We start from the raw sequence: 45813 nt of genomic DNA, 5'->3' as shown, positions 1-45813 counted from the left end.
GTGGAGCGGCAGGTACCGGGTGGGGGGATGGGGTTGATTTGGAGAATGGCTGGTGCGGGTTCGCAGCGGGGGCGGATTTGTGGGGGAGGTTCGCGCCGGGGGTGGTGCTGCTACAGGATCGTGGTTTCGCTGTAGGAGCACCGCCCTCGGTGCGAAGGGGGCGTCAGAACCAGCTGTCCTGCATTTCCATGCAGGTCTGGTCGCGGGCTTCGAGCAGGTTCAGCTCGTGGTTGCAGGCGGGCACTTCCCAGGTCAGGAAGTAGCGGGCGGCCTGCAGCTTGCCGCGATAGAAGGCTTCATCCGCAGCGTTGCCGCGGGCCAGGCCCTCTTCGGCGCGGATCGCCTGCTCCAGCCAGCGCCAGCCGACCACTGCATGACCGAACACCTTCATGTACAGCGCGGAGTTGGCCAGGGTCTCGTTGACCTTGCCGGCGCCCAGGTCGCCGAGCAGGGCCGCGGTGACGCTCTGCAGACGCTGGGTCAGCTGCTCCAGGGCGCTGCGCAGTTCCTGCAGGCCGGGGTACTCGGCGGCGCGCTGGATGCTGTCCTGGATCAGACCATTGAGCTGGCGCAGACCAGCGCCCTTGTTCTGGGTCAGCTTGCGAGCCAGCAGGTCCAGCGACTGGATGCCGTGGGTACCTTCGTGGATCGGGTTCAGGCGGTTGTCACGGTAGTACTGCTCTACCGGGTACTCGCGGGTATAGCCATGGCCGCCGAGGATCTGGATGGCCAGCTCGTTGGCCTTGAGGCAGAACTCGGAGGGCCAGGACTTGACGATGGGGGTCAGCAGGTCGAGCAGCTCGTGGGCCAGCTGACGCTGTTCGTCGGTGGAGCCGGTCTTGCCATCGTCGACCAGCCGGGCGCAGAACAGGCCCAGGTCGAAGGCACCTTCCACATAGGCCTTCTGCGTCAGCAGCATGCGGCGCACGTCGGCGTGCTCGACGATCGGCACCTGCGGGCTGGTCGGATCCTTGCCATCGGGGTGGCGACCCTGCGGACGCTCCCGGGCGTAGTTCAGCGAGTACAGGTAGCCGGCGTAGCCGAGCATGATGGCACCCATGCCGACACCAATGCGGGCTTCGTTCATCATCTGGAACATGTACGACAGGCCCTTGTGCGGCTCGCCGACCAGATAGCCCACGCAGTTGTCATTGTCACCGAAGTTGAGCGCGGTGGAGGTGGTGCCGCGCCAGCCCATCTTGTGGAACAGGCCGGCCAAGGTCACGTCGTTGCGTGCGCCCAGGCTACCGTCGTCGTTGACCAGGAACTTGGGCACGATGAACAGCGAGATGCCCTTCACGCCGGGTGGGGCGTCGGGCAGCTTGGCCAGGACCATGTGCACGATGTTTTCCGACAGCGGATGATCGCCGCCGGAGATGAAGATCTTGTTGCCCTTGATGCGGTAGGTACCGTCACCGGCCGGCTCGGCGCGGGTGCGCAGGTCCGACAGCGAGGAGCCGGCATGGGGCTCGGTCAGGGCCATGGTGCCGAAGAAGCGGCCTTCGAGCATGGGCTCGAAGAAGCGCTTTTTCTGGTCTTCGGTGCCGAAGGTGCCGATCAGGTTGCTGGCGCCCATGGTCAGCATCGGGTACGAGGAAGTGGCGATGTTGGCCGACTGGAAGTGGGCGAAGCAGGCGCGCGAGATCAGGTTGGGCAGTTGCATGCCACCCTGTTCGTAGCTGCGTCCGGCGTTCTGGAAACCGGCCTCGATGAAGGCATCCACCGCCGGCTTGACCTCGGGGATGAGCACGGCGCTGCCATCGACGAACTCGGGTTCGTTCTCGTCATTCTTGCGGTTGTGCGGTGCAAAGTACTTCTCGGCGATCTGGCGCGCGGTGGCCAGGGCGGCATCGAAGGTTTCCCGATTGTGGTCGGCGAAGCGTTCGCGCTGGGTCAGTTCTTCGGCATTGAGTACTTCGTACAGCTCAAAAGCCAGGTTGCGTGAATCGAGCAGAGTATCTGTCATGACGGCATTCCTGATGCTGAGGCACTGCCGCTGTAGGCGGCGGGTATAAGGATGTGCCGCAGTGTATGCGGCACATGGGTCGGCTGGAACAGCCATTGACGGAATTGATGAAGCGGAATCAGAACAGTCGCAGGGGCGGCTCATCCAGCGCTGCGCGCTGTTCGCGCAGGGTCAGGACCTGTTCGGCCCAGTAGCGCTCGCTGGCGAACCAGGGGAAGTGCATGGGGAACGCCGGGTCGTCCCAGCGCCGGGCGAGCCAGGCACTGTAGTGGATCAGGCGCAGGCTGCGCAGGGATTCGATCAGCGGCAGCTGGCGCGGGTCGAAATCATGAAATTCGTTGTAGCCCTCGACCAGTTCTGCGAGCTGGCCCTGGCGCTGGTCCCGTTCGCCGGACAGCATCATCCACAGATCCTGGATCGCCGGGCCCTGGCGGCAGTCGTCCATGTCCACCATGTACAGGCTGTCGTCGCGCCACAGCAGGTTGCCCACATGCAGGTCGCCGTGCAGGCGGATGCTGGTATGGGGATGGGCCTGGTAGATCTCCTCCACCCGGGCCAGCAGGTCATCGGCCACCGAGAAATAGGCCGGGCGCAGGCTTTCGGGCACGCAATCGTGTTCACGCAGCCAGGCCAGACTGTCATGGCCGAAGGCCTGAACGCTGAGTTCGGGACGATGCTCGAAGGGCCGCATGGCGCCCACCGCATGCAGACGGCCTACCAGGCGGCCGAGCATCAGCAGATGGTCGGGGTCGTCCATCTCCGGTGCGCGGCCACCGAAACGGCGAAACAGGCTGAAGCGGAACCCGGCAAACTCGAACAGGGTGCGTCCGTCTATCACCATCGGCGGTATGACCGGAATGTCCCGTTCGACCAGCTCCAGGGAGAACTGGTGTTCCTCGAGGATGGCCTCGTCGGACCAGCGTCCGGGGCGATAGAACTTGGCGATCAGCGGTACGCCGTCCTCGATGCCGATCTGGAAAACCCGGTTCTCGTAACTGTTGAGGGTCAGCGTGCGTGCATCGCTGACAAAGCCCAGGGACTCCACCGCATCCAGTACGGTATCGGGAGTCAGTTGGGCAAAGGGGTGGCTCATGTCGTCTGTTCCAGGCTGTCAGCGACCGCCCTGGGCTGGCCGCGTCAACGGGTGATGTTGCGTTGCGCCCAGCTTACCCCAATTGCCGCCCGGCGGGGCCGTCTGTCTCGGTCACGGTCGGGTTGTCCGGGGCGTCCACCCGTGCCACGCACCAGACGGTGACGCTGGCAGCGCCGGCCTGCAGCAGGGTGCGGCTGGCCTCGTTGACGGTGGTGCCGGTGGTCATCACGTCATCGACCAGGGCGAGGTGACGACCGGTGAGGCGCGTCGGGTGACGGCAGATGAAAGCGTCGCGCAGGTTGCGCTGTCGGGCGCGGGCATCCAGGCCCTGCTGGGCAGTGGTGGCGCGTCGGCGCAGCAGATTGCGATAATCCAGCGGAATATCCAGGGCGCGGGCGATGGGCCGGGCCAGTTCCATCGCCTGGTTGAAGCCCCGGCGCGCTTGGCGGCTGCGGTGCAGCGGCAGCGGAATCACCGCATCCGGCAGCTGCAGTTGCCGGTCCTGGTAGTGGTGGATTACCGCCTGTTGCAGCAGTCGGGCCAGCAGACGGCCCCAGGTCAGGCGGTGCTGATGCTTGAATGCCGGTATGAGACTGTCGACCGGGAAACTGTAGCGCAGCGGTGCTATCACCTGACTGAACAGCGGTGGTTGCTGTTGGCACTTTCCGCACAGCAGGCCCTCGGCGCTCAGCGGCAGAGCGCACTGACGACAGGCCGGTCCCAGCCAGGGCAGATCGTCCAGGCAGGGCGGGCAAATGCAATCGGGGGATCCGGCGGCACTGCCGAGGCACAGCAGGCAGCGGTTGGCCTGATTAATATTTATCCACTTGTAAACCAGTGATCTCATTTCAGGTTGACAGTCTCCGGGCGGCGATTATCATGCGTGGAATTGTTCCGACCTCTGTTACCAAGGATATTTCGATGACTGCGCCCGCTACCCGCCATGACTGGACCCTGTCCGAAGTGCTGGCCCTGTTGCGCCAACCCTTCAATGATCTGCTGTTCCAGGCCCAGACGGTGCATCGCCAGCATTTCGATGCCAACCGGGTGCAGGTATCCACCCTGCTGTCGATCAAGACCGGAGCCTGCCCCGAGGACTGCAAGTACTGCCCCCAGTCCGGCCACTACAACACCGGCCTGGACAAGGAAAAGCTGATGCAGGTGCAGAAGGTGCTGGACGAGGCTGCCGCCGCCAAGGCCATCGGCGCCACCCGCTTCTGCATGGGCGCCGCCTGGAAGCACCCCTCCGACAAGGACATGCCCTATGTACTGCAAATGGTGCGTGGTGTCCGTGAGCTGGGTCTCGAAACCTGCATGACCCTGGGCAAGCTGACCCGGGAGCAGACCCAGGCCCTGGCCGAGGCCGGTCTCGACTACTACAACCACAACCTGGATACCTCCCCGGAGTTCTACGGCAACATCATCACCACACGCACCTACAGTGAACGCCTGCAGACCCTGTCCTATGTGCGTGATGCGGGCATGAAGATCTGCTCCGGCGGCATCCTCGGCATGGGCGAGTCCCTGGAGGATCGTGCCGGTCTGCTGATCCAGCTGGCCAATCTGCCGGAACATCCCGAGAGCGTGCCGATCAATATGCTGGTCAAGGTTGCAGGTACGCCGCTGGAGAATGCTGAGGACGTGGATCCCTTCGACTTCATCCGTACCCTGGCGGTCGCCCGGATCATGATGCCCAGGTCCCACGTGCGGCTGTCCGCCGGTCGCGAGCAGATGAACGATCAGATCCAGGCGCTGGCGTTCTTCGCCGGCGCCAACTCGATCTTCTACGGTGACCGTCTGCTCACCACCGGCAACCCCCAGGCCGACAAGGACATGCGGCTGTTCGAGCGTCTGGGCATCAAGCCCGAGGAGCGCGAGGAGCATGACGATGAGGTGCATCAGGCGGCCATCGAGCAGGCCCTGATCGAGCAGCGCGACAGCGCCCTGTTCACCAACGCCGCGGCAGGCTGACCGGCAGCGGCCCGCTGCAGCGCAGATCTTTGCAGTGCGCGGGTCGTCCGATGGGCGGTCCGCGCTTTTTACATTTGCACCGCAGGCCGAATGCGTCTGGCCTGTTGCCGGGGTTCATCATGTCCTTCGATCTATCCGGGCGGCTGGCCGAGCGCCGTGCCGCCCATCTGTACCGCCAGCGTCCGCTGCTGGAGTCCCCGCAGAGCGTGCGGGTCAAGGTAGATGGCCAGTCGTTCCTGGCCTTCTGCAGCAACGATTATCTTGGACTGGCCGACCACCCCGAGGTGGCCGAGGCCATGGTCGAGGGTGTGCGTCGCTGGGGCGTTGGCGGCGGCGCCTCGCATCTGGTGCTGGGGCACAGTGGTGCCCACCATGCGCTCGAGGAAGCGCTGGCCGAACTCACCGGCCGGCCCCGGGCGTTGCTGATGTCCAGCGGCTACATGGCCAACATGGGTGCCATCACGGCGCTGGTCGGCAAGGGCGATACCGTGCTGCAGGACCGGCTCAACCATGCTTCCCTGCTGGATGCGGGACTGCTCAGTGGCGCCCGTTTCTCCCGCTATCTGCACAATGATCCCCAAAGCCTGAGCCAGCGGCTGGAGAAGGCCGAGGGCAATACCCTGGTGGTGACCGACGGGGTGTTCAGCATGGACGGCGATCTGGCGCGGCTGCCGGAGCTGTGCGCCGAGGCACGCCGTCACGGTGCCTGGGTGATGGTCGATGATGCCCACGGCTTCGGCTGTCTGGGGGCCACCGGGGGTGGCATAGTCCAGCAGCAGGGGCTGAGTCTGGAGGAGGTACCGGTGCTGGTCGGCACCCTGGGCAAGGCGTTCGGCACGGCCGGTGCCTTCATTGCCGGCAGCGAGGAATTGATCGAAACCCTCATTCAGTTTGCCCGCTCCTACATCTATACCACCAGCCAGCCACCGGCCGTGGCCTGGGCGACGCTGACGAGCCTGCGCCTGGCGCGCGAGGAGAGCTGGCGCCGTGAACACCTGGCGCGGCTGATCGAGCGCTTCCGCGCCGGTGCCGCGCAGCTTGGCCTGCAACTGATGGACAGCCCCACTCCAATCCAGCCGATCCTGGTGGGCGACAGTGCCCGGGCGCTGCGGTTGTCCGAGGGGCTGCGCCAGCGGGGGATTCTGGTCACCGCCATACGACCGCCGACGGTGCCCCAGGGGACAGCCCGATTGCGTGTTACCCTGTCCGCGGCCCATGCCGAGACCGATGTGGATCGTCTGCTGGAGGCCCTGCAGCAGACCCTTGCCGAATTACCGGAGTTTCAGTCATGAAGCCGATCACCCTGTTGCCCGGTTGGGCAATGGCCACCGATACCATGGAGCCCCTGCGCGAAGCGCTGCAGGCGTTGCTGCCGGAGGTGCGGGTGGCCATAGAACCGCTGCCGGCCATCCAGCTGTCCAGTCTGGAAACCGACCTGAGCTCCCTGGCCCAGCGTATCGAGCCGGGCGTTCTGGTCGGCTGGTCCCTGGGCGGGATGCTGGCAGTGCAGCTGAACCGGCGCTTCCCCGAACATTTCCCTGCGGTAGCCACCCTGGCCAGCAATGCCTGCTTCGTCGAGCGTCGTGACTGGCCCACCGCGATGACGACCGACACCTTCCGCAGCTTCTATCAGGGTTACCGCGAGGACCCGGAGAAAACCCTGCGGCGCTTTGCCCTGCTGGTCAGTCAGGGCAGTACCCAGGCCCGGCACTGGATCCGTCATCTGCAGAGGGATGAGCTGAATGATGAGCAGCGCCTGCACGGTCTGGCGGTGCTGGGCATGCTGGACAACCGCGTGGCCCTGCGTAATCTCTCCCAGCCGATGCTGCACTGCTTCGGCGCCCAGGATGCGCTGGTGCCGAGCGTGACCGCCAACGCGATGGGGGAGCTGCATCCGGCCTCACGGGTGGTCACCCATTACCAGGCCAGCCATGTACTGCCGTTGGAGCAGCCCGGCTGGCTGGCCCAGCAGATCGTCGACTGGCTGGAGGGTACCCATGAATGAGGCTACGCTCGACAAGCGGCTGATCGCCGAGTCCTTCAGTCGGGCGGCGCCCACCTACGACAAGGCGGCTGCGCTGCAGCGCACCGTCGGCAGCAACCTGCTGGGACGTCTGCCGCGGGACTTCGTGCCGGGGGATATCCTTGATCTTGGCTGCGGTACCGCCCACTTCACCCGGGCCCTGGCGGCCTGTTTCGACACGCCTGTCATCGGTCTGGATCTGGCCGAGGGCATGCTCCGTCACGCCAATGAGCACAGTCCCGGGCTGGATCACTGGATAACCGCCGACGCCGAACGGCTGCCGCTGCGCAGCGAGTCCCGTGACCTGATCTTCTCCAGCCTCGCCATGCAATGGTGTCCCCGACTGGATCAGGCGCTGGCCGAAGCCTGGCGGGTGCTGCGGCCGGGCGGCTGTCTGGCCTTCAATACCCTGCTGGAGGGCAGTCTGGAAGAGCTGCGCCAGTCATGGAAGGCCGTGGACAATCTGGTGCACGTGAACAGTTTCATGTCGCTCACCGAGCTGACCCTACTGCTCGACGACGCCGGTTTCGGTGACTGGCAGTGCGACGTGGAGCGCCACGTGCTGTTCTACCCGCGACTCGGGGAATTGACCCAGGAGCTGAAGGCGCTGGGAGCGGTGAATCTGAACGCCGGGCGACCTTCCGGTCTGACCGGCAAGGCACGCGCGCGCCGGTTGACTGCCGCCTACGAGCAATTCCGCACCGAGCATGGGCTGCCGGCGAGCTGGCAGGTGGCCCAGGTGGTGATGTTCAAGCAGCCGGGGCGCACAGGAGTATCCGCATGAGTCACCGCTATTTTGTTACAGGTACCGATACCGAGATCGGCAAGACCACCATCGCCGCCGGTCTGCTGCATGCCGCCCGGCGGCGCGGGCTGAGCACCGCCGCAGTCAAGCCGATAGCGGCGGGGTGCTTGCGCAGTGCCGAAGGACTGCGAAACGATGACGCCCTGACCCTGCAGGCCGAATGCGCGCCGAGCTTGGACTATGATCTGCTCAACCCGGTGGCGCTGGAGCCGCCGATTGCCCCCCATATAGCAGCCCGGGAAGCCGGACTGCAGCTGACCGCAGCCCAGCTGGCGGATGATTGTCGGCGGGTGTTCGCCCGTGGCGCCGATCTGACACTGGTCGAGGGAGCCGGTGGCTGGCGGGTGCCGCTGAACGGCGAGCAGACCCTGGCGGCCCTGGCCATCGAGCTGAAGCTGCCGGTGATTCTGGTGGTGGGATTGCGTCTGGGCTGCATCAACCATGCTCTGCTGACCGCCGAGGCCATTGCCGCCGATGGTCTGCGCCTGGCGGGGTGGGTGGCCAATCAGGTCGATCCGCACATGGAGCGCCAGCAATCCAATCTGGACAGCCTGCGGGCATTGATGAAGGCGCCGCTGCTGGGCGTGGTACCGCGCCTGGACCCGCTGAGCGCCGCCGGCGTGGCGGATCATCTGGAGCTGGACAGTCTGCTCGGGGCGACCGGCGGACTATCCGGCCTGCGCTGATTATGCTTGAATAGGCACATTGCCACTATTGTTGAAGGGGGTATGCCATGGCGTCCCTTGATCTGATTTCCTCCGGCTTCGACGCCGTCCGCCAGGGCCAGTACCGCGCCAACACAGCGGCGGCGGAGATTGCCCGGGCCGGGGCACCGGTCAACCCGGCGGCTGCCGGGTCCGTGCCGCTGCAGGCTGCCACGGCGCAGCCGGTGGCCAGCACCGCAGTGGAAAGCAACCGCCCGGTGGACATGGTCAGCGCCCTCGTTGCCCTCGAACAGGCCCGGCAGGAAGTCGAAGCCGGTGCCTCCATCATCGATACCGCCGACGAGATCCTCGGCACCCTGATCGACATTCACGCCTGACCTGCCGCCTGTCGGCGTACCTGTCCGGGTGCGCCGTTGATCCCGTTCCATGAGTCCTTCCACTGCTCGCGTCGCCGCGCGGTTCGGTGCGCTCCGGCCTGCGCGGTTTGAAGGAAGTGATCGGGAATGCTATGAATCCATCACCCGTAAAAGGGGTTGACAATATCCAGGCTAAAACGTAAGTTTCAAACACGTGTTTGAATGGGCCGTCCGGCTCGTCGCCGTCCCTATTCCAAAATTCATCGTTGAGGTCAGTACACATGCCCGAATACAAGGCTCCCCTGCGCGACATTCGTTTCGTACGCGACGAAGTACTGGGTTATGAAGAACATTATCAGAGCGTGCCGGGTTGCGAAGACGCGACTCCCGACATGGTCAATGCCATCCTCGAAGAGGGTGCCAAGTTCTGTGAACAGGTGATTGCGCCGCTGAACCGCGTGGGCGATACCGAAGGCTGCACATGGACTCCGGAAGGTGTGAAGACCCCCACCGGTTTCAAGGAAGCCTATCAGCAGTTCGTTGAAGGCGGCTGGCCGAGCCTGTCCCTGGATCCCGAGTACGGTGGTCAGGGGCTGCCCGACTCCCTGGGTCTGGCCATCAGCGAGATGGTCGGCCAGGCCAACTGGTCCTGGGGCATGTACCCCGGCCTGTCCCATGGTGCGATGAACACCATCGAAGCCCACGGTACCGAAGAGCAGAAGCAGGTCTACCTGACCAAGCTGGTTTCCGGCCAGTGGACCGGCACCATGTGTCTGACCGAACCCCATTGCGGTACCGACCTGGGCATGCTGCGCACCAAGGCCGAGCCGGCTGAAGACGGCAGCTACCGCATTTCCGGTACCAAGATCTTCATCTCCTCCGGCGAGCACGACATGGCCGAGAACATCGTTCATATCGTTCTGGCCCGCCTGCCCGATGCACCGGCCGGCACCAAGGGGATTTCCCTGTTCATCGTGCCCAAGTTCCTGCCCGACGCCAACGGCGAGAAGGGCGAGCGCAACGGTGTGAACTGCGGCTCCCTGGAGCACAAGATGGGCATCCACGGTAACGCTACCTGTGTGATGAACTTCGACAACGCCACCGGTTTCCTGATCGGGCCGCCGAACAAGGGCCTGAACTGCATGTTCACCTTCATGAACACTGCCCGTCTGGGTACTGCTCTGCAGGGTCTGGCCCATGCCGAGGTGGCCTTCCAGGGTGGTATCACCTATGCCCGCGAGCGTCTGCAGATGCGTGCGCTGAGTGGTCCGAAGGCGCCCGAGAAGCCCGCTGACCCGATCATCGTGCACCCTGACGTGCGCCGCATGCTGCTGACCATGAAGGCCTTTGCCGAAGGCAACCGCGCCATGGTGTACTTCGCTGCCAAGCAGGTCGACATCATCAAGCGCAGCAAGGACGAAGAACAGAAGAAACTGGCTGACTCCCTGCTGGCCTTCCTGACTCCGATCGCCAAGGCGTTCATGACCGAAGTCGGTTTCGAAGCTGCCAACCACGGCGTGCAGATCTACGGCGGTCACGGCTTCATCTCCGAGTGGGGCATGGAACAGAACGTGCGTGACGCCCGTATCTCCATGCTGTACGAAGGCACCACCGGCATCCAGGCACTGGACCTGCTGGGCCGCAAGGTACTGATGACCCAGGGCGCCACCCTGCAGAACTTCACCAAGATCGTGCACAAGTTCTGCAAGGCCCAGGAAGGTAACGAAGCCATCAAGCACCTGGTAGGCCCGCTGGCCAACCTGAACAAGGAATGGGCTGACATCACCATGAAAATCGGCATGGCCGCGATGAAGGACCGCGAAATGGTCGGTGCCGCCTCCGTGGACTACCTGATGTATTCCGGCTACGTCTGCCTGGCGTACTTCTGGGCTGACATGGCCCGTGTCGCTGCCGAGAAGCTGGCCGCCGGCACCAGCGAGGAAGGCTTCTACAAGGCCAAGCTGCAGACTGCGCAGTTCTACTATCAGCGCATCCTGCCGCGCACCCGCGCCCACGTTGAAGCCATGCTGTCCGGTTCCGACAACCTGATGGCCATGGACGAGGAAAACTTCTCGCTGGGCTACTGATAGCCAGCGACAGGTGATCCAAAAAGCCGCCCCGGGAAACCGGGGCGGCTTTTTTGTGCCCTGTGAACCAGATCCCAATGGCAGGACAAAGGTTTTGCCCCACTGCGGATTCACCGGGATCATGGCCGCTTCAGCTCACCGGTTTCAGGAATTGAAGCGGCAATGATCAAGATAGGTATAGGTTCCAGGACCTCCACCGGCGGCGCAGTGATCGAAGGCAACCCGGGCATCCAGTTTGATGGACTGGTAGCCAGCTCGGTCGGGCACAAGGCGACCTGCCCGAAATGCAAGAAGGGCGTCGGGCCCATAGTCGCGGTTGGTCCGCGCACCGTCATGCTGCCCGCCGGACCCGCCGCCCGCGCCGGTGACTACGTCGCCTGCGGTTGCCCCGCCGGCTCGAATACCCTGCTGCCGGACGGCACCATTCATATCGGCAGTCAAAGCGGTTCAGCCGGCGTGATACAGCTGGCCGGTGGCATGGCTGTAAGCCAGCCGAGAAAGACCATTGACCGCATCTTCTGGTCATACAGCGAGGCCAAGGCGCCGGTAAACGATACGTCCCGATTCTATGTTGATCTCAACCTGCATGCCGAGACCACAGGCTATGAGCCAGGTGAAGAGGTGGAAATCGAGCTCGAAGGGGCGATCAACCGGGTGGTTACCGGTACGGTGCAGGAAGACGGAACGGTTTACATACCGGAAGTATTCAGAAACCACCGGTTGGAACTGGAGGGAGTTCTCTGATGACATTGCTGGTTGCTAGCGCAGGGAACACTTCCGTACGGCTAACCGTCAGGCGGCCGGCCTTTCGGGATGTATGGGATGCCTACGCGGAAGTGGGCAGGATGGGAGCGGCTGATGTCTACCAGCTGGTTGGCGGCGCAGTGGCGGAACTCTACCGCGAAAATCCAGCTGGATACGCCAATGCATGTGCCCTGCGGATGAGTCGCGGATTCAACTACGGTGGCTATGTCATACCCAGCGGCACTATCGTGCCAGGACGAAATATCTACCGGGTCAGGGGCAGCGATGAGATGGCCTACATCCTGCGCGTGAATGACCTGATTCAGTACGTCAAGCACAACTGGGGTTCCGCGGATCTGACGCTGTCTTCGTCGGAAGTCGGCAAACTGGTGGGGCGCAAGGGTCTTATCGTGATGGAAGTCTCCGGCTGGAGCGACGCAACCGGTCACGTAACGCTGTGGGACGGGATGCAGAGCGGCGATGGCACCTCTTATCATGATCCGGACAGCGGCAGTTACGGTGGTCGGGTGTCCCTGACGAGAATCCTTTACTGGGAGCTGAAATGAGATATCTGCTCTTTGTCATTGCATTGGCGTTCGCCACAACAGCCTGTACCGCGTCCACGGACGACGTGGCGCATGCCCGCCGGATGCTGAGCCATTATGCGCTGGCCAGCTGCCTGGCAGACGCCTATCCCTCGGAGCCGGGATTCACCGAGGATGCGCAGGCGGCTGTCGGCGCTTATCACTTTCTGGGGCAAGGCGCTCACCGCATCGTGCAGGACGAGGATACCCTGGAGGTGCTGCATGATCCCTATGCCGCGGTAAGGGAATACATTCTGCGGCAGGCGGCCGCCGAACCGGCAGTCATGAAGCAGGGCGGTGACAATGCATTCGCCAGTTGCCTGCAGGTGCTGTCCTCGTCTGAGTTCGAGACGCTGGTGCGGGATCAGGACAGCTATATCGACAGGCCGGACTGAATCGCTCCCGGCGCTGCTCATGCATCCCAGGCCAGCCGTATTCCGCTGAACTGCCAGCGCGCCCAGGGCGGGAAGAAGTTGCGATAGCTCGGGCGGCTGTGGCCGGGCGGGGTGGCCAGGGAGCCACCGCGCAGGACCATCTGGTTGATCATGAACTTGCCGTTGTACTCGCCCACCGCGCCGGCCGCCGGACGGAAGCCGGGGTAGGGCAGGTAGGCGCTGTTGCACCATTGCCAGACTTCATCATGCAGCCCCTCCACTTCAGTGCTCCGAGTGGCGGCATGTTCCCATTCCGCTTCGGTTGGCAGACGGGCACCGGCCCAGCGGGCGAAGGCGTCCGCCTCGTAGAAGCTGACATGGCTCAGAGTCGCCGCCGGCTCCATGGCCATCGGCCCGTGCAGGGTGAAGACCTGCCAGCCCTCGTCCCCATGCTGCCAGTACAGCGGGGCTTGCCAGCCTCCTTCACAGACCGCGTCCCACCCGTCTGACAGCCAGAGCTCGGGGCGTTGATAACCGCCGTCGAGCATGAACTCCAGATATTCCACATTGGTGACGTTGCGGCTGGCCAGTGCAAAGGGCTCCAGCCACACGCGGTGGCGGGGCGTTTCATTGTCATAGCAGAAGCCCGCTCCGGTATGGCCCACTTCCACCAGACCGCCGGGCAGCGGCAGTCGCCGGGGCGCATGGCGGTTGTGTTCGGGCATCGCCGGGTCCGGGCCGCTCGGCCGCCAGGCGGGAAGCAGGGGATTGCAGGAGAAGTGATGCTTGAGGTCGGTGAGCAGCAGTTCCTGATGCTGCTGTTCATGATTGAGCCCCAGTTCGACCAGCGCCAGTGCGTCCGCACCGAGCTGGTTGTCCGCCAGCAGCTCGCTCAGGTGCCGGTCGACATGTTCCCGGTATGCGAGCACCTGTTCCAGGGACGGGCGGGACAGCAGCCCGCGCTGTGGGCGTGCATGGCGCGGCCCGATGCCTACGTAGTAGGAATTGAACAGCACCGCGTAGGCAGGGTTGAAGGCCGCTACCGGGGTGGGCAGGCGCAGCAGGATGAAGGTCTCGAAGAACCAGCTGGTATGGGCCAGGTGCCATTTGACCGGGCTGGCCTCGGGCATCGACTGGAGCTGGCAGTCCTCGGCACTGAGCCCCTCGGCCAATGCCAGGCTGTGCCGGCGTATGCCCTGGTAGCGCTGAACAAGCTCATCGCCCGCAGCCGTGGTCGCCGGTTGCCGGCTCATGCGTCGGGCTCCGCGAGGAAGATGCCGAACCAGCCACGGGCATCGGTCCACATCTGCTGACGGGGGAAGCCGGCTTCTGCCAGCAGCAGGCCGAAGCCGGCGGGGGTGTACTTGTGCGAGTGTTCGGTAATGATGTACTCGCCGCGGCGAAACTGGCGAACGGCCGAGTTGCCCAGCCGCACGGTCTGCGGGCGGGTGGCGATCAGGCGCATCTCGATGCGGCTGTTCCGGGCGTCATAGACAGCACTGTGCTCGAAGGCGTCGGGATTGAAGTTGGCCTGCAGCAGTCGGTTGACCACCCGCAGGACGTTGAGATTGAAAGCGGCGGTCAGTCCCTGGCTGTCATTGTAGGCCGCTTCCATTACCGGCAATGGCTTGACCAGATCCGCGCCGATCAGCAACTGGCCGCGCTGGCCGCAGTGCTCAAGGATACGCCGTAGCAATCGCAGGGCCTGATTGCGGTCGAAGTTGCCGATGGAGGATCCGGGGTAGAAGAATACCGGCGGGCTGTCCGCGTCTTCGGCGAGCAGGTCCTTCAGGTCAAGACGGCGGGTGAAGTCGCTGACCACGCCCACGCATTCGAGGTCGGGGTAGCCGTCGGCAATATTGGCCAGGCAGGCACGGATGTAGTCGCCGGCGATATCCACCCCGATCACCCGGGACGGGCTGAAATGCTGCAGCCAGCTGCGGGTCTTGCTGCAGTCGCCGCAGCCCAGATCGACCCATTGCGCCTGCGGGCGCAGGGCGGCGCTGATCTCGCCGGCGTAGTGCCGGAGGATACCGGCCTCGGTGCGGGTGGGATAGTACTCTTCCAGCTCGCACAGCCGGGTGAACAGCTGGCAGCCGATCTCATCGTAGAAGAACTTGGGGTTGATGCTGGCCTGGGATTGCATTAGGCCGTCGAGCAGTTGTTGTTTTTCTTTCGCCTGATCCGGTGGCAGCAGGTTTTCCAGACGGGGTAAGGGCGTGGCTGTATTCACGGCGACTCCGGTGGTTGAGGCTCCCACTGAGTCTGGCACAGCGGGCCGGGTCTGCCATGCGCATTGACGGACGGGCATCCGATGGGCGGACGCCCGTGATGAATCTCAGTCGGCGTTCTCCGCCACCTGCCGGATCAGTTTGAACAGCTTGCGTGATGCCGCCGGCGGCTTGTTCTCCGCTGCTTCCTTCTGGGCCTGGCGTACCAGTTGGCGAATGGTCTGGCGGTCGGCGTCAGGGTAGGCGGCGATGAAGGCTTCCTGCTCCTCGGGGCTGCCGGTCAGCAGGCGGTCACGCCAGCGCTCGAGCTGGTGGAAATACTGGGCGTGGGCCTGGCTGCTGCTGTCCAGGCGCTCGACATAGGCCTGAATGGCCTCGAGATCGGGTTGCTCGCGCATCAATTTCCCAACAAAGCTGAGGTGGCGCTTGAGCGCACCGCGAGCGGTGTGGCGGTGGGCCTCTTCCAGTGCGGCACGGAGCTTGTCGGTCAGCGGCAGCTTCTCCAGCTGCGCGGGTTTGAGCTCAACCAGGCGGCGCCCCAGTTCCTGATAGGCCTGCATCTCGCGCTTGACCTGGCTCTTGCTTTTCTCTTCGTCCTGCGGACCGTCATGCTCTTCAGGAAATTCTGTCATGGTTGCTGCCTGTCTGCCGCTACTGATCAAGGCGACATGATACCCGTTCACAGGCTGGCTGTCCGGGGTACAATGACCGGCAACAAGGAGATCACATGAGCCAACAGCTTTCCGAACAGCAATTCGAGGATCCCCGGGCCCTGCGTCAGATGCTTGAGCAGCGGGTCGCCTTCATCCTGGACGAGGCCTCGCGCCAGGGCGCAGATGCCTGCGAAGTGGCGGTGAGCCAGAACACCGGCCTGTCGGTGGGTGTGCGCCAGGGTGAGGTCGAGACCGTGGAGCTCAATCGCGATCAGGGCTTCGGCATCACCCTGTATCTGGACGGGCGCAAGGGGTCGGCCAGTACCTCGGATACCTCGGACGAGGCCATCCGCTCGACCGTAAGCGCTGCACTGGCCATCGCCCGCAACACGTCGGTGGATACCTGTGCCGGCCTGGCCGACGCCGAGCTGATGGCCAGGGATCTGCCGGATCTGGATCTCTATCATCCCTGGACCCTGACCGCCGAGCAGGCCATCGAGCGCGCGCTGGCCTGTGAGCGGGCGGCGCTGGAGCTGGATGGGCGGCTGAGCAGTGACAGTGCCAATATCAGCTCCCAGCAGGGCTGCCGGGTCTATGGCAACAGTCACGGTTTCATCGGCAGCTCACTGGGCTCCCGGCACAGCGCCTCCGCGGTGCTCATCGTCAACACCGAAGACGGCATGCAGCGGGATTATTGGTATACCGTGGATCGTCTGGCCGAGCGCCTGATGAGTCCCGAGGCCCTGGGGCGCAAGGCCGCCGAGCGCACCCTGGCGCGCATTGGTGCGCGGCCGGTGAACACGGCCCGGGTGCCCGTGCTGTTTGCCGCGGATCAGGCCGCCGGTCTGCTGGCGCAACTGGTGAATTCGATCTCCGGCGGCGCCGTCTATCGTCAGTCGACCTTCCTGCTCGATGCCATGGGGACGCAGATCTTTCCCGACTGGGTCACCATCGACGAGCGCCCGCACATGCTTCGGGCCCTGGGCAGTGCTGCCTTCGATGGCGACGGCCTGGCGACCCGCGAGCAGGCCTTCGTGCGCGACGGGGTACTGCAGAGCTGGGTGCTGAGCACCTACTCCGGGCGTCGGCTCAAGCTGCCGAGTACCGCCAATGCCGGAGGTGTGCACAACCTGCATATCAGCGCCAACGCCGGTGATCTGGCGGCGCTGCTGAAGGAAATGGGCACCGGCCTGCTGGTAACCGAGCTGATGGGGCAGGGCGTCAACGGCGTGACCGGCGACTACTCCCGTGGCGCCGGCGGTTTCTGGGTGGAGAACGGCGTGATCAGCCACCCGGTACGCGAAGTCACCATTGCCGGCAACCTGCGGGAGATGTTCCTCAACCTGCGCTGCGTGGGCTCGGATACCGAGCGGCGTGGCAACTACCTCACCGGCAGCTGGCTGGTGGATGGCATGACCGTCGGGGGTGCCTGAGGGCGCCGGAGCGTCGGCAGGCGTAGCGCGGGTGAGCTGCCCCCGTTACTCGCCTTCTTCGAAGTAGTTGTTGATCAGCCCTACCAGGTCGGCCATGGCCTGCTCGGCCTGCTCTCCGTCGCAGGTAATGCACACTTCGGTGCCCTTGCTGGCGGCCAGCATCATGACCTGCATGATGTTGGTGCCATCCACCATCTGCTGTTCCGAGCCGCCGATGCGCACGCTGCAGTTATGCCGCTTGGCAACATTGACGAACTTGGCGGCGGCACGGGCGTGCAGCCCCAGCTTGTTGATGATCTGGACGCGCTGGGTAATCTGGGTCATGGCAGGTCGCGGTGGCGGATCAGCAGGTTGGAGAAATTGTCGCTCAGATCCTGCACCAGGCGTTCGGCGATGTAAACCGAGCGGTGATGTCCACCGGTACAGCCAATGGCGATGCTCATGTAGCTGCGCTCACCGGCGGCGTAGCGGGGCAGCCACTTGTGCAGAAACTGGAAGATGTCCTGATACATCTCCTGCACATCGGGCTGGGCTTCCAGATAGTCGCGAATGGGTTCGTCCTTGCCACAGAAGGGGCGCAGATCGGGCTTCCAGTAGGGGTTGGGCAGGCAGCGCACATCGAACACCAGGTCCGCATCCACCGGCACACCACGTTTGAAGCCGAAGGACTGGATGAGGATGGAGGGCCCGTTGTTCTGACTGCTCAGCAGACGATGCTTGAGCTGGTCACGCAGCTGATAGAGGGTCAGGTGGCTGGTGTCGATCTTCAGGCTGGCCAGATCGATGATCGGCTCCAGCAGCTTGAGTTCGGCGGCGATGGCCTCGCCCAGTGACAGGTTGCCATCGGTCAGCGGATGCTTGCGGCGGGTCTCGGAGAAGCGCTTGATCAGCACCTCGTCGGTAGCAGCCAGGAACAGCACATCGCAGGTGATGCCCGCATCCCGGACCTGCTTGAGCAATTCCGGGAAACGTTTCAGGTCACTGGGCAGGTTGCGCGCATCGATACTGATGGCCACCTTGGGCAGGCTCAGATCGGTGTTCTGGGCCTGGCGGGCCAGCTCGGGGAGCAGGCCGGCAGGCAGGTTGTCGATGCAATAGAAGCCGTTGTCTTCCAGCAGATGCAGGGCAGTACTCTTGCCCGAGCCGGAGCGGCCGCTGACCACCACAAGTCGCACGGCGATCAGGCTCCGCTGTCGTTGACCATGATCTGGTACAGAGTCTGGGCATCCGGTGCCCGGCGCAGTGCTTCGCGCAACTCTTCCTGATCCAGCCGTTCAGCCAGGGTCTTGAGAATCTGCAGGTGTTGTTCGGTCGCTTCGTGCGGTACCAGAAGAACGAAAATCAGATCGACCGGCGCTCCGTCCAGGGAGTCGAAATCGATCTCGCTGCTCAGCTGGAGCAGTGCGCCGACGGCTTCGGTGCACTGTTCCAGACGGCAGTGGGGAATGGCAATACCGTTGCCGAAGCCTGTTGAGCCGAGTTTTTCCCGGGCCAGCAGGCTTTCATATATGGCATCGGCATCCAGTGGGGTGTGCTGGGCAATCAGATTGCCGATCAGCTCCAGCACACGCTTCTTGGAGCCCCCGTCGACACCGGCAAAGGTGAGTTCGGGGGACAGGATCTGTTTTATCAGCATGTTGTGTCGGCTTGTGTTCTTATCGGTCGTTGACTCCCTGCTGTCGACCGATGTTCTTTTCCTTGTGCTTGATCAGCTGTCGGTCAAGACGGTCGACCAGCAGGTCGATGGCGGCATACATGTCGGTGTGTTCGGCTTCGGCAACCAGGTCGGTTCCGGCCACGTGCAGGGTACCTTCGGCTTTCTGTTGCAGTTTGTCTACCTCGAGGGTGACCTGGGCGCTGATGATCTTGTCGAAGTGGCGCTCCAGACGTGACATCTTTTCGGTCACGTAGTCACGCAGGGCATCGGTTACATCAAGTTGGAGACCGGTAATTTTCAGTTGCATAACACTTCTCCTGTTCGGCTTTGTGAAGCGGGAATCGATCCTGCTGACTCCCATGGTGCCACCTACTTCTCTCGCGTTCCTTGACTCAGGTCGGGTCAGACCAGCCTTTTGCGCTCGCTGGAGGATGCAATGTTCAGCGACTCGCGGTATTTGGCGATGGTCCGGCGTGCCACTTGTATGCCTTGTTCCTCAAGTAAACCAGCGATCTTGCTGTCACTCAATGGTTTCTTGGGGTTTTCTTCGGCCACCAGCTTCTTGATCAGGGCGCGAATCGCGGTGGAGGAAACCTCGCCGCTGTCACCGCTGACGTGGCTGGAGAAGAAGTACTTGAGCTCGTAGATCCCCCGCGGGGTATGCATGTATTTCTGCGTGGTGACCCGGGAGATGGTGGACTCGTGCATGCCCACCGCCTCGGCGATGTCCGCCAGCACCAGGGGCTTCATCGCCACCTCGCCGTGTTCCAGAAAGCCGCGCTGATGTTCGACGATCTGGGTTGCCACCTTGAGCAGGGTCTCGTTGCGGCTCTGCAGGCTCTTGATGAACCAGCGGGCCTCCTGCAGGTGGTTGCGCAGGTAGGTGTTGTCCTCGCTGCTGTCGGCGCGCTTGACCAGGGCGGCGTAGTGGGTGTTGACCCGCACGCGGGGGGCGGCCTCCTGGTTCAGCTCGACGATCCAGCTGTTGTGATCCCGGCGCACGATCACGTCGGGAATCACGTATTCGGCGTCGCCCGAGGCTATCTCGCCGCCGGGGCGCGGATTGAGCGACTGGATGAGTTCGATCACCTGGCGCAGCTGATCTTCCTTGAGCCGGGTGCGGCGCATCAGCTGGGCGAAGTCGCGGCTGCCCAGCAGCTCCAGATAATCGCGCACCACGCGCTTGGCCTGCTCCAGCATGGGGGTGTCATCGGGCAGCTGGCACAGTTGCAGATGCAGACACTCGCTCAGGTTGCGTGCACCGACGCCGACCGGTTCCAGCTGCTGGATGCGGTGCAGGACCATCTCGATCTCGTCGAGCTCGACGCCCAGCTCCGGGTCCAGCGAGGCCTGGATATCCTCGAGGGTTTCTTCCAGGTAGCCGTCGGCATTGATGCCGTCGATCAGGGCGACGGCGATCTGGTAATCGGTTTCCGACAGGGGCAGCAGGTTGACCTGCCATTCCAGGTGGCTCTGCAGGGTTTCGCCGCTGCTGGTGCGCGAGGTGAAGTCCCAGTCGTCATCGTTGTTGCTGGGCAGGGAGCTGGCCGAGGTCTGGTAGATGTCCTCCCAGTTCGTGTCCACCGACAGTTCGCTGGGGATCTGCTCGTTCCAGTTGCCTTCCTCCTCGCCATGGTTGTGATCGAGGACTTCCAGGGTGACGGGCTCGGGCAGGGCAGTGGCGGTGATGTCCTCATCACCGTTGCCATTGCTGGCGGTCTCGCTGGCACTTGCAGTGAAATCATCATCGCCGTCGTCGGCCATCTCCAGCATGGGATTGGCTTCCAGCGCCTCCTGCACCTCCTGCTGGAGATCCAGACTGGACAGCTGAAGTAAGCGGATAGCCTGCTGCAGCTGAGGGGTCATGGTCAGCTGCTGGCCCATCTTCAGGACAAGCGTTGGTTTCATGCTTCTGCGGACTACCTTGTGTGCTCAAACCATTGAGGAATAAAAGAAATCCTCCTTAGCATGCCCGAAATCCACCGGCTTTTACAGACGGAAGGCATGGCCCAGATATACATCGCGCACCGTCTGGTTGGCCAGTACGGTTTCGGCGTCACCCTCGGCGATGATGTGGCCGTCATTGACTATGTAGGCCTTGTCGCAGATATCCAGCGTCTCGCGCACGTTATGGTCGGTGATCAGCACACCGATGCCCTTGTCCTTGAGATGCTCGATGATCTGCTTGATATCGTTCACCGATATCGGGTCCACCCCGGCAAAGGGCTCGTCCAGCAGGATGAATTGCGGATCTGTGGCCAGCGCCCGGGCAATCTCGGCCCGTCGACGCTCGCCACCGGACAGGCTCATCCCCAGGCTGTCACGCAGATGGTGGATATGGAATTCACGCAGCAGCGAATCCAGCTTGCCCTCGCGGCCCTTCTGGTTGAGGTCCTTGCGCGTCTGCAGGATGGCCATGATGTTGTCCGCCACGCTGAGCTTGCGGAAGATCGAGGCCTCCTGCGGCAGATAGCCGATGCCGCCCCGTGCCCGCCCGTGCATGGGGAGATGGGTGACATCCTGGCCATTGATCAGGATATTGCCGCGGTCGGCCCGGACGAGGCCGACGATCATGTAGAAGCAGGTAGTCTTGCCGGCGCCGTTGGGACCGAGCAGACCGACCACTTCGCCACTGTTGATCTGCAGCGAGACATCCTCGACCACGCGGCGGGATTTGTAGGACTTGGCCAGATGGCGGGCTTCAAGTTTCGTCGTCATTGCTCACCGGCTCGGTACGTTTACGGGGCTGGATGACAATCTCGATACGCTCGGCCGAATCACCTTCCTCGGCGATGGCGCGCCCGGCGTCCACGACCTGACGCTGGATGTCGTAGTTGACCCGCTGCCCCTGGAAGGTGTTGCCGGCCTGCTCGAGGAAGGCATTCTGGATCAGCACCACCCGCTCGGTGTCGGCATGGTATTCGATGGTCTGGGCGCGGGCATCCACCTGCTTGCCACCGGCGGGGGTCTGGCGGAAGGTTGCCGGGGAGCCGTTGGACACCAGCTTCTGCACTTCCCCGGCATTGTCCAGGGTCAGGGTGACCCGGGCACCGGTCAGACGCATGCTGCCCTGGGTGATGATCACGTTGCCGGTGTAGATGGCGACATTCTTGCGGTCATCCAGTGTGGCGCTGTCGGCCTGGATGCGGATCGGCTGGCTGGAGTCGCTCGACTGTGCGATTGCAGGGGCCGCGATGCCGGTCAGCAGGGCAAGAAACAGAACTCTAATGCGCCTCATGTTCGCCTCGTACGTTGGACAGCAGCTCTATGCGGCCGTCATTGAAATAAGCCTTCATGCCGGTGGCGGTGGTGACGCCGCCGGCTTCGATTCTGACTGCCTGATCGGTTTCGGCGTAGTCCCGGCTGGGGAAAACGGTCAGCTCCGGGGTCGACAGGCGACGGGTGGTGCGGGGGTCGAGCTGCTGCTCGATGATGACGTTCTGGCTCAGCAGCACCTGGTCACCCTGGGAGGTTACCTCGCCATAGCGTGCGCGCAGCTGCCAGGGGGTCTGCTCCCCCTCACGGTAGTACTGAAGGCGGGGTTCGTCGAGCTCGGTGATGTCGCTGTTGACCTGATGGGTGGCCTTGTCACTGGTCAGCTCGTACACCGGCTGGCCCTGCTCGTTGAGCTGGCGGATGCGCGGGTTGTCCATGAAGAAGTCCGGCTGCAGCGGCGCCTGCACCTGCTGGGGCGCAAAGCCTTCGGGACGGATGTTCCAGTAACCCACGGCCAGCGCCAGCACCACCACCAGAATCAGCAGGGTGCCGGTTGTCAGATAGCGCGGGATCTTCACAGATACTCCGCCTGGGCGGCGTCCAGCGTGCCCTGGGCGCGCATGATCAGCTCGCAGAACTCCCTTGCGGCACCGGCGCCGCCGGCCTTCAGGGTGACGCCGTGGGCGTGCTGGCGCACGAAATCATCGGCGCTGGCCACGGCCATGCCCAGACCCACCCGGCGGATCACCGGCAGGTCCGGGAGGTCATCGCCGAGGAAGGCGATCTCATCCAGTTCCACCGGTACTTTCTCACGCAGCTCGGCCAGCGCGGTGAGCTTGTCCTCGCGACCCTGGATCAGGTGCTGGATACCCAGGTTGGCGGCCCGGCGCTCGACCAGCGGCGAGTTGCGGCCGCTGATGATCGCGGTCTGCACGCCGGAGGCAATCAGCATCTTGATGCCGTGACCGTCCAGGGTGTTGAAGGATTTGAATTCGGTGCCGTCGGGCATGAAATACAGTCGGCCGTCGGTCAGCACGCCGTCGACGTCGAAGATTGCCAGGCGGATGTTGCGGGCCCGTTCCAGCAGGGTCAGTTCGGTTGTCATACTACCCCCGCGCGCAGCAGGTCATGCATGTTCAGGGCGCCGACCGGCAGGCCCTGGTCGTCGATCACGAAAAGGCCGCTGATCTTGCTGTCCTCCATGATCTTCAGCGCCTCGGCGGCGAGCATGCCCTGGCCTATGGTCTTGCAGCCCCGGGTCATGACCTGCTCGATGTGCGCATTGCGGATATCGATGTCCTGATCGAGGGTGCGGCGCAGGTCGCCGTCAGTGAAGATGCCGATGAGCTTGCCGGCGCCGTCGGTCACGCCGGTCAGGCCCAGGCCCTTGCGGGTCATTTCCAGCAGGGCGTCGCGTAGCGGTGTCTGCGGTGTCACCAGCGGCATTTGCTCGCCACTGTGCATGATGTCGTCTACCAGCAACAGCAGGCGTCGACCGAGGCTGCCGCCAGGGTGCGAGAAGGCGAAGTCCTCGGCACTGAAACCGCGGGCCTCGAGCAGAGCGATGGCCAGCGCATCACCCATCACCAGTGCGGTGGTGGTGCTGGAGGTGGGGGCCAGGTTCAGCGGGCAGGCCTCCTGCTCGACGCCGGTATCGAGGTTGGCGACGGCGGCGCGGGCCAGGGTGGAGTCGGGGTTGCCGGTGATGCTGATCAGCGGGATGCCCAAGCGCTTGATCAGCGGCAGCAGGGTGACCACCTCGGCGGTGTTGCCGGAGTTGGACAGGGCGATGACCACGTCCTGGGCGGTGATCATGCCCATGTCGCCGTGGCTGGCTTCGCCCGGATGCACGAAGAACGCCGGAGAGCCGGTGCTGGCCAGGGTGGCGGCGATCTTGCGGCCGATATGGCCGGACTTGCCCATACCCGTCACCACGATACGCCCCGGACACTGGATCAGCGTTGCACAGGCGCGGTCGAAGTCGCCTTCCAGCCGGTTCAGCAGGCTGTCGACGGCGTCGCGTTCCATGGCAATGGTGCGGCGGGCGGAGCGGGTGTAGTCGAATTCGGGCATGGTTCCTGATTTCTCTGGCAGTCAAGCGGGCAAGTATAGCGCCATGTATCGCTCAACTCATCACTGGCGTGTGTCGGGTTGGCGAGTGGACGAGCTGGTGCTCGTCCCTCCCGGGCTGCAGGCGTAGCGCGGGTGCGCTACACCCCGGACGTGCCAGCCCTCATCCCCGTAGGAGCACCCGCCCCGGGTGCGAAGGGTGCCTGCCGGTTCGCACCGAGGCGGTGCTCCTACAAAAAAGCCGGTCAACCTCCCTCCCTCGGTAGGAGCACCCGTCCCGGGTGCGAAGGGTGCCTGTCCGGTTCGCACCGAGGCGGTGCTCCTACAAAAGGGCGGTCAACCTCCCTCCCTCGGTAGGAGCACCCGCCCCGGGTGCGAAGGGTGCCTGCCCGGTTCGCACCGAGGCGGTGCTCCTACAACAAAGCCGGTCAACCTCTCCCCGGGTGCGAAGGGTGCGGCGCGGATGCCCGCCGACAAAACTTCCTCCAGCAAGGTCTCCACGTTGATGCTCGAACCTCATCGGGAGAACTGATATATTAGCGCGTTCACTTTTTCCGTCGTCCTGCCGGCCAACAGGTAAGGCTACCTATAAACATGCTCGAAACAGATGACTTCATCGTCGATTTGCAGCAAGTGACCTTTCGTCGCGGCGAGCGGGTGATCTTCAACAACGTTGATATCCGCATACCCCGGGGCAAGATCACCGGCATCATGGGCCCGTCCGGCTGTGGCAAGACCACCTTGCTGCGCCTGATCGGTGCCCAGCTGCGTCCGGAAAACGGCCGGATTCTGGTCAACGGCCAGAATATCCCCGAGCTGGGCCGTGAAGAGCTCTTCAGTGCACGGCAGCACATGGGCATGCTGTTCCAGAGCGGTGCCCTGTTCACCGATCTGAACGTGTTCGAGAACGTGGCCTTCCCGCTGCGGGTACACACCAAGCTGCCGGAAGACATGATCCGCGACATCGTGCTGCTCAAGCTGCAGGCCGTGGGACTGCGTGGCGCCATCGAGCTGATGCCCGATGAGCTGTCCGGTGGCATGAAGCGGCGCGTGGCCCTGGCCCGGGCAATCGCCCTGGACCCGGAGCTGATGATGTACGACGAGCCCTTCGTCGGTCAGGACCCGATTTCCATGGGTGTGCTGGTGCGCCTGATCCGTCTGCTCAACGATGCGCTGGGGCTGACCAGCATAGTGGTGTCCCACGACCTGGCGGAAACCGCCAGCATTGCCGACTATCTCTATGTGGTCGGTGACGGCCAGGTGCTCGGTCACGGCAGGCCCGACGATCTGATGAATTCGGATAACCCGCGCATCCGGCAGTTCATGCAGGGCGAGCCGGACGGTCCGGTGCCTTTCCATTTCCCGGCGCCGGATTATGTGGATGACCTGCTGCAGAAGGAGCGCAGACGATGAACGGTGTTGTGGATCGGGTCGCCTCCCTGGGTCGTATCGGCCTGGATGTGATCGCGGCGATCGGGCGCTCCGGCATATTCCTGTTCCAGGCGCTGGCTGGCCGCTCGCGTTACGGCAACGGCTTTTCCCTGCTGGTCAAGCAGCTGTACGCCCTGGGCGTGCTGTCACTGGCGATCATCATTGTCTCCGGCATCTTCATCGGCATGGTGCTGGCGCTGCAGGGCTACAACATCCTCAAGGATTACGGCTCGGAGCAGGCGGTCGGCCAGATGGTTGCCCTGACGCTGCTGCGCGAGCTGGGGCCAGTGGTCACCGCGCTGCTGTTTGCCGGTCGCGCCGGTTCCGCCCTGACTGCCGAGATCGGCCTGATGAAGGCCACCGAGCAGCTGTCGAGCCTGGAGATGATCGGCGTTGACCCGCTCAAGTACATCATTGCCCCGCGCCTGTGGGCCGGCTTCATTGCCATGCCGCTGCTGGCGCTGATCTTCTGCGTGGTCGGCATCTGGGGGGGCGCCATGGTGGCGGTGGACTGGCTGGGTGTCTACTCCGGCTCCTACTGGGCCAACATGCAGAACTCGGTGGAATTCAGCCACGATGTGTTCAACGGCATGATCAAGGCCGTCGTGTTTGCCGTGGTGGTGACCTGGATTGCAGTGTTCCAGGGCTATGACTGTGAACCCACCTCCGAAGGTATCAGCCGGGCAACCACCCGTACCGTTGTCTATGCATCCCTGGCCGTGCTCGGCCTGGACTTCATACTTACCGCGTTGATGTTTTGATCTGCCAAGGAATTGACCATGCGCACCCGTACACTGGAACTGACCGTCGGCCTGTTTATCCTGGCTGGATTGCTCGCGCTGCTGATACTGGCACTGCGGGTCAGCGGCCTGACGCTGAGCACCAACGGCGATACCTATACCGTCTATGCCCACTTCGACAACGTGTCCGGCCTGACCTCCCGGTCCAAGGTGACCATGGCCGGTGTGACCATTGGCCAGGTCAAGCGCATCACCTTTGACAAGAACCGGTATACCGGTCTGGTGGAAATGGCGATCAACTCCGATGTGGACACCCTGCCGGCGGACAGCACGGCTTCCATCGTGACGGCAGGTCTGCTGGGGGAAAAATACATCGGCATCTCCGTCGGCGGGGATGACCTGGTGCTGGGCGATGGCGACGAGATCGTCGACACCCAATCGGCACTGGTGCTGGAAGAGCTGATCGGTCGCTTCCTGCTCAATACCGTCAGCAAAGACGATTAACGGGAGTACAACATGCGTAGATTCATGACTTGGGCGCTGGCTCTGCTGATCAGTGCACCGCTGCTGGTCCAGGCCGCAGCCCAGACCCCTCATCAGGTTGTCGAGGACACCTCGGTGCGGGTCATGGAGACCCTCAATGCCAACCGCGAGCTGTACAAGCAGGACGCCGACGCCTTCTACAACGGCCTGAACGAAATCATGGAGCCGGTGGTGGACTTCCAGGGCATCGCCCGCAGCGTGATGACCGTGCGTTACAGCCGCAGTGCCACACCCGAGCAGATGGACCGCTTCATCGAGACCTTCAAGCGCAGCATGGTCGAGTTTTACGGCAATGCTCTGCTCGAGTTCGACGGCGGCAGCATCACCGTACTGCCCCCGGCCCGTGGCGCCCAGCAGACCGAGGAGCGTGCCAGCGTGAACATGGAAGTGCGGTCCAACAGCGGCAACGTCTACCCGGTGACCTACACCATGGCCAACGTCGACGGGCAGTGGAAAGTGCGTAACGTCATCGTCGAAGGCATCAACATCGGCCTGCTGTTCCGCGACCAGTTCGCCCAGGCCATGCAGGCCCACCGCAACAACCTGGATGCCGTCATCGACAGCTGGGGCAGTGTGGTCGCCGAATCCCGAGAAGTGGTGGAAAAAGAGGTCAGCGAGTGAGCCCCAGCGTGCAGCTTGAAGGGCAGCGCCTGCGGTTGGCCGGTGATCTGGACTTTGCCAGCGCCGGGGCACTGCGCGAGCAGCTGACCGCACTCATTGCCGGCAGCGCCGGCCAGACGCTGATCCTGGATCTGTCTGCGGTCAGTCGCAGCAACAGTGTCGGTCTGTCGCTGCTGCTTTCCGCCGCCCGCAGTGCGGAAGAACACAAGGTGGACCTGCACACCTCAGGCCTGCCCTCGGGCCTGCTGAGCATGGCCCGCGTATGCGGACTGGACGACTGGCTGCAGAAGCTGAGCGTCGAGCCGCTGGATTTGAAGGAGACACCCCATGCAACCCCATGAAGTGAAAGATCTGATCGAGCGGCAACTGCCGGGGGTTCAGGTGGAGGTGGCCGGTGAAGGCTGTAACTTCCAGCTGATCCTGATCAGCGATGAACTGGCTGCCCTGTCGCCGGTCAAGCGTCAGCAGCAGATCTATGCTCTGCTCAACGAGCCCATTGCCGATGGCCGCATCCATGCGGTTACCATGAAATTCTTTACCCGTGACGCCTGGGCCGATCGCACCTGAGCGAGCCTGAACAAGAGAGTCGTATGGACAAACTGATGATCACCGGCGGTAACCGCCTGGATGGGGAAATTCGCATTTCCGGGGCGAAGAACTCCGCACTGCCGATTCTCGCTGCTACCCTGCTGGCCGATGACGCCGTCACCATTGCCAACCTGCCGCACCTGCACGACATCACCACCATGATCGAGCTCTTCGGGCGCATGGGTGTGCAGCCAGTGGTGGGCGACAAGCTGAATATCGAGATCAACCCGACCAGCATCACCACTCTGGTAGCGCCCTACGAACTGGTCAAGACCATGCGCGCCTCTATCCTGGTGCTGGGTCCCATGGTGGCCCACTTCGGCTACGCCGAGGTGGCCCTGCCGGGCGGCTGCGCCATCGGCTCGCGGCCGGTGGATCTGCATATCCGCGGCCTCGAAGCCATGGGTGCGGAAATCACCGTCGACGGTGGCTACATCAAGGCCCGGGCGCCGCAAGGTGGGCTGCGCGGTGCACACTACTCCTTTGACACCATCAGCGTCACCGGCACCGAGAACATTCTCATGGCTGCCACTCTGGCCAAGGGGCAGACCGTCATCTCCAACGCCGCCCGCGAGCCCGAGGTAGTAGACCTGGCCGAATGCCTGATTGCCATGGGCGCACAGATCCGCGGCCACGGCACCGACACCATCACCATCGATGGCGTCGATCGCCTGCACGGTGCTCACTACTCGGTGATGCCCGACCGAATCGAAACCGGTACCTTCCTGGTCGCCGGCGCGGTCACCCGTGGGCGCGTACGGCTGAAGGACACCGATCCCGGTACCATGGAAGCGGTACTGCTCAAGCTGGAAGAAGCCGGTGCGCAGATCGAAACCGGCAAGAACTGGGTCGGACTGGACATGAAGGGCAATCGCCCGAAGGCGGTCAACCTGCGCACCGCGCCCTATCCGGCGTTCCCCACGGACATGCAGGCTCAGTTCATGGCCATGAATGCTGTGGCTGAGGGCACCGGCACCGTGATCGAGACGGTGTTCGAAAACCGCTTCATGCACGTGCAGGAAATGCGCCGCATGGGCGCCCAGATCCAGGTCGAGGGCAATACCGCCATCGTTACCGGGGTCGACCGGCTCAAGGGCGCTCCGGTCATGGCGACCGACCTGCGGGCCTCCGCCAGCCTGGTGATCGCCGGCCTGTGGGCCGATGGCGATACTCTGGTCGACCGCATCTACCACATAGATCGCGGTTACGAATGCATCGAGGAAAAACTGCAGATGCTGGGTGCCAGCATCCGCCGCGTTTCCGCCTGAGAGAAGACACATGAGTAACAGCCTGACCATTGCCCTGTCCAAGGGTCGCATCCTGGATGACACTCTGCCGCTGCTGAAGCTGGCCGGCATCGAGCCGGTGGAGGATCTGAACAAGAGCCGCAAGCTGATCTTCGGTACTACCGATCCGGGCGTGCGCCTTCTGATCGTGCGTGCCACCGATGTCCCCACCTACGTGGAGCAGGGCGCGGCGGACCTGGGCGTGGCCGGCAAGGATGTGCTCATGGAGTACGGCAGCAGGGGGCTGTACGAGCCGCTGGATCTGAAGATTGCCAACTGCAAGCTGATGACGGCCGGCCCGGTGAACACTCCCGAGCCCAAGGGTCGGCTGCGGGTAGCGACCAAGTTCGTCAATGTCGCTCGGCGCTACTACGCTGCGCAGGGTCGCCAGGTCGAGGTGATCAAGCTGTATGGCTCCATGGAGCTGGCCCCGCTGGTGGGTCTGGCGGACAAGATCATCGACGTTGTGGATACCGGCAACACCCTGCGCGCCAATGGTCTGGAGCCGCAGGAGCTGATTGCCGAGATCAGCTCCCGGCTGGTCGTCAACAAGGCCTCCATGAAGCTGAAGCACGCCCGCATCCAGGCACTGATCAACCTGCTGACCGAGGCCGTCGAGCGTCGGGCCAGCTGAACGCACCACCCTTAATATCTTTGTGAGGAACGCACCATGAGCACGCCGTTGAAAATCACCCGTCTGGACACCAACCAGGCCGATTTCAACCATCATCTCGATGGGCTGCTGGCGTGGGAAGGTGTGTCGGACAAGGCAGTGAACGAGCGCGTCGACGAGATCATCGCCGCGGTCCGCCAGCGCGGCGACGCGGCGGTGGTCGAATATACCGCCCGCTTCGATGGGCTGGATGTTGCCGACATGGCCGCCCTGACTCTGAATCGCGCCCGCCTGGAACAGGCCTTGGAGCGCATTACCGCCGAGCAGCGCCAGGCGCTGGAAGTGGCTGCCGAAAGGGTGCGTCTGTACCACGAACACCAGCGTCAGGATTCCTGGCGCTATACCGAGGCCGACGGCACCGTGCTCGGCCAGCAGGTCACTCCGCTGGATCGGGTCGGGCTCTACGTTCCCGGCGGCAAGGCCTCCTATCCCTCATCGGTGCTGATGAACGCCATCCCGGCCAAGGTCGCCGGCGTGCCCGAGGTGGTCATGGTGGTGCCCACGCCCCGTGGGGAGATCAATGAACTGGTGCTGGCGGCTGCCTGCCTGGCTGGTGTCGACCGGGTATTCACCATAGGCGGTGCCCAGGCTGTGGCAGCCCTGGCCTACGGCACCGAGACAGTGCCCCGGGTGGACAAGATCGTCGGCCCCGGCAACATCTACGTGGCCACCGCCAAGCGCGCCGTATTCGGTCAGGTAGGCATCGACATGATCGCCGGTCCCTCGGAGATTCTGGTGATCTGTGACGGCCAGACCGACCCGGACTGGATTGCTATGGATCTGTTCTCCCAGGCCGAACACGACGAGGACGCCCAGTCCATTCTGCTGTGCCCGGACGCTGAATATCTGGACGCGGTGGAAGCCAGCCTGAACAGACTGCTGGGTACGCTGGAGCGCAGCGACATGGTCCGCGTATCCATCGAGAACCGTGGCGCGCTGATCAAGGTCGACAGCCTGGATCAGGCCTGCGAAGTCGCCAACCGTATCGCACCTGAGCACCTGGAGCTGTCCGTGGCCGACCCTGACGCAATGCTGCCGAAGATCCGTCATGCCGGCGCCATCTTCATGGGTCGCTACACCCCGGAAGCGCTGGGGGATTACTGTGCCGGTCCGAACCACGTGCTGCCCACCTCCGGCACCGCGCGGTTCTCCTCGCCGCTGGGCGTGTACGACTTCCAGAAGCGCTCTTCGGTGATCTTCTGCTCGCCGGCAGGGGCCTCCGAGCTGGCCAGAACCGCCTCCGTGCTGGCTCGCGGCGAAAGCCTCACCGCCCACGCGCGCAGCGCCGAATACAGAATCAAGCAGTAAGCTTCAAGCCGCAAGCTTCAAGCTGTAAGTTAAAACCAAATTATCACCGGAGCAGCTGACAGCTTGGAGCTGCTCCGAAGGAGCAACACGTGAGCCGTTTCTGGAGTCCCTTCGTCAAGGATCTGGTGCCCTATGTGCCGGGCGAGCAGCCCAGGCTGGACAACCTGGTCAAGCTGAACACCAACGAGAACCCCTACGGTCCGTCGCCGAAGGTGATCGAGGCCATCCGTGCCCAGCTGGATGACAGCCTGCGTCTCTATCCCGCTCCCAATGCCGATGACCTGAAGCAGGCGATTGCCGATTACCACGGTCTGGCCACCAGCCAGGTATTTGTCGGTAATGGCTCCGATGAAGTGTTGGCACATCTGTTCAATGGGCTGTTCCAGCACGGCAGACCGGTGCTGATGCCGGATATCAGCTACAGTTTCTACCCGGTGTACTGCAACCTCTACGGTATCGAGGCCAGAGCGCTGCCGCTGGATGACAACTTCCGCATCCGCGTGGAAGACTATCAGGGCGAGAACGGCGGCATCATCTTCCCCAACCCCAATGCGCCCACTGGCATTCTGCTGCCGCTGGACGGTATCGAGCAGATCCTCAAAGCCAACCCGGACTCGGTAGTGGTGGTGGATGAAGCCTATGTGGACTTCGGCGGCGAGAGCGCCATCGCCCTGGTGGATCGCTACCCGAACCTGCTGGTTACCCAGACCCTGTCCAAATCGCGCTCCCTGGCTGGCCTGCGGGTCGGCTTCGCAGTGGGGCATGCGGATCTGATCGAGGGGCTGGAGCGGATCAAGAACAGCTTCAACTCCTATCCGCTGGATCGGCTGGCCATCGCCGGCGCCGTTGCCGCCTTCGAGGACCAGGCCTGGTTCGAGAAGTGCTGCAAAGCCGTTACTGACAGTCGGGAGGAGCTGAGTACAGCGCTGACCGAGCGTGGCTTCGAGGTGCTGCCGTCAGCCGCCAACTTCGTACTGGCGCGCCATCCTGAGCGCGACGCCGGCGAGCTGGCAGCGAGCCTGCGCGAGAGAAGGGTGATAGTTCGCCACTTCCGCCAGCCGCGCATCGAACAGCACCTGCGCATCACCGTGGGCACGCCGGAGCAGAATCAGGCGCTGCTCGAGGCGTTGGACGCACTGCTGCAGGGCTGACCTGCAGCGCCGCAGACTCAGGAGCCGCTGAGGGTCGGCCGCACGCTGACCTCGGCGGTAAAGGACATGGGCTGCCCGTCGCGCAGCACTTCCAGGGTTACTGTCTCGCCGGGCTGGGTGCGCGCCACCACATTCATCGCCTGGCGGCCCGAGACCGCCGGCTCGCCATTGATGCTCAGAATCACATCTCCGGGGCGCAGACCGGCGGTCCAGGCCGGGCCGTTGCGATACAGGCCCGACACCACGATGCCCTTGGCCTGCATCAGGTTGAAGGATTCGGCCAGCTCGTCGGTCAAAGGCTGTACTTCGACCCCCAGCCAGCCGCGAATGACCCGGCCCTGCTGAATAACCTGCTCCATCACGTTCACCGCCAGTGGGGCAGGGATGGCGAAACCGATGCCCTGAGAGCCGCCGGACTGGGAGAAGATCGCGGTGTTGATGCCGATCAGTCGACCATAGGCATCGATCAGTGCGCCACCGGAGTTGCCCTGGTTGATGGCAGCATCGGTCTGGATGAAGTCTTCATAGGTGTTCAGGCCCAGCTGATTGCGACCCATGGCGCTGATGATGCCCTTGGTCACGGTCTGCCCGAGGCCGAAGGGGTTGCCGATTGCCAAAACCACGTCCCCGGTGCGCAGTTGTTCCGCCGGGCTCAGGGTGGCGACCGGCAGATTCGGCAGGTTGATCTTGAGGACGGCAATGTCGGTTTCCGGGTCGGTGCCGATGAGTTCGGCCAAGGCCTCGCGGCCGTCCTGCAGGGCAACCAGAATGCCATCGGCACCGGCTACCACGTGGTGGTTGGTGACCAGATAGCCGTCCTCGCGCAGAATGACCGCCGAGCCCAGGCTCGACTGGCGGCGGCCGGGCTCTGGGATGGGTGTGCCATAGTCGCCGAGGATCTGGCCATTGAGGCCGAAACTGGAACTGCGCGCGTCACGTCGAATCTGCTTGGTGGTATAGATATTGGCCACGCTGGGTGCAGCATGGCTTACGGCATCGCCATAGGACACCACGCCAACCGGCGCCACTATGGCGGGAGCGGCCGGTACGCCGGATTTGGCAGCGGGCAGACCAACGAGCTGGGGGAATTGCTGCACCAGCAGCGACGCCAGAAGCAGCCCGCATACCGCGGGCCAGCCTAATTCGCGCAGGAATACTTTCAAGTAGAGTACCTTCTCAATACCTGCCGAAAAGGCAGTGCTTCGCCATTATAGGGACATTCGGGTTAATGTGTGGTAAATCCAATGAGAATAGTTCCGAAAACTGATAATTCTCTTTTATTTCAATAAGGTAGATAAATGATGACAGCCTGTTCTGAACTTGTGGCCTACTGCAACAATCTCCTCGATTCCGCAGCTTTTCAGGATTACTGTCCGAATGGTTTGCAGGTTGAAGGGCGTCGCGACGTCAATCGGGTGGTCAGTGGTGTCACGGCCAGTCAGGCGCTCATCGACGCCGCCGCCGAGGCCGGCGCGGACCTGCTGCTGGTGCATCATGGCTACTTCTGGCGTGGCGAGGCGGCTCCCATCACCGGGCTGAAACAGCGTCGCATCCGCGCCCTGCTGGAACACGGCATCAACCTGGTCGCCTACCACCTGCCATTGGATGTGCATGCCAAGTTCGGCAACAACGTCCAGTTGGCCGAGCTGATGGGCTGGCGCATTACCGGTGGTCTGGAGCCGGCCAATCCGCGCTCGGTGGGACTGCAGGGCGAGCTGGTGGACGAGCTCAGTGGTGCTGAGCTGGCCGAGCAGATCGGCAGCCGGCTGAATCGGGAGCCCATGTTCATCGCCGGGCATGATCGTCCGATCAAGCGCGTTGCCTGGTGCACCGGCGCAGCTCAGGGTTATATCGAGAAAGCGGTGGCACTGGGAGTCGATGCCTTTGTTACCGGCGAGGTGTCCGAGCCGACCATCCATATCGCCCGCGAATGCGAAATCAACTTCTACGCGGCCGGGCATCACGCCACCGAGCGTTACGGCGTCAAGGCATTGGGTGAGCATCTGGCCGAGCACTTCGGTCTGGAACACCAGTTCATCGATATCGATAACCCGGTCTGAGCGCGGACGGAGAACCGCCCGCTGTGACTCCGATGAATATGCTTATAACCGAAAGGTATTGAAGGGCGCCTTATTATAAGAGGTGCCCTTTGCTACAATGCCGGCCTATTTTCTCGCCGCTTCAGTTCATCGTGAGTACCCCATGCTGGAAAAACTGACCCATCTGAAACAGCTGGAAGCCGAAAGCATCCACATCATCCGTGAGGTTGCCGCCGAGTTCCAGAACCCGGTAATGCTGTATTCCATCGGCAAGGACTCCGCCGTCATGCTGCATCTGGCACGCAAGGCCTTCTATCCCGGCCGCCTGCCATTCCCGGTGCTGCATGTAGACACCGGCTGGAAATTCCGCGAGATGTACAGCTTCCGCGAGCGCATGGTCAAGGAGATGGATCTGGACCTGCTGGTGCACATGAACCCCGAAGGGGTGGCGCAGGGCATCGGTCCCTTCACCCACGGCAGCGCGGTGCACACCGACGTGATGAAGACCCAGGGCCTGAAACAGGCGCTGGACAAGTACGGCTTCGATGCCGCCTTCGGCGGCGCCCGCCGTGACGAGGAAAAATCCCGCGCCAAGGAGCGGGTCTACTCCTTCCGTGACAAGCACCATCGCTGGGACCCGAAGAACCAGCGCCCTGAACTGTGGAACATCTACAACGGCAAGGTGCACAAGGGCGAGAGCATCCGCGTATTCCCCCTGTCCAACTGGACCGAGCTGGACATCTGGCAATACATCTATCTGGAAGGCATCCCGATCGTGCCCCTGTACTTCGCCGCCGAACGCCCGGTGGTCAAGCGTGACGGCACGCTGATCATGGTCGACGACGAGCGCATGCCGCTGAACCCCGGCGAAGTACCGGAAATGAAGATGGTGCGCTTCCGGACCCTGGGCTGCTACCCGCTGACCGGCGCCGTGGAATCCTCCGCCGCCACCCTGCCGGAAATCATCCAGGAAATGCTGCTGACCCGTACTTCCGAGCGCCAGGGCCGCGTGATCGATCACGATCAGGCCGGATCGATGGAAGAAAAGAAACGTCAGGGGTACTTCTAGCCGCGGGCGGCTGGAAGTAAGCGGCAAGCTTCAAGCTGTAAGCTTTAAGCGGAAATGCCTGGAGCTGACAGGGAGGTTGGCGTGGATTTTGAGCGGTTGGAGGTTTGGCGGCGGAGTAAGGATCTATCGGTGGAGTTGTATCGGGGGCTGTCGAGCTGCCTTGATTACGGCTTTCGGAACCAGCTGACCCGTTCGGGGTTGTCGGTGCCGAGCAATATCGCCGAAGGGATGGAGCGCTCTTCCGATGCAGAGAAGGCTTACTTTCTCAATGTTGCCAAGGGCTCCTGCGCCGAGTTGAGAACACAATTACTGATTGGCAAGGAAATCGGCTATCTCGATGCCGCCCTTGCAGATCGCTGGATTACAGAAGCCCGGGAGCTTTCCATGATGCTCGCCGGCCTCATTAAAAGAGTCAGCAAGTAAGCTTCAGGCTTCAGGCTGCAAGTGGTAAGCCCCAAGCGTTGTCAGCTTTTGGCTTGTCCTTGTGACTTTTGGCTTGTCGCTTGAAGCTTGCAGCTTGGAGCTTAGCGAAATGAGTCACCAATCTGATCTGATCAGCCAGGATATCCTGGCCTATCTGGGCCAGCATGAGCGCAAGGAACTGCTGCGTTTTCTGACCTGTGGCAACGTCGACGATGGCAAGAGCACCCTGATCGGGCGTCTGCTGCACGACTCCAAGATGATCTACGAAGATCACATGGAGGCCATCACCCGCGACTCGAAGAAGGTCGGCACCACCGGTGAGGAAGTGGATCTGGCGCTGCTGGTCGACGGCCTGCAGGCCGAGCGCGAGCAGGGCATCACCATCGACGTGGCCTACCGCTATTTCTCCACGGCCAAGCGCAAGTTCATCATCGCCGACACCCCCGGCCACGAGCAGTACACCCGCAACATGGCCACCGGTGCCTCCACCTGTGACCTGGCGATCATCCTGATCGACGCCCGCTACGGCGTGCAGAGCCAGACCCGTCGGCACAGCTTCATCGCCTCGCTGTTGGGCATCAAGCACATCGTCGTGGCGGTGAACAAGATGGACCTGCTGGACTTCGATCAGCAGGTATTCGACCGCATCTGCGCGGACTACAGCGAGTTTGCCAAGGGGCTGGAAACCCTGGCCGACAGCAGCATCCATTTCGTGCCGATCTCGGCGCTGAAGGGCGACAACGTGGTCAACCGCAGCGAGCGGTCCCCCTGGTATCAGGGCCCGGCGCTGATGGAGATCCTCGAGACCGTGGAAATCGCCGCCGACCGTGACCCCACCGACCTGCGCTTCCCGGTGCAGCTGGTCACCCGTCCGAACCTGAACTTCCGCGGCTTTGCCGGCACCATCGCCTCCGGCGTCGTGAACAAGGGCGATGAGCTGGTGGTGCTGCCCTCGGGCAAGACCAGCCGGGTCAAGTCCATCGTCACCTTCGACGGCGAGCTGGAAGTGGCCGGCGCCGGCCAGGCCGTGACCCTGACCCTGGAAGACGAGATCGACATTTCCCGTGGTGACATGCTCACCCACGTGGACAACCGCCCGCGCATCGCCGACCAGTTCCAGGCCAGCCTGGTGTGGATGTCCGAGCAGCCGATGCAGCCGGGCCGCAAGTACGACATCAAGCGTGCTACCAGCTACACCCCGGGGTCCTTCAGTCGCATCCTCTACCGCCAGGATGTGAACACCCTGGAGAAGCTGAGCGCCTCCGAGCTGGAGCTGAACGAGATTGCCCGGGTAGAAGTGTCACTCGAGCAGCCGATTGCCTTTGACGACTATCGCGCCAACCGCACCACCGGCGCCTTCATCGTCATCGACCGCCTGACCAATGCCACGGTCGGCGCCGGCATGATCGTCGCCGAAGGGCAGAACGCTGCCGGCACGGCGGGCACACCGGATGAATTTGCCCACGTCAGCCCCGCCGAGCGCGCCGAGCGCTTCGGTCAGGAGCCGGTCACCCTGCTGTTCACCGGCCTGTCCGGCGCCGGCAAGAGCACCCTGGCCTATGCCGTGGAGCGTCGCCTGTTTGACCGCGGCCGTGCCTGCTATGTGCTGGACGGCAAGGTGCTGCGTCAGGACCTGAGCAAGGGCATCGGCCGTGACGCCGCCGGCCGTGCGGAGAACCTGCACAAGGGCGCGCGGGTGGCCCGGCAGCTGAACCATGCCGGCCTGATCGCCATCGGCGCCTTCACCGCACCGACCGAGGAAAGCCGCGCCCAGGCCCGGCATATTCTCGGTGACCGCTGCCTGATGGTGTACCTGGATGCACCGCTGGAAGTCTGCCAGAAGCGCGATTCCTCCGGTCTGTATGCGGCCAACGAGGAAGGCACCATCCCGGGCGTGTCCTACCCTTACGAGGTACCCCAGGACGCGGATCTGGTGCTCAACACCGCCGAGCTGGATCTGGCGGCCTGTGTCGATAAGGTACTGGAGCTGCTGCGCGAGCGTTCCATCATCTGATCCTCCTGCCGGCGGGCAGCAATGCCCGCCACATTGCCGCGCAATTGTGTATCCTGTGCCGCCATTGACTGATCAAGGCGGCACCGGAGCACTCCCCTGATGAAACCTGCTGATATCGACTTCATGCGTGAAGCCATCGCCGAAGCGCGCAAGGGCGCGGAACTGGGCGAGGTGCCCGTGGGCGCCGTTCTGGTGCGTGACGGTCAGATCATCGCCCGCGGCTTCAATCGCCCCATCAGCAGCCACGACCCCAGCGCCCACGCCGAAATGGTCGCCCTGCGCGAAGCCGCCCAGAGCGAACAGAACTACCGCCTGCCCGGCACCACTCTCTACGTCACCCTCGAACCCTGCACCATGTGCTCCGGCCTGCTGGTCCACAGCCGCATCACCCGCCTGGTGTTCGGCGCCAGCGAACCCCGCTCCGGCGCCGTCGTCAGCCGCAGCCAGGTACTGGAACAGCCCTGGCTGAACCACCGGGTGCAGGTCGAGGGTGGGGTGCTGGCGGAGGAGTGTGGGACGATGCTTACAGAGTTTTTCCGGGCGCGCAGATAGACTCAAATCCCCTGCGGCAACTGCTCCAGAATTCCCGGTGCGTGATACTTGCCGTCTGGCATCTGCGGGGTTTCGCCCTGGGGTTGGGTTACCCAGGTGAGGATTTCGTAATAGCGGCGGATGTTCTGCACGTAGTTCACCGGCTCGCCGCCCCGGGCATAGCCGTAGCGGGTCTGGCTGTACCACTGTTTCTTCGACAGCAGCGGCAGGTGGTCCTTCACATCGATCCAGCGGTCCGGATCGCGGCCGTTGTTGCGGGTGAGGATGCGTGCGTCATCCAGATGCCCCAGCCCCACGTTATACGCCGCCAGGGCGAACCAGGTGCGGTCGGGTTCGGGAATATCAGTGGACAGCTGGTCGCGTACCCACACCAGATAGCGGGCGCCGCCGGCGATGCTCTGCGCCGGGTCCACCCGGTTGGTCACGCCGACGAACTTGGCGGTGGGCAGGGTCAGCATCATCAGGCCGCGCACCCCGGTGGGGGAGCGGGCATCCGGGTCCCACAACGATTCCTGATAGGCCATGGCCGCCAGCAGGCGCCAGTCCATGCCGTGCTGGTCCGCTGACTGGCGGAACAGCTGCTCGAAGCGTGGCAGCCGCTGCTGCATGTGGCGGGCGAAGGCGCGGGCGCCGACATAGTCCAGCACGTCGGCATGGCCGTAGAAGCGCTCCAGCAACTGATCCAGGGTGCCGTCTTCGCGGATGCTGTCGAAGAAGCGGTTCACTTCCTGCAGCAGGCTCTCGTCCTCGCCGCCGGCCAGTGCCCAGGCCATGGGCTGCGCCGGGCCGAGGTCGAAGCCCACATGCAGCGCCGGATAGAAGGCCTGGTTGACCAGCAGTTCGTTGGAATAGACCACGGTGAAATCGATTTCGCCGTCATTGACCAGACGCAGCAGGTCGACGGTCTCCAGGGTGTCGGATTCCTCGAACACCAGCTGCGGATGCTCGGCCTGCAGCTCGCGCAGCTGATCGGCCAGGGCGCTGCCCTTGAGCACCGTGATGCGCTTGTCGTAGAGATCCTCGAGGCCTCTGGGCTGGCGCTCGCCGCGCCGGTAGATGACCTGCGGGGTAACCTGCAGATAGGGCTCGGAAAACTGCACCTGACCGGCGCGGTTGGGGTTGGCGGTCAGGCCGGCGGCGGCGATGTGCGGCCCGCGCTCGCGCACCAGCTGATGGTACAGATCATCCAGCGTCGGGCTGGTAATCATCTCCAGCTCCAGATTCAGGCTGTCGGCAAAGCGCTTGCTCAGCTCGTACTCCAGCCCGGTGTCCCCATGGCGACCTTGGTAATAGGTAGTCGGCGTATTGCGGGTCATCACGCGCAGGGTGCCATCCTCGCGCAGCTGCTCGAGACGACTGGGCTGCTCGCAGGCCACCAGAAACACCGAGCACAACAGGGCCAGGGCGGGGGCAGCGAGATGGTTGCGTGGGTGGCGAGACATGGCCTCAGTATATGTAAATCCGCACAGGGGCAATAGAGCGGCGGTGTTACAGGGCGCTACCTCTGGGCAGCCGGTCATGCCGCTCGCCGGGCAAGATGGCTCCGGCGCGCAACCTGAGGTATCCTATGCGCCTTTCTTTTTTCCACTTCCCGAATCCCGAGGCCGATACCGACATGCATATACTGCGTGGAGCCCCAGTCCTTTCCGATTTCCGGCGCAGCAAGCTGCTGGCACGTCTGCAACAGCAGGTTCCCGGCGTGAGAGCTGTGTACGCTGAATTCATGCATTTTGCCGACCTGACCGGTGAGCTCACCGAGCAGGATCAGGCGGTGCTGGACCGGCTGCTCAAGTATGGCCCCTCGGTAGCGGTGGAAGAGCCCAATGGCAGTCTGGTGCTGGTAGTGCCGCGCTTCGGCACCATTTCGCCCTGGTCGAGCAAGGCCACGGACATCGCCCACAACTGCGGCCTGCGCATGATTGACCGCCTCGAGCGGGGTATCGCCTATTACGTTACCGGCGAGCTGAGCAGCGACGACCTGCAGCAGGTCAGGGCGCTGCTGCACGACCGCATGACCGAGCAGGCACTGGACAGCGTCGAGGCCGCCGCACAACTGTTCCACCACACCGAGCCCAAGCCCTTCAACCGGGTGGACATCCTCGGTGGCGGCAAGGCCGCGCTGGAGCAGGCCAACGTCGATCTGGGCCTGGCCCTGGCCGATGACGAGATCGACTACCTGGTGGAAAGCTTCCAGGGACTGGGCCGCAACCCCAGCGACGTCGAACTGATGATGTTCGCCCAGGCCAACTCCGAACACTGCCGGCACAAGATTTTCAACGCCAGCTGGGACATCGACGGCGAGGCTCAGGAAAAGAGCCTGTTCGGCATGATCAAGAACACCTACCAGATGCACAGCGAAGGCGTGCTGTCCGCGTACAAGGACAACGCCGCGGTCATCGAGGGCTTTGTCGCCGGTCGCTTCTTCCCGGAGCCGGGCACCGGTGAATACCGTGCCCATCAGGAGCCGGTACACATCCTGATGAAGGTCGAGACCCACAACCACCCGACCGCCATCTCCCCGTTCTCCGGTGCCTCCACCGGTTCCGGTGGCGAGATCCGCGACGAGGGTGCGACCGGTCGTGGCGGCAAGCCCAAGGCGGGCCTGACCGGCTTTACCGTATCCAACCTGCGCATCCCCGGCTTCGAGCAGCCCTGGGAAGAGGACAACGGCAAGCCGGGTCGCATCGTTACTCCGCTGCAGATCATGATCGACGGCCCGCTGGGCGGCGCCGCGTTCAACAACGAATTCGGCCGTCCGAACCTGACCGGCTACTTCCGTACCTTTGAGCAGACCGTGCAATCGCCCCGTGGCCCGGAAATCCGTGGCTACCACAAGCCGATCATGATCGCCGGTGGCATGGGCAACATCCGCGCCGAGCACGTCGAAAAGGCCGATATTCCGGTGGGCGCCAAGCTGATCGTACTCGGCGGCCCGGCCATGCTGATCGGCCTGGGCGGCGGCGCCGCCTCCTCCATGGCCACCGGCAGCAGCGCCGAGGACCTGGACTTTGCCTCCGTACAGCGGGAAAACCCGGAAATGGAGCGCCGCTGTCAGGAGGTCATCGACCGCTGCTGGCAGCTGGGCGAGAAGAACCCCATCGCCTTCATCCACGACGTGGGTGCTGGCGGCCTGTCCAACGCCTTCCCCGAGCTGGTGAATGACGGCGGCCGTGGCGGTATCTTCGAGCTGCGCAATATTCCCAACGACGAGCCGGGCATGAGCCCGCTGGAAATCTGGTCCAACGAATCCCAGGAACGCTACGTGCTGGCTGTGCCGAACGCCGACTTCGAGCGCTTCCAGGCCATCTGCGAGCGCGAGCGCTGCCCCTTCGCCGTGGTCGGCGAAGCGACCGAAGAGCAGATGCTGGTCCTCAACGACAGCCATTTCGACAACCAGCCGGTAGATATGCCCCTGTCGGTACTGCTCGGCAAGCCGCCGCGCATGCACCGCAGCGTGACCCGCGAAGCGGAGCAGGGCGATGACTTCACCGGGGACGTTGCCCTGGAAGAAGCCGCACTGCGCGTACTCCGCCTGCCGGCCGTGGCCAGCAAGAACTTCCTGATCACCATCGGTGACCGCAGCATTACCGGTCTGGTCGCCCGCGACCAGCTGGTCGGCCCCTGGCAGGTGCCGGTTGCCGACTGCGCCGTGACCGCCAGCAGCTTTGACGTCTACACCGGCGAAGCCATGGCCATGGGCGAGCGCACCCCGCTGGCCCTGCTCGACGCCCCGGCTTCCGGCCGCATGGCCGTTGCCGAGACGGTAACCAACCTGGCTGCCGCGCGCATCGACAAGCTATCCGACATTCGCCTGTCCGCCAACTGGATGGCCGCCGCCGGCCACCCCGGTGAAGATGCCCGTCTGTACGACACCGTCAAGGCGGTGGGCATGGAACTGTGCCCCGAGCTGGGTATCACCGTGCCGGTGGGCAAGGACTCCATGTCCATGCAGACCCGCTGGAACGACAACGGTCAGGACAAGAGCGTTACCTCGCCGCTGTCGTTGATCGTTACCGGTTTTGCGCCGGTACAGGACGTGCGCCGTACCCTGACCCCGCAACTGCGTCTGGACAAGGGCGACACCGACCTGATCCTGATCGATCTGGGCCGTGGCCAGAACCGCCTGGGCGGCTCGGCACTGGCGCAGGTATACAACCGCATCGGCCAGCAGGCCCCCGACCTGGACGACGCCGAAGACCTCAAGGCCTTCTTCGCCGTGATCCAGGGTCTGAACCAGGACGACCTGCTGCTGGCCTACCACGACCGCTCCGACGGCGGCCTGCTGGCCACCCTGGCGGAAATGGCCTTTGCCGGCCACTGTGGTCTGGACATCAATCTGGACGTACTGGCCGACGCCGCCGACGAGCTGGCACCGGTGCTGTTCAACGAAGAGCTGGGCGCCGTTATCCAGGTGCGTCAGAGCGACACCGAGGCCGTGCTGGCGCAACTGAGCAGCGCCGGTCTGGGTGACTGCAGCGCGGTTATCGGCCAGCCCCGCGCCGAGCAGGTGCTGAGCTTCAACTTCAATGGCGAGCAGGTGCTCGGCGGCACCCGCGCCGCCTGGCAGCAGGCCTGGAGCGAGACCAGCTGGCAGATCCAGCGTCTGCGCGACAACGCCGAATGCGCCGACCAGGAATTCGAACGCCTGGCCGACGACAACAATCCCGGCCTGCGCGCCATGCTCAGCTACGACCCCAACGAGGACGTAGCCGCGCCCTTCATCAACACCGGCATGCGCCCGGCGGTGGCCATCCTGCGCGAGCAGGGCGTCAACGGTCAGGTGGAAATGGCCGCAGCCTTCACCCGCGCCGGCTTCACCGCCATCGACGTGCACATGAGCGACATCCTCAGTGGCCGCGTCGATCTGGCCGACTTCCGTGGTCTGGTCGCCTGTGGCGGCTTCTCCTACGGTGACGTGCTGGGCGCCGGCGAAGGCTGGGCCAAGTCGATCCTGTTCAACGAACAGGCCCGCCAGGCCTTCAGCGACTTCTTCGCCCGCCCCGACACCTTCACCCTGGGTGTGTGCAACGGCTGTCAGATGCTGTCCAACCTGCGCGAACTGATCCCCGGCAGCGACCACTGGCCGCGCTTCGTGCGTAACCGCTCCGAGCAATTCGAAGCGCGGGTCGCCATGGTCGAGGTCCAGCCCTCGCCGTCGATCTTCCTCAGCGGCATGGTCGGCTCGCGCATGCCGATCGCCATCGCCCACGGCGAAGGCTATGCCGAGTTTGCCGACAGCACCGCCGTCGACGCCTGCGAAGCCAGCAGCAGCGTCGCCCTGCGCTTCGTCGACAACCACGGCCGCATGACCGACCGCTACCCGGCCAACCCCAACGGCTCCCCCCGCGGCATCACCGGCCTGACCACCCGCGACGGCCGCGTCACCATCATGATGCCGCACCCGGAACGCGTCTTCCGCGCAGTCCAGAACTCCTGGTACCCGGACGACTGGAGCGAAGACGGCGCCTGGATGCGCATGTTCCGCAATGCACGGGTCTGGGTAGGCTAAACCCACCCCGCACCAACAAAAATCCCGGCCAGGCGCCGGGATTTTTGTATGCACACTTTGCCAGCATGCACATTTCTGCACCCTCTCCCCTTGCGGGGCGAAAGCGGAATAAGCGAAGCACTGCTTCGCCGCTTGAGCGCCCTGAGCTCTGCGAAGGGCTGGGGCGCGGAGCGGGGCTGGGGAGAGGGGGGAAAGCCTCCTCACACACCCAACTCCCAGAACAACTACAATTCCCCAACACCCACAACCAAAAACCACCCCATGAAAACAACAACCCTAACCGCCATCATCCTCCTAACCACCGCCTGCACCACCCAAACCACCCACATCTACAAACCCGACGGCAACAAACAATGCGAACCCGCCACCTCCACCCTCGCCAACAGCACCACCCAACTCACCAGCGCCGGCATTGAAGTCCTCACCTCAAACTGCGCCACCCACACCGGCATGGCCGTAATGACCGTCTGCGGCGCCCCAACCCTCGGCATCCACCTGCACGAAATAAACGCCAGCGACATACAAAAAGCCAAAGACCTCGGTTACGAAGAAGCCAACAACCTGATCAACCACGAGCAAGGCACAGGCTACGAAATCACCAACTGCCCCTGATGCCGTTGAAATGGCCAGATGCCTGCATTATGGTTAAAGCCACGCAGGGAATGCAGACACTCTCCTCCAAGGCACCGGACAGCCTTCAATTCCCTCCAGAATAATTACCGCATATGCCTGAATGCGCGAGGTAGGGCGGTAGCGTGCCTGAAGACCTGAAATGGTCAACCCAGTGGGCTCTGCACACCAGCAAAGCCCTGACCAAGCACATGAGTGTAAATCTGCGTAGTACGGACATCCGCATGGCCCAACAAGGTTTGTACCGTACGAATATCACTGCCTCGGCGTAGCAACTCGGTGGCAAAGGTGTGCCGGAACGTATGGCATCCGACAGGCTTTTCGATGCCCGTACCGCGCACTGCCTGTTTGACGGCCCGCTGAATGGTGCTGACATGCACATGATGGCGAACGCTCCGACCATCTTCGTCAAGACAGATCCCGCTTGAAGGGAAAAGCCACTGCCAAGCCAGCGAAACAGAAGCGCGTGGATATTTACGTCGCAACGCGAAAGGGAGAGACACAGGCACCTTGTACATTTCCTCCTGTGAGCGCCATGCAGCCTCAATCTGCTCTATCTGATGCTTAAGAGGGGTTATCAAGGGGGCGGGCAGCAAAGTGGTTCTATCTTTTCCGCCTTTGCCGTCCCTGACTATGATCGTTTGATTTCGGAAGTCGATATCCTTGACGCGTAGACGGGATGACTCAACTACCCTCAGCCCCGCACCGTACATAAGAGAAGTCAGTAAGCGGTACGGTTGGCCTAGGTGCTCAATGATAGACATGGCCTCCTGGTGGGTAAGTACCGTCGGCAACCTGGGTGGTCGCTTGACCCTGACCACGTCACCGATCTCGCCTAGAGGCTGCTCAAGGACGCGGGCATATAGAAATACGATGGCATTCAATGCGAGATTCTGGGTCGCAGCCGCAACCTGTCGATCAGTGGCGAGCCAGCTGAGAAACGCATTCACATCAGACGTTCCCAGTTCAAGAGGGTGGCGCATGCCGTGGAAGCGGATGAAATAGCGGATCCAGTACCAATAGCTTTTCTCCGTGCGGATGCTGTAGTGATTCAAGCGCATAACCGAGCGAAACTGCTCCCTCAGGCGAGGCTTAGGAGCTAGGCTGTCCATGTGTCGTCCTTTGCTGTATTTTTATACAGTAGTAATAGATGTGCAGAATGACGAAGTCAAGCGAGTACAAAAGGAATAAAGGTGGTTATGGGTAAGTTTATGATTTTTAAGGAATTTAATATGGTAGGTAATCCCGGCTATCCGGAGTTATACCGCAGTCATTCTTATGCATTAGTGCCGCATGCGGTCTAATCAC

At 63.2% G+C, this 45813-nt stretch carries 47 protein-coding genes; 28 read left to right on the top strand and 19 right to left on the bottom strand.

What is annotated here, in order from left to right; translation table 11 throughout:
• Positions 1-163: 163 nt before the first annotated feature.
• The 3 genes from VF673_RS13865 to VF673_RS13855 form a co-directional block, all read right to left on the bottom strand.
• Complete coding sequence (locus tag VF673_RS13865; protein WP_320331654.1) at positions 164-1966, bottom strand: acyl-CoA dehydrogenase; 1803 nt, start codon at positions 1964-1966, stop codon at positions 164-166.
• A gap of 118 nt (positions 1967-2084) precedes the next feature.
• Positions 2085-3059, bottom strand: coding sequence for a serine/threonine protein kinase (locus VF673_RS13860; RefSeq protein WP_440292384.1), 975 nt, complete (start codon positions 3057-3059; stop codon positions 2085-2087).
• A gap of 73 nt (positions 3060-3132) precedes the next feature.
• Positions 3133-3906 (bottom strand): ComF family protein, encoded by a 774-nt coding sequence (locus VF673_RS13855; RefSeq protein ID WP_440292383.1) that lies wholly within the window; start codon positions 3904-3906, stop codon positions 3133-3135.
• Between the two features lie 68 nt (positions 3907-3974).
• Between VF673_RS13855 and bioB the strand changes: the two genes are divergently transcribed.
• The 10 genes from bioB to VF673_RS13805 all read left to right on the top strand — a co-directional run bounded on the left by bioB (position 3975) and on the right by VF673_RS13805 (position 12689).
• Complete coding sequence (gene bioB, locus VF673_RS13850) at positions 3975-5030, top strand: biotin synthase BioB (protein WP_440292386.1); 1056 nt, start codon at positions 3975-3977, stop codon at positions 5028-5030.
• A 119-nt stretch (positions 5031-5149) separates the two neighbouring features.
• Positions 5150-6322, top strand: coding sequence for an 8-amino-7-oxononanoate synthase (bioF, locus tag VF673_RS13845; protein WP_440292382.1), 1173 nt, complete (start codon positions 5150-5152; stop codon positions 6320-6322).
• A complete protein-coding gene (locus VF673_RS13840; RefSeq protein ID WP_440292381.1) occupies positions 6319-7035 on the top strand; it encodes an alpha/beta fold hydrolase in 717 nt (238 codons plus the stop codon). Before bioF ends, VF673_RS13840 begins: the two co-directional genes overlap by 4 nt.
• On the top strand, positions 7028-7837 hold the full coding sequence (gene bioC, locus VF673_RS13835; protein WP_440292380.1) for a malonyl-ACP O-methyltransferase BioC: 810 nt from the start codon (positions 7028-7030) through the stop codon (positions 7835-7837). The genes VF673_RS13840 and bioC overlap by 8 nt, the downstream gene beginning before the upstream one ends.
• Positions 7834-8544 (top strand): dethiobiotin synthase, encoded by a 711-nt coding sequence (gene bioD / locus VF673_RS13830; protein ID WP_090535943.1) that lies wholly within the window; start codon positions 7834-7836, stop codon positions 8542-8544. Before bioC ends, bioD begins: the two co-directional genes overlap by 4 nt.
• 47 nt (positions 8545-8591) lie before the next feature.
• Positions 8592-8900, top strand: a complete 309-nt coding sequence (locus VF673_RS13825; RefSeq protein ID WP_273123525.1) for a hypothetical protein — start codon at positions 8592-8594, stop codon at positions 8898-8900.
• A gap of 260 nt (positions 8901-9160) precedes the next feature.
• The gene (locus VF673_RS13820; RefSeq protein WP_440292379.1) at positions 9161-10966 is read left to right on the top strand and encodes a phenylacyl-CoA dehydrogenase; all 1806 of its coding nucleotides are present in this window, start codon (positions 9161-9163) and stop codon (positions 10964-10966) included.
• Between the two features lie 162 nt (positions 10967-11128).
• A complete protein-coding gene (locus tag VF673_RS13815) occupies positions 11129-11710 on the top strand; it encodes a PAAR domain-containing protein (RefSeq protein ID WP_440292378.1) in 582 nt (193 codons plus the stop codon).
• Complete coding sequence (locus VF673_RS13810; protein WP_440292377.1) at positions 11710-12276, top strand: type VI secretion system amidase effector protein Tae4; 567 nt, start codon at positions 11710-11712, stop codon at positions 12274-12276. The genes VF673_RS13815 and VF673_RS13810 overlap by 1 nt, the downstream gene beginning before the upstream one ends.
• Positions 12273-12689: a T6SS amidase immunity protein Tai4 family protein gene (locus VF673_RS13805; protein WP_440292376.1), complete on the top strand. Its 417-nt coding sequence runs from the start codon at positions 12273-12275 to the stop codon at positions 12687-12689. The genes VF673_RS13810 and VF673_RS13805 overlap by 4 nt, the downstream gene beginning before the upstream one ends.
• Positions 12690-12706: 17 nt before the next feature.
• Here the strand turns inward: VF673_RS13805 and egtB are convergent, their stop codons facing one another.
• The 3 genes from egtB to yjgA form a co-directional block, all read right to left on the bottom strand.
• Positions 12707-13921 carry an ergothioneine biosynthesis protein EgtB gene (gene egtB / locus VF673_RS13800; RefSeq protein WP_440292375.1) on the bottom strand — a complete coding sequence of 405 codons (1215 nt, stop codon included), beginning with the start codon at positions 13919-13921 and terminating at the stop codon, positions 12707-12709.
• Positions 13918-14901: an L-histidine N(alpha)-methyltransferase gene (gene egtD, locus VF673_RS13795; protein WP_440292374.1), complete on the bottom strand. Its 984-nt coding sequence runs from the start codon at positions 14899-14901 to the stop codon at positions 13918-13920. Before egtD ends, egtB begins: the two co-directional genes overlap by 4 nt.
• Before the next feature lie 105 nt (positions 14902-15006).
• Positions 15007-15531: a ribosome biogenesis factor YjgA gene (gene yjgA / locus VF673_RS13790; RefSeq protein ID WP_273124343.1), complete on the bottom strand. Its 525-nt coding sequence runs from the start codon at positions 15529-15531 to the stop codon at positions 15007-15009.
• A gap of 95 nt (positions 15532-15626) precedes the next feature.
• On the opposite strand from yjgA, the gene pmbA reads away from it, so the two are divergent.
• Positions 15627-16985 carry a metalloprotease PmbA gene (gene pmbA, locus VF673_RS13785; RefSeq protein ID WP_440292373.1) on the top strand — a complete coding sequence of 453 codons (1359 nt, stop codon included), beginning with the start codon at positions 15627-15629 and terminating at the stop codon, positions 16983-16985.
• Between the two features lie 45 nt (positions 16986-17030).
• Here the strand turns inward: pmbA and VF673_RS13780 are convergent, their stop codons facing one another.
• The 10 genes from VF673_RS13780 to VF673_RS13735 all read right to left on the bottom strand — a co-directional run bounded on the left by VF673_RS13780 (position 17031) and on the right by VF673_RS13735 (position 23931).
• A complete protein-coding gene (locus VF673_RS13780) occupies positions 17031-17309 on the bottom strand; it encodes an HPr family phosphocarrier protein (protein WP_090535961.1) in 279 nt (92 codons plus the stop codon).
• Complete coding sequence (rapZ, locus tag VF673_RS13775; RefSeq protein WP_090535963.1) at positions 17306-18160, bottom strand: RNase adapter RapZ; 855 nt, start codon at positions 18158-18160, stop codon at positions 17306-17308. Before rapZ ends, VF673_RS13780 begins: the two co-directional genes overlap by 4 nt.
• A gap of 5 nt (positions 18161-18165) precedes the next feature.
• Positions 18166-18621, bottom strand: coding sequence for a PTS IIA-like nitrogen regulatory protein PtsN (ptsN, locus tag VF673_RS13770; RefSeq protein WP_273124336.1), 456 nt, complete (start codon positions 18619-18621; stop codon positions 18166-18168).
• A 19-nt stretch (positions 18622-18640) separates the two neighbouring features.
• Positions 18641-18949 (bottom strand): ribosome hibernation-promoting factor, HPF/YfiA family, encoded by a 309-nt coding sequence (gene hpf, locus VF673_RS13765; RefSeq protein ID WP_273124334.1) that lies wholly within the window; start codon positions 18947-18949, stop codon positions 18641-18643.
• 95 nt (positions 18950-19044) lie between these two features.
• Positions 19045-20550 carry an RNA polymerase factor sigma-54 gene (locus VF673_RS13760; protein ID WP_440292372.1) on the bottom strand — a complete coding sequence of 502 codons (1506 nt, stop codon included), beginning with the start codon at positions 20548-20550 and terminating at the stop codon, positions 19045-19047.
• An 81-nt stretch (positions 20551-20631) separates the two neighbouring features.
• Positions 20632-21360 carry an LPS export ABC transporter ATP-binding protein gene (gene lptB / locus VF673_RS13755; RefSeq protein ID WP_090535970.1) on the bottom strand — a complete coding sequence of 243 codons (729 nt, stop codon included), beginning with the start codon at positions 21358-21360 and terminating at the stop codon, positions 20632-20634.
• Positions 21344-21880 (bottom strand): lipopolysaccharide transport periplasmic protein LptA, encoded by a 537-nt coding sequence (gene lptA, locus VF673_RS13750; protein ID WP_440292371.1) that lies wholly within the window; start codon positions 21878-21880, stop codon positions 21344-21346. The genes lptB and lptA overlap by 17 nt, the downstream gene beginning before the upstream one ends.
• Complete coding sequence (gene lptC / locus VF673_RS13745) at positions 21867-22436, bottom strand: LPS export ABC transporter periplasmic protein LptC (RefSeq protein WP_235818530.1); 570 nt, start codon at positions 22434-22436, stop codon at positions 21867-21869. The genes lptA and lptC overlap by 14 nt, the downstream gene beginning before the upstream one ends.
• Positions 22433-22963, bottom strand: a complete 531-nt coding sequence (locus VF673_RS13740; RefSeq protein WP_273125077.1) for a KdsC family phosphatase — start codon at positions 22961-22963, stop codon at positions 22433-22435. The genes lptC and VF673_RS13740 overlap by 4 nt, the downstream gene beginning before the upstream one ends.
• Positions 22960-23931: a KpsF/GutQ family sugar-phosphate isomerase gene (locus tag VF673_RS13735; protein ID WP_090535974.1), complete on the bottom strand. Its 972-nt coding sequence runs from the start codon at positions 23929-23931 to the stop codon at positions 22960-22962. Before VF673_RS13735 ends, VF673_RS13740 begins: the two co-directional genes overlap by 4 nt.
• 591 nt (positions 23932-24522) lie before the next feature.
• Here VF673_RS13735 and VF673_RS13730 point away from each other — a divergent pair.
• The 10 genes from VF673_RS13730 (at position 24523) to hisC (ending at position 32269) form a co-directional block, all read left to right on the top strand.
• On the top strand, positions 24523-25341 hold the full coding sequence (locus VF673_RS13730; protein ID WP_090535976.1) for an ATP-binding cassette domain-containing protein: 819 nt from the start codon (positions 24523-24525) through the stop codon (positions 25339-25341).
• The gene (gene mlaE / locus VF673_RS13725) at positions 25338-26120 is read left to right on the top strand and encodes a lipid asymmetry maintenance ABC transporter permease subunit MlaE (protein ID WP_440292370.1); all 783 of its coding nucleotides are present in this window, start codon (positions 25338-25340) and stop codon (positions 26118-26120) included. Before VF673_RS13730 ends, mlaE begins: the two co-directional genes overlap by 4 nt.
• Positions 26121-26138: 18 nt before the next feature.
• Positions 26139-26603, top strand: a complete 465-nt coding sequence (gene mlaD, locus VF673_RS13720; RefSeq protein ID WP_090535980.1) for an outer membrane lipid asymmetry maintenance protein MlaD — start codon at positions 26139-26141, stop codon at positions 26601-26603.
• A gap of 12 nt (positions 26604-26615) precedes the next feature.
• Entirely contained in the window at positions 26616-27263 is a 648-nt protein-coding gene (locus VF673_RS13715) for an MlaC/ttg2D family ABC transporter substrate-binding protein (protein WP_440292369.1), read from the top strand.
• The gene (locus tag VF673_RS13710) at positions 27260-27604 is read left to right on the top strand and encodes an STAS domain-containing protein (RefSeq protein WP_440292368.1); all 345 of its coding nucleotides are present in this window, start codon (positions 27260-27262) and stop codon (positions 27602-27604) included. The genes VF673_RS13715 and VF673_RS13710 overlap by 4 nt, the downstream gene beginning before the upstream one ends.
• Positions 27591-27830, top strand: coding sequence for a BolA family protein (locus VF673_RS13705; RefSeq protein ID WP_440292367.1), 240 nt, complete (start codon positions 27591-27593; stop codon positions 27828-27830). The genes VF673_RS13710 and VF673_RS13705 overlap by 14 nt, the downstream gene beginning before the upstream one ends.
• A gap of 23 nt (positions 27831-27853) precedes the next feature.
• Entirely contained in the window at positions 27854-29119 is a 1266-nt protein-coding gene (murA, locus tag VF673_RS13700; protein ID WP_440292366.1) for a UDP-N-acetylglucosamine 1-carboxyvinyltransferase, read from the top strand.
• Positions 29120-29129: 10 nt separating this feature from the next.
• Positions 29130-29771 carry an ATP phosphoribosyltransferase gene (gene hisG / locus VF673_RS13695; RefSeq protein ID WP_440292365.1) on the top strand — a complete coding sequence of 214 codons (642 nt, stop codon included), beginning with the start codon at positions 29130-29132 and terminating at the stop codon, positions 29769-29771.
• Between the two features lie 36 nt (positions 29772-29807).
• Positions 29808-31118, top strand: a complete 1311-nt coding sequence (hisD, locus tag VF673_RS13690; protein WP_440292364.1) for a histidinol dehydrogenase — start codon at positions 29808-29810, stop codon at positions 31116-31118.
• Between the two features lie 89 nt (positions 31119-31207).
• Positions 31208-32269, top strand: a complete 1062-nt coding sequence (hisC, locus tag VF673_RS13685) for a histidinol-phosphate transaminase (protein WP_440292363.1) — start codon at positions 31208-31210, stop codon at positions 32267-32269.
• A gap of 17 nt (positions 32270-32286) precedes the next feature.
• Here the strand turns inward: hisC and VF673_RS13680 are convergent, their stop codons facing one another.
• On the bottom strand, positions 32287-33432 hold the full coding sequence (locus VF673_RS13680) for a S1C family serine protease (RefSeq protein WP_440292362.1): 1146 nt from the start codon (positions 33430-33432) through the stop codon (positions 32287-32289).
• 135 nt (positions 33433-33567) lie between these two features.
• On the opposite strand from VF673_RS13680, the gene VF673_RS13675 reads away from it, so the two are divergent.
• From VF673_RS13675 to tadA, 5 genes are all read left to right on the top strand, one after another.
• Positions 33568-34329: a Nif3-like dinuclear metal center hexameric protein gene (locus VF673_RS13675; RefSeq protein WP_440292361.1), complete on the top strand. Its 762-nt coding sequence runs from the start codon at positions 33568-33570 to the stop codon at positions 34327-34329.
• Between the two features lie 142 nt (positions 34330-34471).
• Positions 34472-35377 carry a sulfate adenylyltransferase subunit CysD gene (gene cysD / locus VF673_RS13670; protein ID WP_320331672.1) on the top strand — a complete coding sequence of 302 codons (906 nt, stop codon included), beginning with the start codon at positions 34472-34474 and terminating at the stop codon, positions 35375-35377.
• An 81-nt stretch (positions 35378-35458) separates the two neighbouring features.
• Positions 35459-35800, top strand: a complete 342-nt coding sequence (locus tag VF673_RS13665) for a four helix bundle protein (protein WP_090536844.1) — start codon at positions 35459-35461, stop codon at positions 35798-35800.
• Positions 35801-35909: 109 nt separating this feature from the next.
• Positions 35910-37814: a sulfate adenylyltransferase subunit CysN gene (gene cysN, locus VF673_RS13660; RefSeq protein WP_440292360.1), complete on the top strand. Its 1905-nt coding sequence runs from the start codon at positions 35910-35912 to the stop codon at positions 37812-37814.
• 99 nt (positions 37815-37913) lie between these two features.
• The gene (gene tadA, locus VF673_RS13655; RefSeq protein ID WP_440292359.1) at positions 37914-38366 is read left to right on the top strand and encodes a tRNA adenosine(34) deaminase TadA; all 453 of its coding nucleotides are present in this window, start codon (positions 37914-37916) and stop codon (positions 38364-38366) included.
• Positions 38367-38368: 2 nt separating this feature from the next.
• Here the strand turns inward: tadA and mltF are convergent, their stop codons facing one another.
• The gene (gene mltF / locus VF673_RS13650) at positions 38369-39808 is read right to left on the bottom strand and encodes a membrane-bound lytic murein transglycosylase MltF (RefSeq protein WP_440292358.1); all 1440 of its coding nucleotides are present in this window, start codon (positions 39806-39808) and stop codon (positions 38369-38371) included.
• 173 nt (positions 39809-39981) lie between these two features.
• On the opposite strand from mltF, the gene purL reads away from it, so the two are divergent.
• Both purL and VF673_RS13640 read left to right on the top strand, forming a co-directional pair.
• Positions 39982-43875 (top strand): phosphoribosylformylglycinamidine synthase, encoded by a 3894-nt coding sequence (purL, locus tag VF673_RS13645; RefSeq protein WP_440292385.1) that lies wholly within the window; start codon positions 39982-39984, stop codon positions 43873-43875.
• A gap of 261 nt (positions 43876-44136) precedes the next feature.
• On the top strand, positions 44137-44487 hold the full coding sequence (locus VF673_RS13640; RefSeq protein WP_090536004.1) for a hypothetical protein: 351 nt from the start codon (positions 44137-44139) through the stop codon (positions 44485-44487).
• A gap of 164 nt (positions 44488-44651) precedes the next feature.
• Here the strand turns inward: VF673_RS13640 and VF673_RS13635 are convergent, their stop codons facing one another.
• Positions 44652-45617, bottom strand: coding sequence for an integron integrase (locus VF673_RS13635; protein WP_440292357.1), 966 nt, complete (start codon positions 45615-45617; stop codon positions 44652-44654).
• Between the last annotated feature and the right edge of the window lie 196 nt (positions 45618-45813).

The sequence above is a fragment of the Halopseudomonas sp. Lyrl_26 genome, assembly GCF_051948695.1.
In the GTDB taxonomy this organism is placed as follows: domain Bacteria; phylum Pseudomonadota; class Gammaproteobacteria; order Pseudomonadales; family Pseudomonadaceae; genus Halopseudomonas; species Halopseudomonas formosensis.
Note: the sequence above shows the minus strand (reverse complement) of the source record. Positions and strands in the feature narration are given on the sequence as shown.

Bases quoted from the DNA above. Each gene is read 5' to 3' on its own strand.
- mlaE (WP_440292370.1), top strand. From the start codon at position 25,338: ATGAACGGTGTTGTGGATCGGGTCGCCTCCCTGGGTCGTATCGGCCTG.
- VF673_RS13810 (WP_440292377.1), top strand. From the start codon at position 11,710: ATGACATTGCTGGTTGCTAGCGCAGGGAACACTTCCGTACGGCTAACC.
- VF673_RS13865 (WP_320331654.1), bottom strand. From the start codon at position 1,966: ATGACAGATACTCTGCTCGATTCACGCAACCTGGCTTTTGAGCTGTAC.
- mltF (WP_440292358.1), bottom strand. From the start codon at position 39,808: ATGTCTCGCCACCCACGCAACCATCTCGCTGCCCCCGCCCTGGCCCTG.
- VF673_RS13855 (WP_440292383.1), bottom strand. From the start codon at position 3,906: ATGAGATCACTGGTTTACAAGTGGATAAATATTAATCAGGCCAACCGC.
- tadA (WP_440292359.1), top strand. From the start codon at position 37,914: ATGAAACCTGCTGATATCGACTTCATGCGTGAAGCCATCGCCGAAGCG.
- VF673_RS13740 (WP_273125077.1), bottom strand. From the start codon at position 22,963: ATGACAACCGAACTGACCCTGCTGGAACGGGCCCGCAACATCCGCCTG.
- VF673_RS13820 (WP_440292379.1), top strand. From the start codon at position 9,161: ATGCCCGAATACAAGGCTCCCCTGCGCGACATTCGTTTCGTACGCGAC.
- lptA (WP_440292371.1), bottom strand. From the start codon at position 21,880: ATGAGGCGCATTAGAGTTCTGTTTCTTGCCCTGCTGACCGGCATCGCG.
- ptsN (WP_273124336.1), bottom strand. From the start codon at position 18,621: ATGCTGATAAAACAGATCCTGTCCCCCGAACTCACCTTTGCCGGTGTC.
- cysD (WP_320331672.1), top strand. From the start codon at position 34,472: ATGCTGGAAAAACTGACCCATCTGAAACAGCTGGAAGCCGAAAGCATC.
- hpf (WP_273124334.1), bottom strand. From the start codon at position 18,949: ATGCAACTGAAAATTACCGGTCTCCAACTTGATGTAACCGATGCCCTG.
- VF673_RS13715 (WP_440292369.1), top strand. From the start codon at position 26,616: ATGCGTAGATTCATGACTTGGGCGCTGGCTCTGCTGATCAGTGCACCG.
- pmbA (WP_440292373.1), top strand. From the start codon at position 15,627: ATGAGCCAACAGCTTTCCGAACAGCAATTCGAGGATCCCCGGGCCCTG.
- hisG (WP_440292365.1), top strand. From the start codon at position 29,130: ATGAGTAACAGCCTGACCATTGCCCTGTCCAAGGGTCGCATCCTGGAT.
- lptB (WP_090535970.1), bottom strand. From the start codon at position 21,360: ATGACGACGAAACTTGAAGCCCGCCATCTGGCCAAGTCCTACAAATCC.
- VF673_RS13705 (WP_440292367.1), top strand. From the start codon at position 27,591: ATGCAACCCCATGAAGTGAAAGATCTGATCGAGCGGCAACTGCCGGGG.
- VF673_RS13735 (WP_090535974.1), bottom strand. From the start codon at position 23,931: ATGCCCGAATTCGACTACACCCGCTCCGCCCGCCGCACCATTGCCATG.
- VF673_RS13805 (WP_440292376.1), top strand. From the start codon at position 12,273: ATGAGATATCTGCTCTTTGTCATTGCATTGGCGTTCGCCACAACAGCC.
- hisD (WP_440292364.1), top strand. From the start codon at position 29,808: ATGAGCACGCCGTTGAAAATCACCCGTCTGGACACCAACCAGGCCGAT.
- bioF (WP_440292382.1), top strand. From the start codon at position 5,150: ATGTCCTTCGATCTATCCGGGCGGCTGGCCGAGCGCCGTGCCGCCCAT.
- egtB (WP_440292375.1), bottom strand. From the start codon at position 13,921: ATGAGCCGGCAACCGGCGACCACGGCTGCGGGCGATGAGCTTGTTCAG.
- VF673_RS13640 (WP_090536004.1), top strand. From the start codon at position 44,137: ATGAAAACAACAACCCTAACCGCCATCATCCTCCTAACCACCGCCTGC.
- VF673_RS13860 (WP_440292384.1), bottom strand. From the start codon at position 3,059: ATGAGCCACCCCTTTGCCCAACTGACTCCCGATACCGTACTGGATGCG.
- VF673_RS13675 (WP_440292361.1), top strand. From the start codon at position 33,568: ATGATGACAGCCTGTTCTGAACTTGTGGCCTACTGCAACAATCTCCTC.
- VF673_RS13815 (WP_440292378.1), top strand. From the start codon at position 11,129: ATGATCAAGATAGGTATAGGTTCCAGGACCTCCACCGGCGGCGCAGTG.
- cysN (WP_440292360.1), top strand. From the start codon at position 35,910: ATGAGTCACCAATCTGATCTGATCAGCCAGGATATCCTGGCCTATCTG.
- VF673_RS13730 (WP_090535976.1), top strand. From the start codon at position 24,523: ATGCTCGAAACAGATGACTTCATCGTCGATTTGCAGCAAGTGACCTTT.
- VF673_RS13635 (WP_440292357.1), bottom strand. From the start codon at position 45,617: ATGGACAGCCTAGCTCCTAAGCCTCGCCTGAGGGAGCAGTTTCGCTCG.
- bioC (WP_440292380.1), top strand. From the start codon at position 7,028: ATGAATGAGGCTACGCTCGACAAGCGGCTGATCGCCGAGTCCTTCAGT.
- VF673_RS13760 (WP_440292372.1), bottom strand. From the start codon at position 20,550: ATGAAACCAACGCTTGTCCTGAAGATGGGCCAGCAGCTGACCATGACC.
- purL (WP_440292385.1), top strand. From the start codon at position 39,982: ATGCATATACTGCGTGGAGCCCCAGTCCTTTCCGATTTCCGGCGCAGC.
- VF673_RS13780 (WP_090535961.1), bottom strand. From the start codon at position 17,309: ATGACCCAGATTACCCAGCGCGTCCAGATCATCAACAAGCTGGGGCTG.
- VF673_RS13840 (WP_440292381.1), top strand. From the start codon at position 6,319: ATGAAGCCGATCACCCTGTTGCCCGGTTGGGCAATGGCCACCGATACC.
- mlaD (WP_090535980.1), top strand. From the start codon at position 26,139: ATGCGCACCCGTACACTGGAACTGACCGTCGGCCTGTTTATCCTGGCT.
- VF673_RS13825 (WP_273123525.1), top strand. From the start codon at position 8,592: ATGGCGTCCCTTGATCTGATTTCCTCCGGCTTCGACGCCGTCCGCCAG.
- yjgA (WP_273124343.1), bottom strand. From the start codon at position 15,531: ATGACAGAATTTCCTGAAGAGCATGACGGTCCGCAGGACGAAGAGAAA.
- murA (WP_440292366.1), top strand. From the start codon at position 27,854: ATGGACAAACTGATGATCACCGGCGGTAACCGCCTGGATGGGGAAATT.
- bioD (WP_090535943.1), top strand. From the start codon at position 7,834: ATGAGTCACCGCTATTTTGTTACAGGTACCGATACCGAGATCGGCAAG.